The 57,671-nt window shown below is 48.6% G+C and carries 48 protein-coding genes, 1 pseudogene and 1 riboswitch (2 of these 50 running past the window's edge); of the genes and pseudogenes, 47 read left to right on the top strand and 2 right to left on the bottom strand.

Annotated elements, in window-relative coordinates; all coding sequences use genetic code 11:
- From AAFJ72_RS19830 to AAFJ72_RS19740, 19 genes are all read left to right on the top strand, one after another.
- Nucleotides 1-1,116, top strand: the 3' portion of a protein-coding gene (locus AAFJ72_RS19830; protein WP_432775413.1) for a complex I subunit 4 family protein. 426 nt of this gene lie to the left of the window's left edge; only the last 1,116 of its 1,542 coding nucleotides appear in the window; its start codon lies beyond the left edge, outside the window; it ends in the stop codon at nucleotides 1,114-1,116.
- Nucleotides 1,117-1,119: 3 nt separating this feature from the next.
- On the top strand, nucleotides 1,120-2,646 hold the full coding sequence (gene nuoN / locus AAFJ72_RS19825) for an NADH-quinone oxidoreductase subunit NuoN (protein WP_122902821.1): 1,527 nt from the start codon (nucleotides 1,120-1,122) through the stop codon (nucleotides 2,644-2,646).
- Nucleotides 2,647-2,753: 107 nt separating this feature from the next.
- Nucleotides 2,754-2,984 (top strand): DUF1146 family protein, encoded by a 231-nt coding sequence (locus AAFJ72_RS19820; RefSeq protein ID WP_122902820.1) that lies wholly within the window; start codon nucleotides 2,754-2,756, stop codon nucleotides 2,982-2,984.
- A gap of 98 nt (nucleotides 2,985-3,082) precedes the next feature.
- Nucleotides 3,083-3,829, top strand: a complete 747-nt coding sequence (locus AAFJ72_RS19815) for a YwmB family TATA-box binding protein (protein ID WP_432775411.1) — start codon at nucleotides 3,083-3,085, stop codon at nucleotides 3,827-3,829.
- Between the two features lie 18 nt (nucleotides 3,830-3,847).
- On the top strand, nucleotides 3,848-5,173 hold the full coding sequence (gene murA / locus AAFJ72_RS19810) for a UDP-N-acetylglucosamine 1-carboxyvinyltransferase (protein ID WP_122902818.1): 1,326 nt from the start codon (nucleotides 3,848-3,850) through the stop codon (nucleotides 5,171-5,173).
- A gap of 153 nt (nucleotides 5,174-5,326) precedes the next feature.
- Nucleotides 5,327-6,343, top strand: a complete 1,017-nt coding sequence (spoIID, locus tag AAFJ72_RS19805) for a stage II sporulation protein D (RefSeq protein WP_432775410.1) — start codon at nucleotides 5,327-5,329, stop codon at nucleotides 6,341-6,343.
- Between the two features lie 90 nt (nucleotides 6,344-6,433).
- Nucleotides 6,434-7,159: a peptidoglycan DD-metalloendopeptidase family protein gene (locus tag AAFJ72_RS19800; RefSeq protein WP_432775409.1), complete on the top strand. Its 726-nt coding sequence runs from the start codon at nucleotides 6,434-6,436 to the stop codon at nucleotides 7,157-7,159.
- Between the two features lie 185 nt (nucleotides 7,160-7,344).
- On the top strand, nucleotides 7,345-7,632 hold the full coding sequence (gene spoIIID, locus AAFJ72_RS19795) for a sporulation transcriptional regulator SpoIIID (RefSeq protein WP_122902814.1): 288 nt from the start codon (nucleotides 7,345-7,347) through the stop codon (nucleotides 7,630-7,632).
- A gap of 77 nt (nucleotides 7,633-7,709) precedes the next feature.
- Nucleotides 7,710-8,726, top strand: a complete 1,017-nt coding sequence (locus AAFJ72_RS19790; RefSeq protein WP_122902813.1) for a rod shape-determining protein — start codon at nucleotides 7,710-7,712, stop codon at nucleotides 8,724-8,726.
- Between the two features lie 6 nt (nucleotides 8,727-8,732).
- The gene (locus AAFJ72_RS19785) at nucleotides 8,733-9,701 is read left to right on the top strand and encodes a flagellar hook-basal body protein (protein WP_432775408.1); all 969 of its coding nucleotides are present in this window, start codon (nucleotides 8,733-8,735) and stop codon (nucleotides 9,699-9,701) included.
- A 15-nt stretch (nucleotides 9,702-9,716) separates the two neighbouring features.
- Complete coding sequence (locus tag AAFJ72_RS19780; protein WP_432775407.1) at nucleotides 9,717-10,547, top strand: flagellar hook-basal body protein; 831 nt, start codon at nucleotides 9,717-9,719, stop codon at nucleotides 10,545-10,547.
- Nucleotides 10,548-10,580: 33 nt separating this feature from the next.
- Entirely contained in the window at nucleotides 10,581-10,835 is a 255-nt protein-coding gene (locus AAFJ72_RS19775; RefSeq protein ID WP_122902810.1) for a DNA-directed RNA polymerase subunit beta, read from the top strand.
- Nucleotides 10,836-10,982: 147 nt separating this feature from the next.
- A complete protein-coding gene (locus AAFJ72_RS19770) occupies nucleotides 10,983-11,504 on the top strand; it encodes a CDP-alcohol phosphatidyltransferase family protein (protein WP_122902809.1) in 522 nt (173 codons plus the stop codon).
- A gap of 166 nt (nucleotides 11,505-11,670) precedes the next feature.
- Nucleotides 11,671-12,129 (top strand): 3-hydroxyacyl-ACP dehydratase FabZ, encoded by a 459-nt coding sequence (gene fabZ, locus AAFJ72_RS19765; protein ID WP_432775406.1) that lies wholly within the window; start codon nucleotides 11,671-11,673, stop codon nucleotides 12,127-12,129.
- Between the two features lie 70 nt (nucleotides 12,130-12,199).
- On the top strand, nucleotides 12,200-12,937 hold the full coding sequence (locus tag AAFJ72_RS19760; RefSeq protein WP_432775405.1) for a WecB/TagA/CpsF family glycosyltransferase: 738 nt from the start codon (nucleotides 12,200-12,202) through the stop codon (nucleotides 12,935-12,937).
- Nucleotides 12,938-12,964: 27 nt separating this feature from the next.
- Nucleotides 12,965-14,065 carry a glycosyltransferase family 4 protein gene (locus AAFJ72_RS19755; protein ID WP_432775404.1) on the top strand — a complete coding sequence of 367 codons (1,101 nt, stop codon included), beginning with the start codon at nucleotides 12,965-12,967 and terminating at the stop codon, nucleotides 14,063-14,065.
- Nucleotides 14,066-14,395: 330 nt separating this feature from the next.
- Nucleotides 14,396-18,454, top strand: a complete 4,059-nt coding sequence (locus tag AAFJ72_RS19750) for an S-layer homology domain-containing protein (RefSeq protein WP_432775403.1) — start codon at nucleotides 14,396-14,398, stop codon at nucleotides 18,452-18,454.
- A 67-nt stretch (nucleotides 18,455-18,521) separates the two neighbouring features.
- Nucleotides 18,522-19,385 carry a hypothetical protein gene (locus AAFJ72_RS19745; protein ID WP_432775402.1) on the top strand — a complete coding sequence of 288 codons (864 nt, stop codon included), beginning with the start codon at nucleotides 18,522-18,524 and terminating at the stop codon, nucleotides 19,383-19,385.
- Nucleotides 19,386-19,469: 84 nt separating this feature from the next.
- On the top strand, nucleotides 19,470-20,687 hold the full coding sequence (locus AAFJ72_RS19740) for an IS256 family transposase (protein WP_003842338.1): 1,218 nt from the start codon (nucleotides 19,470-19,472) through the stop codon (nucleotides 20,685-20,687).
- Nucleotides 20,688-20,860: 173 nt separating this feature from the next.
- Here AAFJ72_RS19740 and AAFJ72_RS19735 read toward each other — a convergent pair whose 3' ends face one another.
- Nucleotides 20,861-22,675, bottom strand: a complete 1,815-nt coding sequence (locus AAFJ72_RS19735) for an IS1182 family transposase (protein ID WP_432775401.1) — start codon at nucleotides 22,673-22,675, stop codon at nucleotides 20,861-20,863.
- Nucleotides 22,676-22,865: 190 nt separating this feature from the next.
- Nucleotides 22,866-23,516 (bottom strand): YigZ family protein, encoded by a 651-nt coding sequence (locus tag AAFJ72_RS19730; RefSeq protein WP_432775400.1) that lies wholly within the window; start codon nucleotides 23,514-23,516, stop codon nucleotides 22,866-22,868.
- 279 nt (nucleotides 23,517-23,795) lie between these two features.
- Here AAFJ72_RS19730 and AAFJ72_RS19725 point away from each other — a divergent pair, with 279 nt between their 5' ends.
- The 28 genes and pseudogenes from AAFJ72_RS19725 to neuC all read left to right on the top strand — a co-directional run.
- On the top strand, nucleotides 23,796-25,007 hold the full coding sequence (locus AAFJ72_RS19725) for a TolC family protein (protein ID WP_432775399.1): 1,212 nt from the start codon (nucleotides 23,796-23,798) through the stop codon (nucleotides 25,005-25,007).
- A gap of 458 nt (nucleotides 25,008-25,465) precedes the next feature.
- Complete coding sequence (locus AAFJ72_RS19720) at nucleotides 25,466-28,612, top strand: S-layer homology domain-containing protein (protein WP_432777225.1); 3,147 nt, start codon at nucleotides 25,466-25,468, stop codon at nucleotides 28,610-28,612.
- A 126-nt stretch (nucleotides 28,613-28,738) separates the two neighbouring features.
- Nucleotides 28,739-31,084 (top strand): hypothetical protein, encoded by a 2,346-nt coding sequence (locus AAFJ72_RS19715; protein WP_432775398.1) that lies wholly within the window; start codon nucleotides 28,739-28,741, stop codon nucleotides 31,082-31,084.
- Nucleotides 31,085-31,304: 220 nt separating this feature from the next.
- Nucleotides 31,305-31,761: pseudogene (tnpA, locus tag AAFJ72_RS19710) on the top strand (IS200/IS605 family transposase); the annotation flags it as partial.
- 1,181 nt (nucleotides 31,762-32,942) lie between these two features.
- Nucleotides 32,943-33,890, top strand: a complete 948-nt coding sequence (locus tag AAFJ72_RS19705) for an accessory Sec system S-layer assembly protein (RefSeq protein ID WP_432775397.1) — start codon at nucleotides 32,943-32,945, stop codon at nucleotides 33,888-33,890.
- Between the two features lie 86 nt (nucleotides 33,891-33,976).
- Complete coding sequence (locus AAFJ72_RS19700) at nucleotides 33,977-34,936, top strand: SLAP domain-containing protein (RefSeq protein ID WP_122902799.1); 960 nt, start codon at nucleotides 33,977-33,979, stop codon at nucleotides 34,934-34,936.
- A gap of 40 nt (nucleotides 34,937-34,976) precedes the next feature.
- Nucleotides 34,977-35,975 carry an SLAP domain-containing protein gene (locus AAFJ72_RS19695; RefSeq protein ID WP_432775396.1) on the top strand — a complete coding sequence of 333 codons (999 nt, stop codon included), beginning with the start codon at nucleotides 34,977-34,979 and terminating at the stop codon, nucleotides 35,973-35,975.
- 290 nt (nucleotides 35,976-36,265) lie between these two features.
- Nucleotides 36,266-38,830, top strand: a complete 2,565-nt coding sequence (locus tag AAFJ72_RS19690; protein WP_432775395.1) for a S8 family peptidase — start codon at nucleotides 36,266-36,268, stop codon at nucleotides 38,828-38,830.
- A gap of 187 nt (nucleotides 38,831-39,017) precedes the next feature.
- A riboswitch (SAM riboswitch) is annotated at nucleotides 39,018-39,118 on the top strand.
- 132 nt (nucleotides 39,119-39,250) lie between these two features.
- A complete protein-coding gene (gene metK, locus AAFJ72_RS19685) occupies nucleotides 39,251-40,462 on the top strand; it encodes a methionine adenosyltransferase (protein WP_122902796.1) in 1,212 nt (403 codons plus the stop codon).
- A gap of 143 nt (nucleotides 40,463-40,605) precedes the next feature.
- On the top strand, nucleotides 40,606-41,622 hold the full coding sequence (locus AAFJ72_RS19680; RefSeq protein ID WP_432775394.1) for a polysaccharide deacetylase family protein: 1,017 nt from the start codon (nucleotides 40,606-40,608) through the stop codon (nucleotides 41,620-41,622).
- Nucleotides 41,619-42,761, top strand: a complete 1,143-nt coding sequence (locus AAFJ72_RS19675; RefSeq protein WP_432775393.1) for a sensor histidine kinase — start codon at nucleotides 41,619-41,621, stop codon at nucleotides 42,759-42,761. Before AAFJ72_RS19680 ends, AAFJ72_RS19675 begins: the two co-directional genes overlap by 4 nt.
- Before the next feature lie 34 nt (nucleotides 42,762-42,795).
- Entirely contained in the window at nucleotides 42,796-43,503 is a 708-nt protein-coding gene (locus AAFJ72_RS19670; RefSeq protein ID WP_122902793.1) for a response regulator, read from the top strand.
- A gap of 76 nt (nucleotides 43,504-43,579) precedes the next feature.
- A complete protein-coding gene (locus tag AAFJ72_RS19665; RefSeq protein ID WP_432777224.1) occupies nucleotides 43,580-43,951 on the top strand; it encodes a glycosyltransferase family 2 protein in 372 nt (123 codons plus the stop codon).
- A 141-nt stretch (nucleotides 43,952-44,092) separates the two neighbouring features.
- Nucleotides 44,093-46,111, top strand: a complete 2,019-nt coding sequence (locus tag AAFJ72_RS19660) for a helicase-related protein (protein WP_432775392.1) — start codon at nucleotides 44,093-44,095, stop codon at nucleotides 46,109-46,111.
- Entirely contained in the window at nucleotides 46,108-47,061 is a 954-nt protein-coding gene (locus AAFJ72_RS19655) for a hypothetical protein (protein WP_432775391.1), read from the top strand. Before AAFJ72_RS19660 ends, AAFJ72_RS19655 begins: the two co-directional genes overlap by 4 nt.
- An 85-nt stretch (nucleotides 47,062-47,146) precedes the next feature.
- Nucleotides 47,147-47,578, top strand: a complete 432-nt coding sequence (locus tag AAFJ72_RS19650) for a TIGR03826 family flagellar region protein (protein ID WP_122906236.1) — start codon at nucleotides 47,147-47,149, stop codon at nucleotides 47,576-47,578.
- Nucleotides 47,579-47,709: 131 nt separating this feature from the next.
- Complete coding sequence (gene flgM, locus AAFJ72_RS19645; protein WP_122906235.1) at nucleotides 47,710-47,985, top strand: flagellar biosynthesis anti-sigma factor FlgM; 276 nt, start codon at nucleotides 47,710-47,712, stop codon at nucleotides 47,983-47,985.
- Nucleotides 47,986-48,021: 36 nt separating this feature from the next.
- Nucleotides 48,022-48,513: a flagellar protein FlgN gene (locus AAFJ72_RS19640; RefSeq protein ID WP_122906234.1), complete on the top strand. Its 492-nt coding sequence runs from the start codon at nucleotides 48,022-48,024 to the stop codon at nucleotides 48,511-48,513.
- 12 nt (nucleotides 48,514-48,525) lie between these two features.
- Nucleotides 48,526-50,013, top strand: coding sequence for a flagellar hook-associated protein FlgK (flgK, locus tag AAFJ72_RS19635; RefSeq protein ID WP_432775389.1), 1,488 nt, complete (start codon nucleotides 48,526-48,528; stop codon nucleotides 50,011-50,013).
- Nucleotides 50,014-50,029: 16 nt separating this feature from the next.
- Nucleotides 50,030-50,932: a flagellar hook-associated protein FlgL gene (gene flgL, locus AAFJ72_RS19630; protein WP_432775388.1), complete on the top strand. Its 903-nt coding sequence runs from the start codon at nucleotides 50,030-50,032 to the stop codon at nucleotides 50,930-50,932.
- Between the two features lie 27 nt (nucleotides 50,933-50,959).
- Nucleotides 50,960-51,532, top strand: coding sequence for a DUF6470 family protein (locus AAFJ72_RS19625; protein ID WP_432775387.1), 573 nt, complete (start codon nucleotides 50,960-50,962; stop codon nucleotides 51,530-51,532).
- 13 nt (nucleotides 51,533-51,545) lie between these two features.
- Entirely contained in the window at nucleotides 51,546-51,962 is a 417-nt protein-coding gene (locus tag AAFJ72_RS19620) for a flagellar assembly protein FliW (RefSeq protein ID WP_432775386.1), read from the top strand.
- A gap of 11 nt (nucleotides 51,963-51,973) precedes the next feature.
- Nucleotides 51,974-52,222 carry a carbon storage regulator CsrA gene (gene csrA / locus AAFJ72_RS19615; RefSeq protein ID WP_432775385.1) on the top strand — a complete coding sequence of 83 codons (249 nt, stop codon included), beginning with the start codon at nucleotides 51,974-51,976 and terminating at the stop codon, nucleotides 52,220-52,222.
- Nucleotides 52,223-52,398: 176 nt separating this feature from the next.
- Nucleotides 52,399-53,223: a flagellin gene (locus AAFJ72_RS19610; RefSeq protein WP_432775384.1), complete on the top strand. Its 825-nt coding sequence runs from the start codon at nucleotides 52,399-52,401 to the stop codon at nucleotides 53,221-53,223.
- A gap of 160 nt (nucleotides 53,224-53,383) precedes the next feature.
- Nucleotides 53,384-53,941, top strand: coding sequence for a hypothetical protein (locus AAFJ72_RS19605; protein ID WP_432775383.1), 558 nt, complete (start codon nucleotides 53,384-53,386; stop codon nucleotides 53,939-53,941).
- Between the two features lie 9 nt (nucleotides 53,942-53,950).
- Nucleotides 53,951-55,819, top strand: a complete 1,869-nt coding sequence (locus tag AAFJ72_RS19600) for a motility associated factor glycosyltransferase family protein (RefSeq protein WP_432775382.1) — start codon at nucleotides 53,951-53,953, stop codon at nucleotides 55,817-55,819.
- Between the two features lie 690 nt (nucleotides 55,820-56,509).
- On the top strand, nucleotides 56,510-57,544 hold the full coding sequence (locus tag AAFJ72_RS19595) for an N-acetylneuraminate synthase family protein (protein ID WP_432775381.1): 1,035 nt from the start codon (nucleotides 56,510-56,512) through the stop codon (nucleotides 57,542-57,544).
- Nucleotides 57,537-57,671 carry the start of a UDP-N-acetylglucosamine 2-epimerase gene (gene neuC, locus AAFJ72_RS19590; RefSeq protein ID WP_432775380.1) on the top strand. It continues 999 nt past the right edge of the window, so only the first 135 of its 1,134 coding nucleotides appear in the window; its start codon is at nucleotides 57,537-57,539; its stop codon lies off the right edge, out of view. The genes AAFJ72_RS19595 and neuC overlap by 8 nt, the downstream gene beginning before the upstream one ends.

The following is a 57,671-nucleotide window of genomic DNA, read 5'->3' as shown; positions in this document are numbered from 1 at the left end:
GCCGCCGATAACCTGTTTTTGTTCTTCATCTTCTTCGAGCTGACGCTGGTGCCAACGTACTTCCTGATTGGCATCTGGGGCTACGGCGAGCGGGAGCATGCGGCAAACAAATTCCTTTTGTACAACGGAATCGGCTCAGGCATCATGCTTCTGGCCTTCATCATGATTTTCGTCGTCATGCGCACGCTGAATATGGACCAAATTGCTGCGATCCTGACGACGCCGGATCATCCGGTTACAGCTACGCTCACACCAGAGGTCCGGTTCGGGCTGTTCCTGGCGCTGTTTGTGGCTTTTGCCATCAAGCTGCCGGTATTTCCGTTCCATACGTGGATGCTGAAGGTACACGTACAAGCTCCGCCTTCCATCGTCATGATCCACTCCGGCATTTTGCTGAAGATGGGGGCGTATGGGCTGTTGCGGATGGGCATCGGATTTTTCCCGGAGCAAGCCTATCAGTTCTCGACATGGCTTGCGGTCTTGGGAATCATCAACGTCTTGTACGGAGCGGTTCTCGCTTTTGTGCAAAAAGATTTGAAGATGGTGCTGGCGTACTCCAGTATCAGCCACATGGGGATCGTACTGCTCGGCTTTGCGGCGATGAACTCAATCGGCTTTCAAGGCGCGATGTTCCAGGTTGTTTCCCACGGCTTTATATCGGCACTGCTGTTCTTTTTGATCGGCGTCATTTGGGACCGGACACAGACGTCGACGATCAGCGAACTCGGCGGCTTGGCCAAATCCATGCCGTTTGCAAGCGGAATTTTCCTGGCTGGCGGGATGGCGTCGCTGGGTCTGCCAGGCATGTCCGGGTTTATCAGTGAGTTTTTCGCTTTCCTTGGGCTGTTCGGCCGGATGCCAGTGTTGGCCGCGATCGGGGCGCTCGGAATCGTGCTCACAGCCGTTTACCTGCTGCGGGCGATCCTGCGGACGACATTCGGCCCGATGCCAAGCCGTTTTACAGGTCTTGCGGACGCGCAGCCAATGGAAGTGATTCCGATGGTCGTGTTGCTCGGATTCATTATTCTCATCGGGGTGTACCCGGCTATTTTGGGCAATCCGATGCAGCAGGCCCTGAAAACGATCGTACCGATCGTAACGGGAATAGGAGGGTAATCCATGGACGTAAAAGATATTTTCTCATATGACTGGAGCTACCTTCTGCCCGAATTTATCATTCTCGGTTTTGCGACGATTTTGTCGCTCCTGGACCTGTTCGCGGGCAAGCGCCTTGGCAGGCAGGTGATCGGCTGGCTGTCCCTGGCGGGGGTAGTGCTGGCCATGGTGTTTGTCTTCGTCAACGTCAATGTACTCGACAAGCCGTACAGCTACATGGCGGACATGATTCGCGTGGATGACTACGGCAACGCGTTCAAGCTGCTTTTCCTGGGCGGGACGGCATTTGCGATCCTGATTTCTCTCTCGTATTTGAAAAAGGGAGAAGTTACCCATAAGGGAGAGTATTATTATTTGATGCTGACGGGTCTTTTGGGGGCGATGGTCATGGCGTCCTCGGCCGACCTGATTACGCTGTTCGTAGGTCTTGAGCTTTTGTCCCTGTCGTCCTACACGCTTGTCGGCCTGCGAAAAAGGTCGCTGCAATCAAACGAGTCGGCTTTCAAGTATGTCGTCTCGGGCGGAATCGCCACAGCCATTACGCTGTTCGGTATGTCCTATGTGTACGGACTGGCGGGAACAACCAACATTTACGAAATCTCGTTCCGCCTGGCGGAGGCTGGAATGGCCGGCTACCAGTTCCTCGTCTACATGGCCTTTGCCTTTTTGGCGGTCGGTCTTGCCTTTAAAATATCTGCGGCTCCCAACCATATGTGGGCACCGGACGTTTACCAGGGCGCTCCGACTCCAGTCACGGCGTTTTTGGCAGTTGTATCAAAAGCGGCAGGCTTCTCGCTGTTGTTCCGGGTTCTGCTGATCTCGTTCTTTAACGTCAACGACGGGGCAAACCGCTTCTTTTTCCAGGAAGGGAGCCTGTACCTTGGCGTGATGGCGGCAGCCTCTATGATTATCGGGAACACGATGGCGCTGCGGCAAACAAACGTCAAGCGCATGATGGCCTATTCGGGGATCGCGCAGGCGGGTTACTTGCTGGTGCCGTTCGTGCCGCCGACTACGCTGTTTTTCGGCGAAGTGATTTTCTATCTGTTCGGCTATTTGCTCGTCAGCTTCGGCGCTTTTGCCGTCATCATGGTAGTTACGCGCGAGCAAGGGACAGAGGAGATCAAGGGCTTCGCAGGCTTGTATCACCGCTCGCCGATTATGGCGATTGCGATGAGCATTTTCCTGTTGTCGCTGGCGGGCATTCCTGTCACCGCAGGATTCTTCGGGAAATTCTATCTGTTCATGGGCGCTCTGGCCCAGGAAAACTACTGGCTGGCAGCGATCATGATCGTGACAAGTGTCATTTCCTACTATTATTACTTCGGGATTATCAGGCAGATGTACATGCGTCCGGGAACGAGCGAAGCACCGCTCGCCGTGCCAAAGGGCATCTGGACTCTCGTTTTCGTCCTGGCTCTCCTGACGGTGTTCTTCGGAGCCTTCCCGGGTCTGGTTACTGACTACGTACAGCTTCATTTCAATCCGTCGTTTGACTTCGGGAACATGCTTCCTGTCGACTTTCAGTGATACTCGTAACGAAACGCCACATCATGTACAATAGAGGGGATAGCTCGCTTTCGGGCTGTCCCTTTTTCTTTTTCTCTGGTTACTGATTTGCAAGAGGAGGAACAACCATGCCGCAAGAAGTATACGGCGTATTGAGCATCGTCCTGTCGATTGTATTCATTGCACTCGCCTGGTGGGCGTTGCAATCATTTCGCTTTGAAAAGATCGTCAAGCATCCGCAGGGGGCGCAAGCCAAGCTGCTGCAAGTCCTTTTGTCGATCGTGATCGGCTATGAAGTTTCGCGCTTTTTCCTGGATTATTTGGGCTGGTCCATGAATTTCAGCAGCCTGTTTTCCTGATTCCCAAACTTCTGCCCATCCGCTGGTATATCCACCCAGTTTCATGTGCAAAATGAGAAGTACAAAGAGATACGCATGAACATGGGGAGAGGGTAAAAATGGGGAAATGGTCTGGCCTGCTTGCACTAGCTCTATTGCTGGCAGCATGTGCTGTATACTGGATGCCTGCGCAGGCGTCGGAAGCAAAACCTGTCGCGAGCAAGCTCATGCAAACGCTCGAAGAATCAGGAGCAACGGGCGTATCCATCCAGGTACGGGCACGCGTTCCGCTGGGAGAAGTGCAGCGCCCGGAAGAAGTCAAAGAGTTGGCACGGACATGGGCAAAAAAGCTGGAGATCCCTCTTTCCCTTGGCGGGGAATCGCGGAACAGCAACATTCTTATGTATCGGACTACATACATGCAAAACGGCGTTTCGGTTCGCTACGAAGTGGCAGGTGTTTCTAAAAATGGGGCATTTGACACATATCTAGTGCTGCACATATCTGGAAGCCGTGAATCCCTACTATATATTGAGCAGATACAGGAAACCTTCGCATCAGCCCTGAAAAATGCCGACTTTATTCCGCAAATTAGCACTTGTATTCGCGGATTGTACAATGTTAAGATGAGTGTTGACCAACAGAGGGGTAAAATTATGTCGATTTTTGCTACCCTTCAGGCAACAGAATTGGAACGTTTGCAAGATGAGACGGTTGTCAGTATTTCCGGACATACCCCTATGTGGGAACCATTCATCGCGTTAAACGGGCAAAAGATGAATCTGCAAGTGGCAACACACCGTGACAGTGACAATGTTGGCACATGGGTCACTGTAGGTACGCCAATCATCACAGTGGAATATTAGCACGCGGAGGGGTACACATTGGATAAAATTATTGTCCGTGGTGGTAAGGCATTGACCGGAAATGTGAAAGTATCTGGCGCCAAAAATGCCGTACTCCCTATTATTGCAGCATCTATCCTGGCAGAAGAAGGAACATGCGTGATCTCGGATGTACCTGCTCTCGACGATGTCAGGACAATATGCGACCTCTTGAAATCGATGGGAATCTCCCTTACATATCATCATGAAGTGCTGACAATCCATGCTTCCGAGCTCACCAGCGTGGAAGCATCCTATGAACTGGTCCGCAAAATGCGTGCATCCTTCCTGGTAATGGGGCCGCTTTTGGCTAGAAAAGGACAGGCTCGCGTCGCTCTTCCAGGTGGTTGTGCCATTGGTACTCGCCCGATCGACCAACACCTGAAAGGGTTTGAGGCTATGGGAGCCAAAATCGAGATCGGACAAGGGTTTATTGATGCAAAAGTGGACGGGCGATTGAAAGGGGCAAAAATCTACCTCGATATTGCAAGTGTCGGCGCAACGGAAAATATCATGATGGCAGCGACTTTGGCCGAAGGCACGACCGTGATTGAAAACGCGGCAGAAGAGCCAGAGATTGTCGACCTCGCCAACTTCCTGAACAGAATGGGAGCAAAAATTCGCGGGGCGGGAACAGGCTCCATCCGCATTGAAGGCGTGGATAAGCTGAAGGGCTGCACGCATTGCGTCATCCCTGACCGGATCGAGGCAGGAACCTTCATGGTAGCCGCAGCGATTACAGGTGGAGATGTCTTTGTGGAAGGCGCGATTTGCGACCACCTGAAATCCGTCACTGCCAAGCTGCGGGAGATGGGCGTGGAAGTAGACGAGCAGGAGAACGGCATTCGCGTTCGCCGGACTGGTCCGCTCAAGGCGGTCGATCTCAAGACGCTGCCGTATCCAGGCTTCCCGACGGACATGCAGTCGCAAATGATGGCGCTTTTGCTTGTTTCCGAAGGGACAAGCATCGTCACCGAGACCGTTTTTGAAAATCGCTTCATGCACGTGGAAGAGTTCCGCCGCATGAATGCCAATATCAAGATCGAAGGACGCAGTGCGATTGTGGAAGGCGGCGCCAAGCTGACCGGAAGCAAGGTAGCCGCTACCGATTTGCGCGCAGGCGCGGCATTGGTGCTGGCCGGACTTGTGTCCGAGGGAGAGACGGAGGTTACAGCTCTCCATCATATCGACCGCGGGTATGTGAACTTTACGGAAAAGCTGCTGGCGCTCGGAGCTGATGTAGAGCGTGTAGGCCCAGAGGAGAAAAAGCGGGAAGCCGTAGTCCCGGAAACCATCAAGGTAAGCTTCTCTCCTAATTTTGCGTAACCAATGTGTCAGTCATATGACAAAAACGAAGATTCTCTGCACAAGCAGGGAGTCTTTTTTTGTTTCCTCGCGACTCTCTGACTCTCTCGTTCTATGGGTCTATGGCAGGACATAGACTGAAAGTGTCTAGCACTTAACGGGGAGGATCACTGGATGAAACGCTACTTGCTCATAGGGTTTATCACTTTGCCGATCTTGCTCGTCCTGATGCCCGCGGCGCTGGTCTATCTGTTTGCCCCCTCGCACGAATCCGCCACGCAGCCAAACGCTGTCGTCCAGAGGCAGGACAAACCAGCGATGGCCGCTGCTGACCCGCAGCTTTCCATCAAGGTCTACCGAACAGAAAAAAAGGTGGTGGAGACGTTGCCGCTGGAAACGTACATTGCCGGGGTAGTAGCTGCCGAGATGCCTGCCGAATTTGAGCTGGAGGCGCTGAAGGCCCAGGCGATGGCAGCCAGAACGTATATCGTGCGCAGGCTAAAGCAAGGGAAATTCGACGACGTTCCGGCGGGGGCACAGGTGCTGGATACCGTCCAGCATCAGGTCTATATGGATGAAGCACAGCGCCGCGAACGTTGGAAAGATCAATTTGAATGGAAAAACAGACGCATCGAGCAAGCTGTCCAGTCAACAGCGGGGATTGTACTGACCTACCAGGGAGAGCCGATTGATGCGACATTTTTTTCCACCAGCAACGGATTCACTGAAAACTCGGATGAATACTGGGAAAAGCCGATCCCTTATTTGAAAAGCGTAGCCAGTCCCTGGGATATCGAGTCGCCCCGTTATGAAGAAACCGTGGTCAAGTCAACGGCGGAGCTGGAAATAGAGCTGGGTGTCAAGCTGTCGCAGGAGGCTTCCTCCAATGGGGCCTGGTACCGGATTGAGTCGCGAACGACAGGCAATCGGGTCGGCAAGATCAGCATTGGCGGCAAGGAGTTCACCGGACGGGAATTTCGCGAAAAGCTGAATTTGAATTCGTCATCCTTCACGCTGGAGCTAAGAGGAAATCAAGTCTTTATTACGACAAAAGGATACGGCCACGGAGTCGGCATGAGCCAGTGGGGGGCAAACGGCATGGCCAAGAGCGGAAAAACCGCCGAGCAAATCGTGAAGCATTTCTACCAGGGAATCAGTTTGCAGAATTACGCAAAAGTCATGCGAGCCTAGCAAAAAAGATGCAAATTTTTACTTTTCCCTTCTCTCTCAGGTTTATTCGTCAAAATTCTGGCGATACTGAGGGATGAGGTGATGAATAAAATGGAAGATCAAAAAAATCAAAATCAACCGATTCCATTCAAGAAGGCAAGTGCCTGGAAAAAAGTTTTGGGCAAGAAGTGGGCGTTCCCCGCAATCTACATCGGAACCGCAGCAATCATTCTCGCTTTTGTGATGTGGTATCAGGGCAGCGTCATGGACACAGTCTCCAACATGACGAATGTCGCGGATGACGTGGCAGTGACTACTCCGGCGGCTCCTGAGACTCCAGAGCAAAACGAAGAAGCGGTACCCGTGACAAGCGGCGCCCAACCGTTGGCATGGCCTGTAGGGAAAAACGTTCAGTACGAGCTGGGAATGGGCTACTACGATGAACAGGCGTCCAAAGACGAGCAGCAAAAAGCACTCGTCAAGTACGGCAACTCCTTCTACCCGCACACGGGAATTGATTTGAAAGCAACCGACGGCAAGAGCTTTGATGTAGTGGCAGCGCTCGCCGGAAAAGTCACCAAGGTGGAAAACGATCCGCTCGTCGGCAAAACCGTTGAAGTAGAGCACACTGACAAAATGGTTACGGTTTATCAAAGCCTGGAAACCATCACAGTCAAACCGGGCGATGAAGTGACACAAGGCCAGGTCATCGGATCAGCCGGCCGCAGCGAGTATGAAAAAGACTTTGGCGTCCATCTCCACTTCGAAGTACACGTGGACGGCAAACCAGTCAACCCTCAGCAATATTTGCTGCAAGCGGAAACGAAAAATCAATAATCACCGAAATAATGGAACAGCACCTGCAAAATCAAGCGTTTTGCGGGTGCTTTTTTTTGCTTTTGGTACAAACCGTGGAAAAAAGATGCGTCCGTGCTGGCTTGTCAGGCTTGGAAACGTAGAATATGTGTCCCCGCGCACCCATATATTGTATCAGACAATGTAGATACAAGGAGGCGAGTAATGTGCACGACTACATCAAAGAACGGACCATCAAGATTGGCAGATATATTGTAGAAACGCGAAATACGGTACGGATGATTGCCAAAGAGTTCGGTGTTTCCAAAAGCACAGTGCACAAGGACTTGACGGAAAGATTGCCTGAAATAAATCCGGAGCTGGCCAACCAGGTAAAGGAAATTTTGGAATATCACAAAGCGATCAGACATTTGCGGGGAGGCGAAGCAACCAAGATCAAGTATAAGCGGCGCAGTAAAAAAGTCCGCGTAGAACAGGAGGAAGGCGTCCAATAAATAATTTTCTTGTCCTCTCACGTAGAAGAGCCTATGATATTAGATAGAAATGTAACTGGTAACAGGGAGGACCTTTCATGTTTGGCAAAGATATCGGGATCGACTTGGGGACGGCCAATGTCTTGGTGTATGTAAAAGGCAAGGGGATTGTCCTGGACGAACCATCTGTCGTGGCAATAGATAGTAATACAAGGAAAGTATTGGCTGTGGGGCACGAAGCACATCGCATGGTGGGCCGCACCCCAGGAAACATCGTGGCGATCCGACCTTTGCGCGAAGGGGTCATTGCCGATTTTGAGATTACGGAAGCGATGCTGAAGCACTTTTTGAACAAAATTGGCGGGAAAAGCATGTTTGCACGCCCGCGCATTTTGATTTGCTGTCCGACGAACATTACGTCTGTCGAGCAAAAGGCGATTCGCGAGGCGGCAGAGCGCAGTGGCGGCGCAAGACAGGTGTTTATCGAAGAAGAACCGAAAGTGGCTGCAGTAGGGGCAGGAATGGATATTTTTCAGCCGTCCGGAAATATGGTAGTCGATATTGGTGGGGGTACGACCGATGTTGCGGTATTGTCTATGGGTGACATCGTCACGTCATCCTCCATCAAAGTAGCTGGAGACACATTCGATGTGGCTATTATGCGGTACATAAAAAATAAATACAAACTGCTGATCGGAGAGCGTACGGCTGAAGATATCAAGGTACAGATCGGAACTGTATCCGGCAGGCGCCAGGACGAAATGGACATTCGGGGCCGAGACATGGTAAGCGGCTTGCCGCAAACCATTACCATTAAATCGGTCGAAGTCCAAGAAGCCCTGGCCGAGTCGGTGAGCGCGATTGTACAAGCCTCCAAATCTGTTTTGGAACGAACACCTCCTGAGCTTTCTGCCGATATAATTGATAAGGGTGTTTTCCTGACCGGCGGCGGAGCACTTTTGCACGGTATTGACGAGATTTTGGCGGAGGAACTGAAGGTTCCTGTGCTGGTAGCGGAAGAACCGATGATGTGCGTAGCCAAAGGGACCGGAATGATGCTGGAATACCTTGACAAAGTACCAGCTCACTCGAATAAGCGATTATTCAGGAGGTAAGATGACGTGATTAGAGGCTTGTATACGTCTGCATCTGGCATGCTGGCCTTGCAAAACAAGCAAGAATCGCTGGCGAATAATCTGGCTAACATCAATACTCCTGGCTACAAGCAGGACATCGGTGTGATGCGAGCGTTTCCGGAACAGCTTCTCTCGCGCATGCGCGATTCGGAAGGACCTGAATTTCCAGGTGTTCCGAGTATGCCGGGACAGCCTGCGGTAATCGGACGGCTGCACACCGGCGTGTACATGTCGGAAGCACTCCCGAATTTTACACAAGGGGACATCGAGGAGTCGAACAATCCGTACGATGTCGCGCTCATGGACAACCTGCAGCCCGATCAGGACGGCAATGAACGCCGGCTGTTTTACAGCGTGGCACGCATTGAGGACTTGACGCAGCCAGCTGAGCCAGAGGATATCCGCTACACGAGGAACGGCAACTGGCGTGTGGACGCGGAGGGCTACCTGATGACGTCGGACGGATACTATATCCTCGACGACCAAAATCAGGCAATTCGGCTGAACGATCCGAACACCGGGATCAATGTCGGCCAGAACCTGAAAATCAATCAGGCTGGTGAGTTGCTCTACAGAAATTCGGAGGACGAAGAATACCAGCCGCTGCCCACTCATTCGCGTCTGGGCCTGAGTGTCGTGACAGATCCGAAGAAGCTCGCTCGCGAGGGAACAAGCGTTTTCCGCTATGAGGGAGACATAGAGGTACAGTCAATCGAGGATGCGGAAGCGGAGGATCAGGCTGCACTGGCAGCCGGGGAGTACAATACGCCTGCCATTACAGGGCGCTACGGCTTGCAGCAGGGCTGGAGCGAGCGTTCCAATGTAGACCCGGCACAAACGATCACAAACATGATGAGCGTGCTGCGTGCGTATGAGGCGAATCAGCGGGTAATTACGACGATTGATGGCACACTGGACAAGGCCGCTAATGAAATCGGACGGGTAAATGGATAATAGGAGGTAGTAACGATGCAGTCGCTTCACATATCTACATCGGCTATGCGCGGCATTCAGCAGGCGTTGGACAATACGGCCAACAACCTGGCGAATATTGATACAGTCGGCTACAAGCGCAGGACGGCGTCGTTTTCCGAGCTTCTCTCCGATTCGATGACGGATCAGCCTGCCATGGACAATCAGAATCGCAGTTCGGCCGCTGGCTTGCGCATAGGCAGTGGTGCTCGCCTTGGCATGACCAGGTTGGATCTCGCCCCGGGCAGCATCGAGGAGACCGGAAAACCGACAGACGTGGTGATTGAAGGGCCAGGCTATTTTCTGGTGACAAAGAAAATCAAGGATGCAGCAGGAGAGATAATTCGGGAAGAAAGTCGCTTTACGCGGGACGGTTCTTTCAAGATACAATACGATGATGACGAACGCGGCTATGTGCTGCACACGACATCCGGACATATTCTCACGGACGAGAACGGTGTGAGCATCGTTTTGCAGGAGCCGATCGAAGACATTAAAATTACGCCAGACGGCGAGATTTCTGCCAATGGAGATACTTTCAAGATCGGCGTCTGGAAAGTGGACAACCCGGATCAATTGCAGCAGGTAGGGCAAAATTTGTTTGATGCCGAGCTTGATACCGAGGAAAACCCGATGGACAAGTATGAGAACGCCATTGAACTGCGCGTTGCCAAACTGCGCCAGGGGGCACTGGAAGGCTCCAACGTGACGATGACACAGGAAATGTCCCAGCTGGTGAACATTCAGCGCGCCTACCAACTGAATTCGCGGGCGATTGGCATCAGCGATCAGATGATGGAGATTGCCAACTCGCTGCGCAGCAGATAATTCATACAAACAGGGATGACGGAGGAGAGGAGCATGGACCAAGGGAAGGGCAGAAGGTTCCCGCGTGATATCGAAGAGGTCAGGAAAAAGCCGAAAGAGCGGGAACGGAGCGGCAGAAACTGGCGAGTGACGGTTGCCAAACTTGTGCTGGTCCCAATCCTGTTGTTTTTCTCTCTCGTCATCGGTTTGGTGATCGGCTACGGAGTAGTGGGCAACAAGCCGGCGGCGGAAGTATTTGACCTTGGGACGTACAAGCATATGTGGGACTTGCTTTTTGCGGATACGTAAGCAACGGAAGAAAAGAGCAGGTTGGACAAGCCCGGACCGAATGGTTGGGGCTGCCTGTTTTTTTGCGGGACTTGTTGCACAGTTTGTCCACAGAGTATAATAGATCGAGTGGTTGAAAAAGGAAGCGACGATTTATGCTACGGAGGGATGTCCGTGAATCTTCCTAATTTGCTTACGATCTTTCGCATCGTGCTCATCCCTTTGTACCTGTATGTTTTTTTCTCCGGGGTTCCTTTTCACGTCGAAATCGCTCTGGGCATTCTGATTTTGGCGGGGATCACGGATATCGCAGATGGGTACATCGCGCGGAAACATAAGCTTGTGACCACAATCGGAATGATGTTGGACCCTCTGGCAGACAAGTTAATGATGTTGGCGGTGATCGCCTCGTTGTTTTTGACAGAGCGAATCAGCGCGTGGGCCGCCCTGTTTTTCTTTATGCGCGATCTGGCCATGATAATAACAGGCGCCATTTACCACTTCCGGGGCAAAAAAACGGTACCAGCAAATGCATACGGCAAGTTGACAACAGTTCTTTTGTATTTGGTCATACCGCTTGTCATGTATCGCTATCAATACAGCGAAGCAATATTGTGGACGGTAATCGCGTTCTCGTTTATCACGAGCGCGATCTATTTAGGGAAGTTTCGGCTGTTAAACCGCACGTAAGGGATGAATAAAAGAGCACTTCCCGTTTGGGGAGGAAGTGCCCCTTCTATTTCAACCCCGCTTTAGCCGACTTGGCGGAGGCGGGAGTTACGTTTATTCTCAGTTTGCTGACTGGACTTCATACACGGACAAGCCCAGATAAAGTATGGAAATGGAGCGATCAAACATGGAATTCAAAGCACCGCTTGATATTACACAGATTCAGGAAATCATTCCGCACCGCTATCCGTTTTTGCTGGTGGACAAAATTGAAGAGCTGGAGCAAGGAAAACGCGCAGTCGGGATCAAGAACGTAACAGTGAACGAACCGTTTTTCCAGGGGCATTTTCCTGGCTATCCGGTCATGCCTGGCGTCCTGATTGTCGAAGCGTTGGCACAAGTCGGAGCTGTCGCTATCCTCAGCATGGAGGAGCATCAAGGAAAAATCGGGCTGTTTGCCGGCATTGACGAGTTTCGTTTCAAGGATCAGGTGAAGCCTGGCGATACGCTGACGCTGGAAGTAGAGCTGACACGCGTACGCGGTTCGGTCGGCAAAGGGCACGGGAAGGCCAGCGTAAATGGGAAAGTGGTCGCAGAGGGCGGACTGATGTTTGCCTTGACGGCAGGAAATAAAGCACATTCATGATATTCTTGAATGTGCTTTTCTTTTCGGGTAGAATGGCTAGTGGGCAACTTATATATTGAAGGTGAAAACATTGACCAAACAGGTCGCAAACATCTTGGGTGTGCCATTCTCGACTCGCGGCTTTCGCGAGACAGTCGCATATATAACAGAGCGCATTGAAAACGGCCAAAAGACCCATGTCGTAACGGCCAATCCGGAAATCGTCATGCTGGCGAGAGCGGATCGCGCTTTTCAATCGATTGTGGAACAAGCCCACGTGGTTCCCGATGGAATCGGCATTGTCTACGCTGCCAAATGGACGAATCAGCCAATCCGCGAGCGCGTTACCGGCGTGGAACTGCTGGAAGCGTTGATGGCAGAAGCGAACGAGCGCCAGTGGGGAGTCTACCTGCTCGGTGCCAAGCCCGATGTCATCAGTCTGGCAGCGGAAAAGCTCGCAGCTCGCTACCCGAACGCGCGCATCGTCGGATACCGGGACGGATATTTCCGGGAAGAAGACGAGGAACGCATCGTGCAGGAGATTGCCGAGGCGAGGCCGGAGCTTTTGTTCGTTGCACTGGGTGCGCCCAGACAGGACCAATGGATGGTGAAGTACCGCGATCGCCTGAATGCCTCCCTGATGATGGGGGTAGGCGGCAGCTTCGATGTCATCTCCGGAAAAGTAAAACGAGCGCCGGAAATTTGGCAAAAATTGCACTTGGAATGGTTTTACCGACTAGCTTCTCAGCCATCTCGCTGGAAGCGTCAGCTGGCTATTCCCCGGTTTGTATGGACCGTATTGAAAGAAAAATGGAGTAGCCGTTCCTAGATGCATCCGTAGAGAGGAGAACAGTCGATGTCTACATTAATCCTTGGATTTTTGACTTCGCTGATCGTATCGTTTATTGCGACACCGTATGTAAAAAAACTGGCTGAAAAGATCGGGGCGGTAGACGCTCCCAACCAGCGCAAGGTACATACGCGAATTATGCCCCGCATGGGCGGACTGGCTATTTACCTGGGCTATCTGGCCGCTTTCTTCCTGTTCGTTCCTTACGCCAGCATGTCGGAAATGCTGGGAATTTTCATTGGAAGCACCATCGTGATGGCTGTAGGCATGCTGGATGACAAATACCAGCTCTCACCGAAATGGAAGCTGATCGGTCAACTGATCGCCACAGCGATTGTCGTCATCCCGTTCGGACTGAAAATCGGCGTCGTCAATCTGCCGTATTCGGGCAGTATTGACTTTAGCAGCGGCTGGCTTTTCTGGCTGGCTATTCCGCTCACGATGTTCTGGATCGTCGGCGTAACCAACGCGGTCAACCTGATCGACGGCCTGGACGGCTTGTCCGCAGGCGTCTCCGCTATCGCGGCAGGTACGATGGGCGTCATGGCTCTACTGATGGACGATTACAAGGTTGCCACCTACTGTTTTGTGCTTTTGGGGGCGATTCTTGGCTTTCTTTACTTTAACTTTCACCCGGCCCGCCTGTTCATGGGCGACACCGGTTCCCTTTTCCTGGGCTTCAACCTGGCTGCACTGTCGATCATGGGCTTCAAGGAAGCGCTCTTCGTTTCCTTCATCATCCCGATCGTTGTGCTCGGCGTTCCGCTTTGGGACACGTTCTTCGCAATCGTGCGCCGCATCGTGAACAAAAAGCCGATCTCCAGCCCGGACAAAGGCCACCTGCACCACTGCTTGCTGAACATGGGCCTGTCCCATCGTTCCACTGTACTTACCATCTACTCCATCAGCATCTTCTTCGGCACAATGGCGATCCTGCTCACAAAAACGACGAAGTGGACGACCATCATCGTCATGGTCGTACTCCTGATCGCGATCCATCTTGGCACGGAAATCGTCGGACTTGTCAGCCGCCGCCACCGCCCGCTGATTAATGCGTATAGACGGTTGAAGATCAAGCAGGCTGAGCAGGAGAGGCGGATGAATTGATTATCATAGGAAAGACCCCTGTATCTGTGATGCAGGGGTTTTGTTATGATGCCTGATACAGAAAATGTCTGGATTTCCTAAACCTTTGCCCTTTTTTTTCCGATATGTAAATGAGGGAATACGTAGACAAGGGGAGTATAGGAAATGGAGAGGTGAAAGAGGAATTTGAGGTTTCTGGCTTCGCCGAAAACGATCGTCCCCCGTTTATCGTTTCTGTTAAGCCGTTTCAGATCATTCGTTCTGAGTGCACAGTAGCGTTAGGCGAATAGATAGTGTAGAAGGCTTAACGATAACTGCCTTTTCAAAAATCAATTTACAGGAGGGAAAATAATGTTAAAGCGAGTCTTTTGCCTGCTGCTCGTTTTCTCCATGATGGTAACATTATTTCCAATGTTTCCGATGAAAGCGGAAGCGTTTGGAGAGAACAACAACAGCCAAACGAATTTTATCTTTCGAGATGTCGCCACGAAAGTGAATTATAAATTTTTGACTTTAAAAGGGCAGCTTAACCAAGTGTCACCACAAGGGATTACTTATTCGGTTAAGAGTGTGTCCTCCAACAGGGAAACGCCAGAAACCAATCGCGGTATTTCCGTTTCTGATGACGGTACACAAATCACTGTCACAAACATTGAATTGTTTGATGGTCAAAATATCATCACCTTTAGCGGTAAACGAGGGACGGCAGATGTAAAAAGCGTTTATGAAGTCGAGTACATCAGCACCCCGTTGCTTTATAATTTGCAGTTTATCGGCGGTGGAGGAACCTTGCCGCTGGATGCAACTGGCCGCACGATTGTAACTAAAGATTTCACGGCGAGCGGTTCATTTTTCACCATTGAGGGTAATGCTCCTAACGTAGAAAAAGTTTTGATTAGCAATGGAACAGATACGGTTTCAGGAAATGTCGACCAGGATGCGGAGGCACACTTCATTGTAAGCAAAATTAAACTGGAGCGGGGCCTGAACACGCTAATCTTCCATCTGCAAAATAACAACCAGACCATTGAAGTGAAGCGTGAAGTCATTTACTTCGATGGAAATGGTACGTTCTATGATGTCAAAATGGCTTATGACACCGGTGAATATCAGCCTTTGGGTGCCCCGCTGATTCAAAAGGTTAATTCAACGGATCCCAATCATAATACTGAGGCATTAAGAGCTGGAAAATCCAAGTTCACAGGCTCGGTTATTATTCCGAATGAACCATCATCATCATTTGTTCCTGATGATCCGACTACTCCAACAGTAGTCGATCCTTCCTTGTCAGTAGTAAAAGTGCTGCATGAGGTAGGGGCTTCGCAGTACACCATTCCTGACGCAGATATTACTTATAAGTCCTTCGAGAACAAAGGAAAATACCTCCTTTATACATTCGAGTACACAGGGGATAAGGTACAGACACCTAACACAGCTTTTGACATGGATCAGCAGGTGTATGTTCGTTTTCAGGCATACAATCCGGTTGCATCATACGAACTTGCCTCTACCAAATACGATGATCTAACCAGTAAGTCACTCAGCTATAAGTTTTTGAGTTCGACTACGCCTGAAATTGAGGCGGTAGAGTACAAGGTTTCCGGAAGCACTGCCTACCAACCCTTGATAGAAGGCACAATACTGAATGAAAAACCGATTGCGATTAAGCTTAAGGTACGATATGGGGAAACGTCTCCGAACACAGATGCAATCAGTGTAGAGGCAATAAATGATTTTGGAAGCAGAGGGAATGTTACCATTAGTACGGTAGCTGTACAGACAGGAACGTCTGATGAGTACACTTTCTCCATCACCGAGTTGCCTTATGATGGAAGTCAAACCTTGATTTTCTACTATAATAAAACAAATAATCCGACAGTATTCAAAACAGTGAAGATCAATTCAGCGACAGGCCCTGTTTTGAAATTTGAGGGGCTCTCCGACAACCTGATCTTCAAATATGATCCTACTTTGTCTAATGGGTCCAATGGGTACGGCTATCGGGGCAGTTCTTCAACGATTTATTTGATTGAGGATACATTAGCTTCCTTTAAAGGGCATATTGAGAACGTTGTGGTTGAAGCATCAGATTACAACGTTAATATGAAATTGCAGGTTAACAACAATCAAGTTAAGTTAAAACAAACGCCTACCAAGGATGCCAATTACTTCGAGATTGATACCGCAGAAAATAGCGTGAAAGTAGTATCAGATATGTTCCGCGACGGGCAAAATACGGTACTGTTTAGTTTTCACAAAGGAAATATCAAGTACGACAGAAAATACATTGTTACTTTGTACTCTAACAGCGTACCAGAAATTCCTGTAGCGAATACAAACGGGATCTTTCCGTTCAACACCTCCAAAGGTTCTATTAAACATAAAGATATTGAACCGGATAAACGCTTTACCGGAACAAATGGAGTATTTGTAACAAAAGAGCAAGAGTTCTATATCGGCGGAACCTTTGATTTCATTGATTTAGGAAAAGATGAATCAGAAGTCGAAGATACTATTGATGATTTACCTGATGACAAGTATGTCTTTGTAGTTGAGGGCTCTAATGGATTTAAAAAGACATGGAGCCTTGGAAAAAATGAGTTGGTAAATGCATCCGACGATCAAGTTTTCGATACAGCTAAAAAGGCTCATGTGCAAGATGTAACCGTGTGGTATGACATTGACAAAAAATACTTTACGTTCTTGATTGAAAAGCAGCAATTGCCGAGTGATGGATCAAAAGTATCCTTCACATTCACTGTTTACAATAACGGTCTGAATGGCGGCTCCAGAGCGAGTGCTTCAATCGAGGTGAGTGCTACCGGTTTGTCCTATAAAATTCTGCGCCCGGTTGACACTGGTTTGCAATCAACTATTAACCAGAACTACTTGGAAGTAGTGATTGACGCCAAAAACGCCGACAAAGTAGTGATTAATAAAATTGAGGCTACTAAAGTGGAGTTCGACACTGATCTGGATGGTGACATTGACACCGCTGATGCCTGGAAAGCAATTGTGACGGACTTGAAGCCTGGGAAAAAGAACACCATTACTTTTTCGATCACTCGCGGCTCGGATGTTGTGACAGACAAATTTGATGTCTATTATGCCCCAAGTACCATTCCAGGTGCGCAATTTATGACGCCAATGAAGAACTCGATTAAAGTATTCGAGAACCAGGTCTCGCTTACTTTCCCGAAAGACACCTATCTGGTTCGAGCTGATAACCGGGTACCTCAGGAGCTGAGAGGACAAGTTTTCAAGGAGCACAAAATTTTGTTTGCGATTGCAAACAGTCAGGATGGGGTAGTAGACCGTTATGACTATCTGGTGGATCGTCCACGCAATTTTGACAAAACGGTTGAATCCTTGAAGGGTTATTTCTTGAACACGTTTGACAGCCATTTTGTAAAGGTCAGCAATGTATACTGGATCGACGCAGGTATGGCTGATGATCCAGATACGGACGAGTATGATCCTTATCCAAATGGAATGTTGCCAATCATGGCGCTGCCAGATCAACAACAACCGGAGCTGTACAATTTTAATGATGTGCCATCTGATAGAGTGTTAGTACCTAGCAAGCGGGCAACACTTGAATTGAAATTCGATGCCAACATTGTTCCGGATACTGCTAACAGCTTGACGGTGTTCCGTTACAATCCCGATCCGAATAACCTTGGATGGGAGAACATTGGTGGAGTCGTGAATGTTAGCGCCAAAACGATCAAGGTGCCGTTTGATCGATTTGGTTATTATGTAGTCGGAAAAATGAACGATTCGTTCCGTGACGTTGTTCGACATGACTATGCGAAAAGTCACATGGAAGCAATGTTTGCAAAAGGTGTGATTTTGCCTCGCAGCTCACTGGATTTTGGTCCGGGATATGAGACTACACGCGGAGAATTTGCGGCGATGGTAGTTCGCGCATTGCAAATTCCGCTAATGGATAACTTTGAGACGCTCTCGTTTGACGACGTAATTCCTGACTTCACTTATCGCGGCGGATATAACTATCGTCATATCGAAACGGCTGCGCGATTGGGAATTGTCAAAGGGACGGACCCAAGAATCTTTAATCCGGAAGGAAAAGTTACCCGAGAAGAAGCTGCGGTAATCTTGGCGCGCGCCTTGAAACTAAAAATCAATCCAACAACACCTGCTGCTTTGAATACAAATCTGGCGAAGTTGTTCAAAGACTTCAATCTGATTGAACCCTATGCAAAACCTTATGTTCTTGCGATTGCAAAGCTCAAACTGATTAGCGGTTCTCCGGTTGATGTAAGCGATCCGAAAAAAGGATTCGTCTTCGAACCGAAGGCTAACATCCTCCGCTCGGATTCGGCTATTCTAATGAGCCGAGTCATGGCTTACCTAAAAACGATACCAGGAATTCAAGAAGTAAAATAACATCACAAGAAGCCTTCCTGTTATTGGGGAAGGCTTCTTGTGCCAAATAACAGGGAAGGGGATTTACATGAAAAAAACGATAGGTTTGCTCCTGGCTGCTGTATTGGTCAGTGGAGTTGGTACCGTGTATGCAATAAGTGGAAGTCCTTATGGAAAATTGGGTGAGTATGAGCGAGTGGCTTTAAGTGTTGACCGAACGCCAATCACGGAAAAAGGAATCCTGATTAATGGACAGGTATATGTACCAGTAGAGCCGCTTTATAGAATGAATAAACTTGGGTATTTTCAAGACCCATCAGCTTATGAAGCGCACCTCTTTTTTGGCGGAAAGGATAGCTACGTAGATTACTATGGCTGGGCGACCACAAGGACAAAGAGCATATCCGAGATCGAGGAAGAAATAATGAAGGGGATCCCCTATGAGAGCGACAGGTATCATTCCGGAATGATGAAACAGGACATTTTAAATATCACGATTCTGGCGAAAACCCTAATCATGACTTCTCAACAAATTGATTCAGCTGTTCATCTCAAACTGACGCAAAACGTAACGCCGAATTTTGAACTCATTAGGCAAGGTGTTCACTATCGTACACTTCCGATCGCGATCATGGAAGAGCGGATGGAGGCATTGGCTGACGAATTGGGAAGACAGATCGGATCGCGTGAAAGACGGAAAATGGAAGATGTTATTGATGAGCTGGATGAGGCAGTAAGAAATAAAGAAAAGGCGTTGGAGGCATTAGAGGATTGGGTTCGCACATCGGATGAAGATGATTTAGACGATTATCGCCGATATGAGGAAAGAGCGAAAGAGAACGTTTATGCAGCAGTCAAGCTTTTAACCGGTGAGGACCTCGAAAATCCGGGGAAGAACCGTACAGACAGCTTGAAGCATAAAGTTGACGCCTGGATCAATAAAAATAAGTAGCTGCAATGAAGTACGGAGTTCGCCCAGAGAGCGTAAAAAGTTTTGTGTAAATGGTTAAACTTCCCATTAAGGAGATGATCATTTATGCAAGACAAAAGAGACATGACGATCAAGGAGTTAGCGAAGGATTGCCGTACCATCGAAGACGTGCACACCATGCTGAAAGATTTGTTCCGTGACACCATCCAGCAGTTGTTTGAAGCTGAAATGGATGCCCATTTGGGCTATACCAAACATAGTACCGATGGGGATCATTCAGGAAATAGTCGGAATGGGTATAGTAAAAAGACGCTAAAGACAAAGTTCGGGAACACAGAAATTCGTGTGCCTCGTGACCGTAACGGCGAATTTGAACCTCACATTGTGAAGAAGCATGAAACTACCACAAATGGCTTGGAGGAGCAAATTATCGCACTCTATGCTAAAGGAATGTCTACACGAGACATTGAGGAACACATGAAGGATCTGTACGGAATCGATGTATCTCCTGCGATGGTTAGCAAGGTGACCGACAAGATTATGCCAATGGTGGCAGAATGGCAATGCAGACCGCTGGATCGGGTTTACCCCATCGTGTTTCTGGATGCCATCCATTTTAAAGTCCGTCAAGAAAATCGAATCGTCAACAAAGCAGCTTACAGCGTTCTCGGCATTTCGATGTCTGGTCATAAGGACATTTTGGGCATCTGGATCGGCGAGCACGAAAGTGCGAGCTTCTGGCTCAATGTGTGCACAGATCTGAAAAGTCGTGGTGTAGAAGATATCTTGATTGCCTGCAAGGATGGACTGGCGGGCTTCTCCGAAGCAATCAACGCAGCGTTCCCAAGAACCCAGATTCAATTGTGCGTCATTCACCAGATTCGCAACTCGATGAAATATGTACCGTTCAAGGAAGAAAAGGCCGTTTTGGCAGATTTAAAAAAAGTCTATCAAGCTCTTACGCTGGAAGAGGCCGAATCAGCATTTGCTATGTTCAAAGACAAGTGGGGGAAGAAGTATCCCATCATTATTCGCTCCTGGGAAAGCAACTGGCTTGAATTGACCGCCTATTTCAGCTATCCCCCAGAAATCCGTAAGATGATTTATACAACGAATATTATTGAGGGGTATCATCGGCAACTTCGTAAGGTCACCAAAACAAAAACGGCGTATCCAACCGACGATGCCTTACGGAAAATCATCTATCTGGCAACCATGGAGGCTTCAAAGAAATGGACCATGCCCCTTCGAAGCTGGAAAGAATGTATATCGCAACTGGCCATCCATTTCGGAGACCGCTTGCAAGGGGAACTATCTGCATAAAGGGGCTGTTGGGGCGGCTTGACATGGAGCCTCTGCGGGCATGATTCTTTGCGATTGGGCGATGCCTGTAAATCACTGCATCGCATGGCTAACGAGCCTATCATGCCCGCCCCTCCATGTAAAGCCGCCCACGTAGCCATTCACCTGTTAAAAACCCATTTACACAAAAAAATTTACATTCCCTTCGCCCACATATTATATGAAGAAAAAAGGGGCTGTCCAATAAGTCCCCAAAATAAAAAATGGGCGGAAAACCGAAAGGTTCCCGTCCATTTTTTTAGTTCCTTCGTTTCTTTATTGATGAAGGCAGTCAGGCGGATGCTCGCCACCTTCAGTAGATTGTGGGCTAAAGCCACAATCCCAAACTCTGTATGAACCTTATCCAACCCTCGCAAGGAAAATCGGCGGAACGACCGATTGCCCTTGATGTGACCGAACACGCTTTCGACTTCGACTTTACGCCGAAAATAGATAGCGGACTTCTCGTCATCCTCAAGGGCTCCTTTGGCTTTTGCTTTCAACTCTTCCCAGATCGTATTCCAGTGTACCTGGCGGTTTCCTTTTGCTTTCGTACAGGCTGACTTGAGTGGGCAATCCCTGCAATCCTCACATTCATAAATCTTGAAGCTCTGTTCCAGACCAGAATGTGTTTTTTTCGTTTGATATTTCTTAAATGGAACATTTCGGCCGTTAGGGCAAATGAATCGATCATCCAACTCTTCGTACGTCCAATTCGATGCATGTCGTATATCTTTTTGGTAACTTCTCGTTTTCTCTTTCATGTAGTTGCTATAGGGAATGAGAAAATCAAAACGCGGCTCTTTTTCTTCTCCAACTGCATACAAATAGTTTTCCTCACTGCCATAGCCCGCATCGGCAATGACCGTTTTTGGCATCGGTAAAGAAGACGCAGCCAGTCGTTCCATATGTGGAATGAAGCATCGCGTATCCGTTGGACGTTGATGAAGGCTGTAAGACAAAATAAACTGGTTTTCCGTGGCTATTTGCACGTTGTATCCCGGCTTTAACTGCCCATTTTTCATGTGGTCTTCCTTCATTCGCATAAACGTGGCATCCGGGTCTGTTTTGGAATAACTGTTGCGCTCACCGAAGATGACCTTTTGCTGTTCATACTTCGTCAGGCGGGGAAGAAAATCCTCACGGATTTGTTTTAGGGGTTGCTTCAGGGCACTACGCTCTTGGCGCAAGATTTTCCGTTCGGCACTCTCACTTGTGTTAGCGATTTGTTCCGTCAATTCTTCGACTTTTTCCTCCAATGCGGCGGCGGCTTCTTCGAGCTTGGCAGGGAGTTCCTCTGAATGGACAGCGACATACTCTCCAGCCTCTTGTCGGGTAAGGCTATGAATATGGGCAAGGGTCTCCTGGATCTTTTCCTTCAGCTTCTCTTCAAAGCGAAGTACGGACTTTTTCCATACAAAGGAATACTTGTTTGCATTGGCTTCGATCTTCGTGCCATCGAGAAAGTAGTTTTCCATCGTGATGTAATTGTCCGCAATCAGCTTTTGAATCATGGTTTCAAACAACTCGTCTATGAGAGCTTTCATGCGTACACCACGGAACTCGTTTATGGTCCGAAAGTCGGGCTGTTGCATCGCAGCCAGCCACATGGCAGGGATGTTCTCTTGCAACAGCTTTTCGATTCCACGGCAGGAATAGACTTTCTGCGAGTATCCGTAAAGAATGACTTTCAGCAGCATTTTCGGATGATAGGAGCTGCGACCGCCCCCTGTATAATGCGCGAACAACTGCTTGTCTGGAATGGCCTCGATCATCTCATCAATGACACGTGCCACATGATGGGGCGGGATATACAATTCCAAATCCAGAATCATTTGGATTTGCTTGTTGTCGTAAGATTTGAATGTAGGAGCAAGTTTTCGTTTGGCAATCCTATTCTTTTCTATATCCCCTAGAGGAAGTGAAAGTTCCGTGATATACTGTTCAGTAGTAGTCGTTCGATTACGCAAAAAAATCGCCCTTTCTGAGTTGGTAGTGTGGTAACTTCCATTCTACAGGATGTGGCGATTTTTTTGTGCCTAATTTTCACATTAATAAAAACGGGGCGTCCAGCAGTCAGGTTACACTGACTTTCTGGACAGCCCCTTTTTTCACATTCATGGCTGCAAACGCGCACCGTGACAAGTCCGCCGCCGCGCACTACTCACCCCCCACAGCCTCCACAGGCACCTCCACATACTCCTTCTCCCCCAAGGCAATCTGGGCCTGTCCATTCGTCAAATCAGTAAAACGCTCCACAAACGCATCCTGCCCACCTTCAGGGATCAGCACATGCGCCGTAACCTTGTCCGTAAAATCAGTGCCGCTCACCCGATATTCCCCGATGCGCAGCTCGTTCTCCACCTTGCCCCACCACGTATAGTCCACGCTAACGGAGATAGCCTGGTGCAAAGTATGCACAACAATTTTGGCGGCTTTCAAGGCTGTAACCGTTCCTGCCGTATAAGCCCGGACAAGTCCTCCAGCGCCCAGCTTGATTCCCCCGAAGTAACGGGTGACGACGACAACCGTATCCTTTAAGCCATTTTTCTTGATACACTCCAGGATCGGCTTGCCTGCCGTCCCGCTAGGCTCGCCATCATCGCTCGACCGTTGAATCTGGTCGTTTTCGCCGATGACAAAAGCGGAGCAATTGTGAGTGGCATCCCAATGCTTCTTTTTAATCATGGTAATAAAAGCAACGGCTTCTTCTTCCGTCGTAACCCGCTGTGCATAGCCGATAAAACGGGATCGCTCAATGACGATGGTGTCCTCTCCATAGCCAGCTACGGTTTTGTATTCGGTAAGCATCGATCAATCACCTCAAGAAAAGGATAGCATGCAAAAATAATGTTGGCGAATCCTGAAATGTTTTTGACACAGAATCGTAGTAATCTATGAGGCGAAGAAGGACTAAACCAGAAGGGGATGAACTATACATGGTAAAGTGCCCCTCATGAAAATGCTGGCAGGCCACTAATTTTTCGTGTGCGAAACATTACTCTGTGATATAGTGAACTTGGGACAAACTGTAATATTTCAGGTAGTGAAAAGTTTTACAATCAATACAAGCAAAAGGAGTGGAACCACGTGAACTTTCCATATTCGAGCAAAAAGTGGATGAGCATCGGTTTGGCGGCTGTACTTACAACCGCAATTGGAGCAGGAACCATGACAGCATCTGCCAATACGGGAGCAGAGGCGGAGAAAACAGCGCAGACAGGACAAACAGTTGCAGCGGAAACAGGCAATACCACGACATCTCAGGCTGCTGCCCTCGAAGAGCTGACACTGGAAAAAGCGATTGAACAAGCTTTGCAAACCAATAATACGCTCCAGAACGCACGTATTGACGCGAAAAACGCGGATTTGAACGAAGTGCTTTCCTACACGACCTCTGCTGAAATGTCCAAGGATATGATCGATTCCCTGGAAGGAATAAAAGAACAATTGAACGCTGCAAAGGCCAAGTACGTAGGGAATGCACAAGCAGAGATCAACAAAAAGCTCAACGCCCTGACGGTAAAAGCTACAGAATCCAAAATCAGACTGGGTGCGCAAAATGCCTACTACAACCTCATTTTTGCGCAAGATGACTACGAATTGAAACAACAAAGCCTGAAACGTGCAGAAACGCAGCTGAAAGTGGCCAAAGCAGCGTTTGACGTGGGAACGAAAGCGAAAACGGACGTTCTGCAAGCCGAAATGGGCGTGGCAGGGGCAAAAGCTGCTTTGACATCCGCAGCAAATGCAGTAGAAGTGGCACGCATGGAGCTGAACGATTTCCTTGGCGTTGATCTGAACAAAAAGTGGAAGATCGTCTCCAACAACAAACAGGTTGCGCCGATTTCCCTTACAATGGAGCAAGCGCAAGCTCAGGCCCTTTCCAAACGGATCGAGATGACAAAGGTGCAGGAAGAGCTGAATCTGGCCGAACTGAACGTCAAGCTGATCGAGGAGTATTCGGCATTGTCGACGCTGCAAGGCCGTCAAGCCCGCAACAACGTAGAGAAGTCGAAAATGGCGATCGAGGAGCAAAAACGAACCATCTCCAAGGAAGTTGCCCAGGCTTATCTGAATCTGAGTGCGGCAAGTGAGGCGATTGAGTTCCAGAAAAAAGCGAAAGACGCGGCAGCCGAAAGCTACCGCCTGACAAACCTGCGCTTTGAAAACGGCCTTGCGACTACACTGGAAGTGATTCAGGCGGAAGAAGAGCTTTCCGATCGCGAGAACCAGTACCAAAAAGCGATCCTTAACTACAATCTGGCTGTCGTAAACTTTGAAACAGCACTCGGCAACTAGGCTTGTTTGCCCCTAAGGAAAATTTGTAAGGTTTTGAATGGAACTGGAAAAAGGTTCAATGGTGACAGTCCGCCCTGCGTACCCTATAATACGAGTTGTGGCGGATGTCACTTCGTACATAATCGACAGGTGAATACGAACCCACGAAAAAATCTTTAAATTTTTTTCGAAGGCGCCGCAACTTTTGAATGGCTCAGGCGTTTAATAGGATGTCACACGAAATACGGGGAATTGTGTAAAAAAGATTCACGAATTCTAGCACTTGTGTTACACTAGTGATTGTTGCATTTTACACAATACTGAATATACTAGAGATTTTTAACGCAAAAAAGCGAAGCTGTCCTGCGAAAGGAGGTGACACGCGCTTGCAGGATTCGGGCTTTAAAAAGAAAGATAGATTAACAACAAATATTCCCCAAGAACAATTTGTTTATACTAGAGGAGGAGAACACAAGGTTATGAAAAAGGTCGTTAACAGTGTATTGGCTAGTGCACTCGCACTTTCTGTTGCTCCAATGGCTTTCGCAGCAGAAGAAGCAACTACAACAGCTCCTAAAATGGACGCTGATATGGAAAAAACCGTTAAGCGCCTGGAAGCTCTTGGCCTGGTAGCAGGTTATGGCAACGGCGAATACGGTGTAGACAAAACCATCACTCGTGCAGAGTTCGCTACTCTGATCGTTCGCGCTCGCGGACTGGAGCAAGGTGCGAAACTGGCACAATTCAACACTACTTACACTGACGTTAAATCTACCGATTGGTTTGCTGGTTTCGTAAACGTAGCATCCGGCGAAGAAATCGTAAAAGGTTTCCCGGACAAATCCTTCAAACCACAAAACCAAGTTACTTACGCTGAAGCAGTAACCATGATCGTTCGTGCTCTGGGTTATGAGCCAGCAGTTCGTGGCGTATGGCCAAACAGCATGATCTCCAAAGCTTCCGAGCTGAACATTGCGAAGAGCATCACTACTCCTAACAATGCAGCAACTCGTGGCGACATCTTCAAAATGCTGGACAACGCTCTCCGCGTAGACCTGATGGAGCAAGTTGAGTACGGTACTGACGTTCGTTTCGAAGTTACCAACAAAACCCTCCTGACCAAATACCTGAAAGTAACGGTAATTGACATGGAGTGGGCTCATGAGAAAGATCATGATTCCGATGATCTGCCACTCGTTACAAACGTACCAGCAATCGGTCTGGGCAAACTGAAAGCGAACGAAATCACTCTGAACGGTAAAGATGCTGGTCTGGGCAACACTACCTTCAAAGTTGCTGACGGTATCAACCCTAACGACTTCGATGGTCAACGCGTACAAGTGTGGATCAAAGATGACAGAGAAGACACTATCGTTTGGATGGAAGGCTCCGAGGACGAAGAAGTAATTCTGGATCGTCTGGACGAGTTTACTCTCAACGGTAAAACTACCGATGGTAAAAACCTGAGCTCTTCCGATTTGAACGATTTGAAAGTATCTTTGGATGCTAGCGGCAAAACTTACCGCTTCAACAAAAACTCCAAAGTTACTTACAACTTCAAACGTTACAGCGATCCAGTTGACGCTTTGAAAGAGATCATCGCTGACAACGACAGCTTTGGTGTAAAAGTTGTTCTGAACAGTGACAACGAGATTGCTTACATGCACGTAATTGACGACACTCAAATGAACAAGAACACCAAAGTGAAGTACGGTTCTGAAGTGATCGGCAAAATCGATGTTGACAAGAAAAAAATCACCAACCTCGACACTGGCAAGTTCAACGAGCTGGATGACAAGGAAGAAGGCAAAGACTTCCTCGTATTCCTCGATGGCAAACCAGCGAAACTGAGCGACCTGAAAGAAGGCGATGTATACTCCGTATACTACGCTGATGGCGATCAAGACAAACTGTTGGTATTCGCTAACCGCACAGTAGTAGAAGGTAAAGTTGACAAAGTTGTTAACCGCAACGCAAATGACTACCGTCTGACTGTTGGCGACAAAACTTACCGTATTTACAAAGGAGCTACTTACTCCGATAACGGTGACAAAGATGTCAAAGACCTCGATGGCAGCAACTGGGATCTGATTTCCAACCTGGATTCCGAGACAGTGAAATTGTACCTGGATGCTTCCGGTCGCGTTCGTCACGTTGAAACCAAAGATCCAATCGACGATCGCAAACAAAAAGCAATTGTTGTCAAAGGTGCTGTTTACAACACTGCGAAAGACACCTGGGACTTCACTGTATTTACTCAAAAAGGTAAAAGACTGGCCCTCTCTCTGGAAAAAGAGGACATCTACAACGCTGAAGGCAAACACTACGGCCGCGATGGCATGGATGAAGATCTTCTGAAAGAAATCCTGCAACCAAGCAAAGATGACTCCATTGCTCTGCTCGAAGTGACTTTGGATGCCGAAGGCGACGTTGACAAAGTTAAAATCCTGGATTCCAAACTGATTAAATCGTCCGGTTCCGCTTGGGATAAACTGGCAGACGAAACTGATGATGTTGTCGGCGACTATGAAGTAACCAGCAAAACTGCGATCTTCAAAATGACTGGCAAACTTGAGACAAATGCGACACGCGCTGAGCTGAAAAACCCAGGTGTAGCTAAGTTCAAAGACATCGCTGACGAAGACGATCTGACAGTTTACTACACTGTTGATGAAGACAAAGACGAAGTAGAAGCTATCTTCGTAGTAGACGGCGAAGGTCTGACTAGCGACATCTTCTACGGTGTAGTTGAAGAGCTTAATTCCGCAGGCAAACAGGATAGCATCAAAGTTATCACTAAAGATGGCGACACTGTAACATCCAAAACATACAAATTGGACGATGATCGTGAAGAGCTGGCAGATCGTGGTATCAAGCGCGGAGACTTCATCGCATTCCAATTGAACTCTGATGATGAAGTAATTGTTGATGACGTTGTTGAAGTTGTTAACAACAAAGCTATCAGCGATGATGACAACGTAGAACTGCTTCCTAAATCTGAGTGGAAAAATGCTGGAATTGAAAAACTGACAGTTGCTCGCGTCGATGATGTGAATGGTAACACCATCACTTACAAAGCTGGCAAAGATGATACTCGCAAACTGCTGACCAAGTCTTCCACTGCTTTCATCGACACATACGATGATTTCGAAGGCAAAGATGGCGTAGAAGAAGGCGACTACATCGTACTGCTCGACAGCAGCGAAATCGACGGTGATCGTTATGACTACGTTCTGATCGTAGGTAGCGAAGACTATGTGGAAAAAGAAGGCATTTCCAATGATGCTGTTGAAGAATTCCTGAAACAAGCTATGGGTGGTTATGAACCAGAGCCACAACCAGGAGATTGGGACGCTATTCCTTCTAATGCAACAGGACAAAAGTTCCAAATCGGTACTGTATTCACTTACCTGGTAACTGTTGAACTTAACAAAGATGTCAAAGAATCCGATATTAAATCTGCAGTAATCGAAGTAGCAGGTAAAACCTTTAATGGTACTGTAGCAAACGGAGAAATCACATTTGAATTCACAGGTTCCTTCGATGCAAGCAGTGCAAAAATCGTTGTAACTAACGAAGAAGGCGAAAAAGATACTGCAAACGTTAAAATTACAGCTAAGAAGTAATTTTTAAGCTTTGCAGAAAATCTAGCAGTGAGTCAAGCAACGGAGGGATTCACCTCCTTCCGTTGCTTGTTACATACTCACTCCTAAATAAACAGACTTCCTATCAAACTTACGGAGGGGTAGTACGTGAATAAAAAAGTAGCTCTTTCCCTGCTTTCTGCTACAGTGTTTGCTAGCATGACTGCATCCGCTTTTGCAGCACCAAATCCTGGTGTATACATGGGTGGAGATGTAGACAAATACTATGCACTGACTGATCTTTTCAAACTGAATGATGCTGGTTTTGCGAAATTCCAATCCGATCTTGCTCAAACTAAGTTTGAAAACCTGATCTTCGTTGACCACGATGGTAAAGGTGCAACTCTGAAAGAAATTTTGTCCAGCACTAAAGATTTTGAAGAAACCAAAAGAGATCTGAAACAGTCTGATTTCGAAGGCGAATATGCGAAAGCCAACCTGGATGGTACTAACGGTCCGTCCTATGATCCACGCAAAGACATCACTCCAGAGCCAACTGGTGAGTTGAAAGTTGAGTCGGTAAGTGCGGTTAACGCTAAAGAACTTGTTGTTGAGTTTAATCAAGCTGTTAAAGAAGATTCTATTATTGCTCAAACCAGTACTGGTAGTGAAGTAGCTGGAACACTGGTTGATGGCGTTGTTAAGGTTGACAGTGCATCTGCAGATAGCCTTAAAGCCTCTCTGAGCAAAGATGGTAAAAAACTTACAATTGTTGCAGCGGCGAATTGGGAAGGTGCTCATTCCATTGAGTTTGTTGCTGGCAAAGTGCAAACTGCTGACGGAAAAGCTTATCTCGATGCTTTTGTAGATGCATTTAACTACACTGATGATGTTCGAGCATCTATTTCTGGTGTAGACTTTGAAAGCAAATTTGTCTATACAGTTAACTTCTCAGAACCAGTTCAATCTGTTGGAACAGTCTCTGCAAAACTTGCAGACGGAACAGCTGTTACACTTGATACTGGTGCTACTGGCTACGGCTTGGCAACTGATGGTAAGTCCTTTAAAGTTTTCTTTGCTAACACTACTCCTGTAAATCAAGAGATCTCTGTAAGTTTCCCTGCACTTACAGATTATGCGAATAACGTTTCTATTCCTCTTACAGCAAAAATAACAATTGATGGCACTGACAATGTTAAACCTGTTGTAACCTCTGCAACTGCAGTTTCGCAAACAAAAGTGCAAGTGAAGTTCTCAGAACCGATTACAGTTGTGGATCCTACCAAAGTCAAGTTTAATGGTAATGCATTGTCTGCTGCTACTGTTGAAGTAAATGCAAAAGACAAAACGGTTCTTGATATTACTGTTCCAACCACAACAACTAGCGGTGCACTTCTGATTGAAGCTGGGGCTGTCGAAGACCTTTCTGGTAACGCAAATAATGCTTACAGCCAAGCTATTAATTTTGCTTTTGATAAAGAAGCACCAGTTGTGTCTTCTACAGAAGTATTTAAAGATTCCGGTTTGAATAAACTTCGAGTAACATTTAGTGAAGATGTTACAAAAGTAGGAACAACTGGGTTTACACTTAAGTACACTGACGAATATGGTGTTACTAAAACAGTAACGGTACCTGATGGTAAAATCGCTGTAGATACAACTAAGAAAAATATTGTTGTAGTTGATCTGCATGACGGTACTAATGCAGTCAAGGAAAATGTTACTTACACCGTAGATATTCCTAAAGGTTACTTCCAAGATACATTTGGTAACGATTCGGAACTTAAAACCGTTACCTTTGTAAACAGTGCTACAGCAGCAACTACGAAGTTGGCTCTGATTGCTGCGAACCCGATCGTTGCTGCAGACACAATTGGTAGTGGAGCAACTAGATTGACTGACGGTGCATTTGTTGATGTACAATTTGCTGATGCAGTTGATGTTACTACTGCTACTAATGCGTCCAACTACACTGTGGAAGGTGCGGAAGTTGCTAAAGCAGAGCTTGTTTACAATGATCCAACAACAGCAACTGCTAACGGAGCTAAAGCTGTAGTACGTGTATACATCAAAGATGATACTGTTGAAGAGAGCGGCAATTACAATGTAACAGTTAAAGGAGTAAAAGGTTACTACGGAAACGTAACCGAGATTAAATCTACTACTAAGAACGTACAAATTGCAGAAAACGTACGTCCAACAGTAATTAGTGCAAGCTTTAAAGCATTTGATGATGTTACTCCATCTACAACTGTAACATTGACTTTCTCTGAGTCAATCGCTAGTGATGCAGTTGCTGATGGTGACTTTGAACTGTACGTTGATGGTAAAAAGGTATCTACTGCTACTGTGACTAACGGTCCACTTGGAACGTCTGTTGACTTTACAATCGATGTAGATCTGTCCGCTGAAGTTGCAGCTGGAAAAGTCGTAAAACTTGTTGCTACATCTGATTTTGATTTGGCTGATGATAGTGACAATAAAGCCAATGTTAAAGAGGTTACTGTTAAGTAATAACAAACGAATTGTTACTTCATAAGCTCATATGAGTGAAAGAAGTGGAAAAGGCACCCCAGGCACTCTCTGTGCTTGGGGTCTTTTTGTATAACGAACCCCCCCCAGTCGAACTGGGGGTTCAGGAAAGCTTATAGCTATGAGTAGCCATCCTTTGAACCCAGTGATAAGATGAGAGCCGGTCTGCCAACCGCTCACATGAATCACAGGAGGACAAAGGATGGACAAAAGCAGTCTAGCACATACCAAATGGAACTGCAAATACCATATTGTATATGCGCCGAAATACCGTAGACAAGTGATATACGGAAATATGGAGAAGAGAGATCGGAAAGATATTGCGGGAGTTATGTGAACGAAAAGGGGTGGAGATTATCGAAGGAGAAGCCTGCGTGGGTCATATTCACATGTTGGTGAGCATTCCACCAAAACTAAGTATATCTGAGTTCATGGGCTACTTAAAAGGGAAAAGCTTTCTGATGATTTTTGATAAGTTTGCAAACATGAAATACCGATATGGGAACCGCCAATTTTGGTGTAGAGGGTACTATGTGGATACGGTGGGGAGAAACAAAAAGCTAATAGAAGAGTACATTTGCAACCAATAAGTGGAGGATAAAAATTTTGAGCAATTGACGATGAAAGAGCTGGTTGACCCGTTTACGGGTGAGTCGGTGAAAGGTTGGCAGACTTTCAGTACACCTTTCAGACGTTTGCTTGTAACATGCCCTTACATTGTTCGCCTATGTACAACCATCCCGGAACCTGTTCCTGATTACTCCGACTAACAAATTGTTATCCTCAAAAATTTGATCCACCAATAATCTACTTTTTTCCGCCCCTTTCAGTCGACACACTGTCAACTATGTTAAATTTGTTATAATACCAGTACAAGTAGTTTGAGAAAAATATAACAATCTTGCTATCAGGGAATCACGCCGACACATGAAATCAGCGCCCCGACAAAGTTACCGGAAGTGGGCTCGCTGCAGCCAAGGAAATGATTTACATATACATCTGCTTTTTTTGTTTCTATACGATTTACTTTCGATTGGTATAATAATTCTACTAATTCTGACCTAACCGTATCTGGAGAAACTACCATGAATCATACAACGAATCTGCCGCAACGTATCAAGATCATGCGTAAGGAACGGTCTGAACTGCTCCTGGAAAAAGGGAACTTCCTGCATGACTGTGATCGACAAGTCACAAAAATTGGACGAGTATTTCGCAAGGTTCCAAAAATGTTTCCAATTTCATTGATAATCTATTCATAAAAATCATAAAAGGAAGTTGTCCACAAACTGTAGATAAAACTGTTTCTAATTTCCTGAATAGTTTAATGTTGTTGCGTATGTTGCTGTTCTGATACAGCTTTTTTCTCCATCAAGGAAAAGCAAGAGTAGAAGCATCTGTTGCGGGTAACATGGGCATTTTCTTTCCATCTCAGAATGGTCGCTCTTATCAACACCCTTTCCACAAAAAAATCACCAGCTGAAACCCTCAGCTGGCTACAAAAACATTCCCCAAGATATTTGTTTAGACACTTCCATTTTATCAACTTGGATGAATAATGTAAACTTTATCATCAAATGGAAATTTAACGTTTGCAAGTGACATCCTTCCATTCCTTGACATCCCTGATTCGTACAGTTATCCTAACAAATATTACCCGCCACATGCTTGGGACATGGCAGTCAGTTTGCTGCCTTGCCGTGCGTATCCGATCAAGACGTGGGAATCAGCAGAAGAATGCCAAGTTTTCTATGTTGCAAAAGAATGTCACTATGCTATAGTGAATGACGAACGCAAACTCTATACTATATAGATGTAGAGATAAGTTGGGAGCGGTGCTATGTTATCCTTCTTGAAGAATTTAATGGGGAAGACACCTACCACGAAAGAGGTGCGAGAGCAGGTTCAGGAGGAATCCATTTTGTCCGCTTCTGATACCGAACAGTCTCATCAGGAAGCACAGGAGCAAAAAGAGGCATCTGCCGGCGTCGTAACAGCGCTGTCCTTGCATCCATCGTGGGAAGCGCAGTTGAGTACGCAGGAGAAATACGCGCTGTCCTTTATGGCGCAGGAGCTGGAACCGCTGCTGGAAGGGAATATCTCTCTCGCAGGAATAGCGCTTGTTCCGCATGATGAAGGAATCGAAGTGACGGCGTTCATTCGCAACAGCTCGGACCGTCCGATCCGCCTGAAAGAAATGACGCTGGTGGTATTGTTCGGGGATCAGCAGTTGTTTACCCGCCAGGTGTTTGATCTGAGCGAGATAGGGGAAATTCCGTCGCGATCAGCCAGACCGTGGTCGTTTGTATTTACACGCGAGCACTTCCTGCAAGCGAACGTGCTTTTGGCTAACTGGAAGATCGCGTTCGAGATGGCGCAGAAAAAAATGGTGCTGCCGCAGCAGCTGGAGCTGGAAGAGTCCTGGATCAAGGCGCTGTCGGATAAGCAGAAAAACAGCCTGATTGAGCTGGCGAAAAATCTCCCGGCTCTGAAAGAGGGAGAAGTCAATATCCAGAGTGTGCAAATTCGCCGCTCCCCGGAAGGAGCGCTTCATGTCATGCTGTTGATTCGCAACGGTTCTAAACAGTCGCTCTCCTTTGAAAAGCTGCCGCTCGCGCTTTATGATGCGACAGGGGCAAAGGTGGCAGAAGGATTGTTCGAGCTTGGCAACCTGACCGTGAATGCCAATACGAGCAAGCCGTGGCTGTTTATTTATCCTCCGGAAAGCATTTTGGTGGAGCAGCCGGACCTGTCGCGCTGGAAGGTGAGTATTCCACAGCAGGCGTAGAGAGTCTGGTTTGCATGGGCAGTGTGGGAATGTTTATCATGGAGAGAGATACTTCGTTCGGGCCCGGACGTGTGAGGAGGTAACCTATGTTTTCTTTTGTGAAAAATTTCTTTGGCAAGCAGCAGGGTGAAAAATCCCTGGAGGATTTGAAAAAAGAGATTCAGGAAGAGTCTGCGATTGATATTGCAGAGCTGAAAGATACTGAGGTGGAAGTGGAAAACAAGGCGGAGGCGGGTGCATCCGGCAAGCCTGACAGAGTGCGCACAGAACTGTCCCTGCATCCGATGTGGGAGCAGGAGCTGGATGCAGAGAAAAAATACACGCTGCGCTTTTTGCAGGCAGAGCTGCCTGAGATGGCGCGAGGCTTGATTAGCGTAACGGGCTTCAGCTTGATTCCCCAGCCGAACGGTATGACCGTGGCGTTGTTTTTCCGCAATGCGACAGATAAGCCTGTGCGCTTCAAGAACATCGGGCTGGCGATTTATTTGGACGACAAACCGTTTGCGCGGATGAGAGTCGACCTGTCGGATATGGGCAGCATTCCGCCGCATACAAGCCGTCCGTGGGAAGTGCATTTCCCGGAAGAGAGCTACCTGCACGACAATTTCATGTTCAGCCGTTGGAAAGTCGTGATGAAAGCAGGGAAAAGATCGCATATCTGGCCGAGCACACTGGAGCTGGACCCGGATATGGAAAGCCGCATGACACAGCGTCAAAAAGACCGTCTGGAATCGCTCGCGTACTCTTTGCCGCCGATCCCGGTCAATACGGTGCACATTACCGGGTTTGACATCGGGAAGACAAAAGACGGAAAGCTGGTGGCCGCCTTGCTGTTCCGCAACGGGCTGTCCAAGGATTATCAACCTGACCAGCTGAAAATCACCATTTCTGATATGGATGGGGATGTCGTGGCGCGAGGGGTTGTAAATGCCAGCAAGATTCGCGTGAAACCGGGGAACAGCCGCCCGTGGCTGGTTGTATTCCCGCCGGAATTTGTGAAAAAGCCGGATGCCAATCTGCGTAGATGGACTCTTGAAGTAGAATAGGCGCAAGAGTTCCATACTGCAGCAATAAGGAGGTTGTTATATGAGTTGGTTATTGGAAAACTGGTTTGGCTCCAAGGAAAGTCTGGAGCAGGTACGTGAAGATATTCATGAGCATTTGCATAAAGAGTTTTACCTGGGGGTGTCGGGAATTGACAACCCGCAGCAATCGGCGAACAGGATTGAGGCCAAAGAGCTGTTTTTGACGATGAACGGTCCTTGGGACGATCAACTGGATGAGGCGGAGCAGGAGCTGCTGCAGTACATCCACGACGAGCTGCCTCCGGTCGTTCGCGACGAGGTTGGCATTATTCCGTTCTATACGCAGGTGACGGCGGAAGGCTACCTGGTGCTGACTTACATTCGCAATGCGACAAACCGCAATGTTCTGTTGCAGAAGCTGCCGCTGACTCTCGTGACGGCAGACGGCGAAGAAGTAGCGAGAAAGACGTTTGATTTGATGGAAAAAGGTCCTGTTGGCCAAATGGCCAGCCGTCCGATGGAATTTATGTTCCGTTGGGAGGAGTTCGACCGCATCCCTGACAAGGAAGTGCCGCTGACTCTGACCTTTAAAAAGCCGGAAAAACGCCGCGTCGAGGAGAGTGAAGACTTGAATATCGGTCTGAGTGCGGACGAACAAGCACACTATGTACAAAAGGCGAAAGAGAAAGCTCCTGTGGAGCAAGGACAGGTAGATTTGCAAGTCCTCGACATCAAGCCAGGCAAGGATAAAGGGCTGAAAGTCGTGGTTGTATTCCGCAACGGACTGGAGAAGCGCCTGGAGTTTACCGAGGTGCCGATCATCGTTCACGACAAGGCAGGCGATGCGGTAGCCCGTGTCAACTACACCCTGGAAAACATGAAGGTGGAAGCAAACAGCCAGCGCATCTGGGCGTTTGACATCCCGGCTACTTCGATCAAAAAGTCGGAAGTGAACGTGGAGGAGTTGACTGCCTTTATTCCAAAGGCGCGTCAACGCAAAAATGACAAAGCAGCATACGCGGAGCCTGGGTTCGAAGACAACAAAGGCCTGCTGCAATAATCGAAAAACCCTTTTTGCCCATGGTGAAAAGGGTTTTTCGCCTGCTAAAACGTTCCAAATCTTGGGGAAACAGGGTTGCTTTTCGCCCTTTTCATCCGCTATGCTAGGACGAGAAGCACAATACTTGAGTATCTTTTTGAACGTACGGGAAATGGTAAGCGCACGTGTTTATTGGTTTCGCTACGTTAACAAAACCTTCCACTACAGCGCGGGCGCTCCAGGTAGAGAGCTGCGACAGAGGTTTTCTTGCTGCGCTCGTTGCAGGGGAAAGTAAGGAAGGACTGTTTTTTATGAAAAAATCGATTCACATAGCCGTGTCATTAGCGATGCTGCTCACGCTTGCTCCGCTTGGCGAACGGGCTGCACTCGCTGCCGCGCCTGCTTCCAACGACAGCTATCTGAGCAACCAGCTGCACATCAGCCAGATCAAGGCAGACAAGGCATGGTCGGTCGCGAACAGCAACCAGGCGATTACGATTGCCGTACTCGATTCAGGAGCGGACTACAACCATCCTGATTTGAAAGGGAATTTGCTGCCGGGCGTCAATCTGGTCAACCCCGGAAAATCCGCGCAGGATGACAACGGGCACGGTACAGAAGTGATCGGGGTTCTCGCGGCAAAAGGCAACAACGGCATCGGGGTTGCAGGGGTAGTCTGGAATGCCCGGATTTTGCCGATCAAGATTTTGAACAAAGACGCTGTGACAAATGTGGACATGATCGCCAAAGGGATCAATACTGCACTCGACAGGGGAGCAAAAGTCATCCTGATGTCGTTTAGCAGCCTTTCCTATTCCCGCTCCTTGACAGAGGCAATCGACCGGGCGGAGAGAAGCGGAGCGGTCCTCGTCGCAGCGAGCGGCAACGAAGCAAGCCGCGTGGCCTATCCGGCAGCCTACCCGACAGTGGTTGCGGTAGGGGCTGTGAACGGGAAAAACCAGGTGATCTCTCAGTCCAATACGGGGCCCGAGCTGAATCTTGTGGCGCCGGGGCTTAACGTATATACGACGAAGCTGGGCGGAAAGTACGGATCGTTTTCCGGTACATCGGCCGCAGCGCCTCAAGTGGCAGGAGCGGCGGCCCTGATCCTGGCGCGTTATCCCAAGCTGACGCCGCTCGATGTCAGGCAATTGCTTTACCAGACGGCTACCGATCTTGGCGAGAGCGGCTGGGATCGGCAGACAGGCTACGGACTGCTGGACGTGAACAAGGCAGTGCGCAGCGCACTCTCCAGTGACTTTTTGGAGCCGAACAACACATTGCAGCGGGCCAAGGCATTCCCGATTGAACAGCAAATCCGCGGCAACCTGGGGCCGAACGACACGGTCGACTGGTTTAAGATGGACGTACCGTATGACGGCAAAGTCAGCTTTACGGCGAAGATTAACTCCGGGGTATCCTCCGCCATGGCGGCTACCTTTTACTCCGAAAACCGGACGCCGATTACGCATTATTTTGGAAACGGGGATACCGTTACCGTCCCGGCAAAAGCGGGCAGGATGAACATCAAGCTGATGCGAAACGGCGGCGTCAATGCGTTTACATACGTGCTGACGAGCAAGTTCACGATCAACCCGGACCGCAATGAGCCAAACGATACGATGGCGACGGCAAGACCGCTTGTCGGCAACCAGATCAGCGTCACGGGCAACTTCCACCAGGAGGGCGACCAGGACTGGTTCTCCTACTACGTCCGCGAGTACGGGCATCTGGATGTGACAGTGACGCCCGACAACAAGCGGGTGGACCTGGTGCTTGCCATAGGGAAGCAGAACGGAAATAATACGGTTTGGGACCCGATCTACGACAACGACGACCGCGATCACCCGGCTGAGCGTGCGAGCAAGGAAGTCTCTCCGGGAAAATACTACATTCGGGTCAGCGAGTATCAGCAAAATGCGGTAAACGGTGAATACCGCCTGGATCTCGGTTTCACTCCGCTGAAAAAAGACCTGAACGAACCGAATGACACGTACAGCAGGGCCTCGCCGCTCGCCGCCGGAGGGGTCATGACCGGAACCATCCCGACGGCATCGGATTCAGACTGGTTTCAATTTACGCTCCATACAGATTCGTACGTCACAATTCGCGCTCCGTTCATTCCCGTATCCAGCGGGTTTCGCATCGCCCTTTACAGCGAGAAAAACATGAACTACGCGCTCGCATCGACAAATGAAGTGGCAGAGCTGTCCGACCGGGGCAAGGAGATTTTCAGCCTGCGGTTGCCAAAAGGCAAGTATTACGTGCGCCTGAACAGCGGCATTCCGTTCAAGTACGATGCTTACAAACTGACGGTCACGCAGCAGCCGCTCGTCTCGGGGTATCGGGATATTTCCGACCACTGGGCGCGTACAGAGATTGCCAGGCTGAGCTCCAAAGGCATTGTCAAAGGCTTTGACGATGCGACGTTCAAGCCCAACCAGGCAGTCACCCGCGCCCAGTTTGCCACCATGCTGCTGCAGACGATGCGCGCTACTGGCTCCAAAGTAGCTACCACCTATTCGGGAAAGGAAGCATTTTCTGATCTGCCAAAAAAGCATTGGGCGTACAACACCCTTGGAGTGGCTTATCAGCTCGGGATCTTGAAGGGGTATCCTGACAGTCAAATCAAGCCTGACCTGGCTGTTTCGCGGGCGGAAATGGCTGTGATGATCGCCAGGGCGAAGGGCTTGGCGCTGAACAGCCGCAGCACATCGAGCTATCGCGATGTTCCGGCCGACCACTGGGCAGCTCCGGCAATCGGGGCCATGACGGCGAGAAACTGGCTGAATGGGTACGGCTCGAACTTCAAGCCCCAGGGAAGCGCTACGCGGGCCGAGGTTGTTGTATTGCTCGCCAAGTCGTATCAAGTGTAAGCGTACAAGCGAAAACGTACAGCCTCGCCGGATCGCACACGGAAAAGCGCACAGCAGATCACCTCAGATGCTTCCCGCAGGCAATTCAGCAGCGTTTTTCCCAGGGCGGTTTCGGCCAAAAAAGTCCTCTGTAAAAGTCTATTGACACCACCTCAAAAAACAATTATTCTATAATCCGTAATGGATACTCTTATCCAGAGCAGGCGGAGGGACTGGCCCTATGAAGCCCGGCAACCGTCTGGAGCGGTGCTAACCAGCAGGACGGAAATCTGTTCTGGCCGATAAGAGGATGAAGGAAGCTAAAAGCGCTCAAACCTTTTCCTCCAAAAGATGGAAAAGGTTTTTTATTTGCGTTTACGTCGATAAAATCCTGACTCGGCTACCAAACTATTTGTATGAGGTCAAAGGAGGTATTTTCTCATGGCTTTGCAAAAGGGTCGTCGTCTGTTCACATCGGAGTCTGTTACCGAAGGACATCCGGATAAAATTTGTGACCAAATTTCCGACTCCATTCTGGATGCGATTTTGGCCAAGGATCCAAACGCTCGTGTAGCTTGCGAAACTTCCGTAACTACCGGTCTGGTTCTCGTAGCAGGTGAAATCACCACCAACACGTACGTAGACATCCAAAAGCTGGTTCGCGACACTATTCGTGAAATCGGTTATGATCGTGCAAAGTTCGGCTTTGACGCTGACACTTGCGGCGTTATCACTGCGATCGGCGAGCAATCCGCTGACATCGCTCTTGGCGTAGACCAGGCACTGGAAGCGCGCGAAGGCAAAATGACTGACGCTGAGATCGAAGCAATCGGTGCAGGCGACCAAGGACTGATGTTCGGCTTTGCTTGCAACGAAACTCCTGAGCTGATGCCACTGCCGATCAGCATGTCCCACAAGCTGGCGCGCCGTCTGACTGAAGTTCGCAAAAACGGCACCCTCGCTTACCTGCGTCCTGACGGCAAAACGCAAGTAACGGTTGAGTACGATGGAGACAAACCAGTTCGCATCGACACAATCGTTATTTCTACTCAACACGCTCCAGAAGCGACATTGGAGCAAATCAAGCAAGACCTGATGGAACATGTCATCAAACCAGTTGTTCCAGCTGAACTGCTGGACGCTGATACCAAATACTTCATCAACCCGACTGGCCGTTTCGTCATCGGCGGACCTCAAGGGGATGCTGGCTTGACTGGCCGCAAAATCATCGTAGATACTTACGGTGGCTACGCTCGTCACGGCGGCGGCGCGTTCTCCGGTAAGGATCCGACGAAAGTAGACCGTTCCGGTGCTTACGCTGCTCGTTACGTAGCGAAAAACATCGTGGCTGCCGGCCTGGCTGACAAATGCGAAGTGCAAGTGGCTTACGCCATTGGTGTAGCACAGCCTGTATCCATCTCTGTCGATACGTTCGGTACAGGAACCGTTTCCGAAGAAGACCTGGTGAAACTGATCCGCAAACACTTCGACCTGCGTCCGGCTGGCATCATCAAGCAGCTCGACCTGCGTCGTCCTATCTACAAACAAACAGCGGCTTATGGCCACTTTGGACGCAATGACCTGAATGTTCCTTGGGAGCAAACAGACAAAGCAGAAATTTTGAAGCAAGAAGCTGCTCAACTGGCAAAATAAGAACGACAACAAGCAAGAGCCTGGTAATGCTACTGGGCTCTTTTTGTTATGGGAAAATTTCCCATTTTTTAGTGGGTCTTGATCGAAGGGAAAATGTAGGACTGTGTCGAATCTCCTAGAGAGGAAAATAAGGAGGGGTTTCTTTGCCGAACAGAAGGCTCTTCCTGACCGTGTTTGTTATTTGTTTGCTGCTCATTGTGTCTACAGCAGGGATTGGTCATTTTTACCAATTTAAAAATAATGCGCAAAAAGCGCAACCTTTTCCCCAAGTAGATACGTCTATAAGCATAAGCGCGGCGGAAATTGCTGAGCCAAACGTCACGCAGAATGAAAAAGCAACGGTAGAGCCGAAAAAGTGGTATAACAATCAGGTAGTCGTTCTGACGTATCACCATGTCACGGATGAATCGGGTCAGCGGTACGTGATTTCGTCGGAGCAATTTGCAAAACATATGTCGTTTTTGCACGAAAACGACTTGCATCCGATCTCGTTGGATGAGTTTTTGCGGTTTGTGGATACAGGGAGCTTGCCGACAGAGAATGCTGTCCTGATTACGTTTGACGACGGCTATGAGAGTTATTACACGGAGGCTTTTCCCATCTTGCGTACATACGGCTACCCGTCAGTGAACTTTGTGATTGCAGGGCGCTTGCGAGATGTAGCCGATCGAAAACGGGAGAACATGACGACGCCGCTGACGCGTCAGCAAGTCATGGAAATGCTTCACTCCGGGCTGGCTGATATTGGTTCGCATACGTACAGCCTGCACGAAGAGGAAGCACGGAATGAATGGGGAGAGATGGGACCGGAGACGGCGCCCGTCTACTTGCAAGATTTGAAACGATTGGAAAATGAGGAGGAATACAGGGATCGACTTTACGTTGATTTCAGTATGTCTCGTGTAGGCTTGAACAAATGGATGGGCCGGGAGATAAAAGCGATTTCATTGCCTTTTGGCTATACGAATCCCATCGTACTGGAGACAGCGCGGCAGGCGGGCTACGGATATGTCTTTACCTCTACACCCGGTTTTGTGAAAAAAGGGGTAGATCCGTTCGCCATCCCGCGAAACGATGTGGGACTGCGAGATGTAGATGAGGTCATACTCCATCAGTTGTTCACGAAGGCGAAAAAAGAGTTCGAAGGAGAACAATCATGAACAAAGTGATCGACATCAGCGTGCTGGATGGGGTGATTAAGAGAACCATTGAAACCGTGGAAACGAGTAAAACGCAAATTTTTGATATAGCCGAAAACGCCAGGCAGCAAGGCAACTCGTTAAAATTCGAGTTGCACGAGCTTCGGCAGGAAATCTCGAAGGTCATCCAAAAAGTCGATGCGCTGGAGCTGGCCTATCGCAAGTCGCGCAACAAGCTCGTTCAGGTAAGCCGCAACTTCCACATGTATACGGAAGACGACATTCGCATCGCCTACGAGGAAGCGAGCCGGATTCAGGTGGAGCTATCCATCTACCGCGAGCGGGAAAACAACCTGAAGCGCCGGCGAAACGATCTGGAGCGGCAACTGCGGACGCTGGAGGAAACCATCGTTCGCGCTGAGAAGCTGGTTTCCCAGATGGGTGTCGTGCTCGGTTATTTGACTGGTGATCTGAGCAAGATCGGAGTAGCGCTGGAATCGGCCAAGCAGACTCAATTGATGGGGCTGAAGATCATCCAGGCCCAGGAAGAAGAACGCAAGCGTGTCGCGCGCGAGATTCACGACGGGCCGGCCCAATCGATGGCAAACGTCGTGCTGCGCTCCGAAATCGTGGAGCGCATGCTGAAAAACGAGCGTATTTTGGAAGCGCAAATGGAACTGCACGAACTGAAAGAAATGGTCCGGCTGAGCCTGGCTGATGTAAGACGGATTATTTTTGACCTTCGCCCAATGGCTCTGGATGACCTTGGACTGGTGCCCACTCTGCAAAAATATATCCAGACGTGCGAAGAACGTATCCATGCTGCCATTGATCTGGTAGTATTTGGTGTGGAGCCGCCGCTGCGCAGTTCTGTCAAGGCTGCGATTTTCCGTCTCGTGCAGGAATGCCTGAACAACGTGGAAAAGCATGCGAAAGCTTCTTCGGTACAAGTGAAGCTGGAGTTTCTGCAGGAGTCGCTGAGTCTCGTCGTCAAAGACGATGGAGTCGGATTCGATCTGGAAAAGCGCATGGCAAACGGCAACTCCTTTGGGCTTTTGGGAATGCGAGAGCGCGTGCAACTGCTGGAAGGCAGTGTGGATTTGCAATCGACTCCGGGCGAAGGAACAAAGGTAATTTTTCAAATACCGTTAAAAGTATGAACCGATACAGATCATGTACACAGGGGGATGAAACATGGATAAGAGACAGCAAGAGCTCCGCATTGTGATTGTGGACGACCATCAATTGTTCCGCGAGGGAGTTAAACGTATTTTGGAAATGGAAGAGGATTTCAAGGTCGTCGGTGAAGGGGCGGACGGTGGAGATGCTGCGCTGCTTGCGGAAGAGCACAAGCCGGACGTTTTGCTGATGGACATCAACATGCCGAACATCAACGGCGTCTCTGCTGCAGAAAATGTCATTTCAGTGAGTCCCTCCACGCGAGTCATCATGCTCTCTATTCACGATGACGAGGGCTACGTCTATCGCACGCTGCGTTCCGGCGCGTCCGGCTACCTGCTCAAAGAGATGGGCACCTCCGACCTGGTGGAAGCTGTACGCGTGGTAGCCAGCGGCGGCGCTTACATACACCCAAAGGTGACAGGCAAGCTGATTGAGGAGTTCCGTCGCCTGAGTGAGAATGAGGGGACGGCAGAGCGCAGCTTCTCTGTGGATGAATCGCAAGCCATCGATCCAAAAGTGATCGAATCGCTGACCCGCCGCGAGCGGGAAGTGCTGCAGCTGATGGCGGAAGGAAAAAGCAACCGGGCTATCGGGGAATTTTTGTTCATCAGCGAAAAGACAGTGAAAAATCACGTCAGCAGCATTTTGCAAAAGCTGAATGTCCAGGACCGGACACAGGCTGTTGTCATCTCGATTAAAAACGGCTGGGTGAAGCTGTAGAGCCAGGCAACGCGTCCCGTTGGCACCCTGTTCAAGCCATCCGGCATACCTTTTTATAGGAGGGGGTATGACCGTGATGGAAGAACTGGTTGTATGGCTATTGGCGGCTTTTGGCTGCTGCTCGCTGCTTGTGATGATAGCGGAGCAATGGACCAGTCGGATGAACAGCATGACCGAACTCCCGCAAGAGCACTATCGTTTGTTGGTACACAATTCGGAGCAGGTTCTGGAGCGTGCCGTAAGAAAGCTTCTGTTGCGCTCCTACTGGAGTGGCAAGCCTGTCCGGATTACCTTGATAGAGGAAGGGTCTACGGACGATTCGTCGCGGATGGTGACGATTTTGGCGCGAGAGCCGTACTGCTGCGGCTTGGGCGTGGCAGACGATCCTGTAGAGCTTGCAACGGGAGCAATCGTGATTGATCTGCGACAGAAGCGGGAAGGAGCCTGACTTTTTCCGGGCAAATGAATAGACGTGCAAGGCTGTCGAGCGAGTCGGCAGCCTTTTTGTGCTTCCTGAAAAATTTTTGCCGACCCGGCTTGTCTTTTTGCACAATGGAGGCAGAAAGCAGCCAAGGAATGGGGGAGGCAAATGCGCGAGTACCTGCTGTATATCAAGTGCGGCACAGGAGCAGTGCCGTCTGTCCAGACGTATGTGACGCCGAGCTTTTCTGTTGATCGAGCTTTTTGGCAGGAGCGGGAGGGCGGTGTGCTGCATGTGATTGGCAAGACTTCGTCGCTTGCCTTGGCTTTTTTCTTGCGCGAGAAAATAAACGAACGGTTGCGCAAGCGCGCGAGGGTGACGGATACGCTGGTCGCGGAGCTGCGTGGGCTGGCCGCGGCCAAGGTCCGGGAGGCGAGCGCGCTATACGGGCGGGAAGTGGCAAGGAGACGGGCAGAGCTGTACCATGCAGGGCACAGCGGCCAGGGACTGGATCGCGTCGATAGCGGGGTGTATCCGCCTGTGCCGCATAAGGAGTGGTTTGCCTGGGAGGAAATAGCGTGCAAGGAGACAGCAGCGTCGTATCTTTCCGGGATGGATGCACGGCAAGCCATACCCGCTCCCTCCACGCCAGAGGGAGGGCACGACAGCACGGTGAGAGAGCTGCTGGATGGTCGCGCCCTGCTCTGGGAGGAAATCGGGACGCTGCTGCAAAAGCGGGGAGTGGAAGTAGATGATCTCGCTGCTGTATTGCACAGGCAAGTGCTGACTGGAAAAGCGCAGTGGATGCCTGGGGTGCGGATTGACGTGTGCAGCAGCTGGTGGCAAAGCCGCCTTGTCCTGACCTGTGAGCGATGCGGCAGTACGGGACGAACGATTGAGCTGACCTTTTGCCATACTTGCGGGCAAGGCTGCGCATACTGCACGGTTTGTCTTGGGATGGGCAGGAGCAAATGCTGCACGCCGTATATTTTGCTGGCTACAAGCGGCTCTTCGGCTGTGCGGCGATACAAGGGCACAGCCCCGGACACAGCGCCTTCGCGGCTGGAGTGGACAGGCAGCTACTCGGACGACCAGGCGAGAGCTGCCGAGCGCGCTCGGCGGTTTGTCGCGAATCTGCGCCCCGGTCTTTCCGAGTTTTTGATCTGGGCCGTGTGCGGAGCTGGCAAGACCGAGCTGCTCTTTCCTTCCGTAGCAGAGGGGCTTGCGGCGGGAGGTCGCGTACTGATTGCGACTCCGCGCAAAGACGTAGTGCTGGAGCTGGCCCCGCGCATTCAACGGGTGTTCCCCTACGCGCGGGTGATTGCCGTCCACGGCGCAAGCGCTGAAAAGTGGGAAGAGAGCGACATCACAATCGCGACGACCCATCAGGTTTTGCGCTATTACCGCCGCTTTCTGCTGGTTGTGCTCGACGAGGCCGATGCGTTTCCATACCACAATAATCCCGTCCTCTACCGGGCGCTGGCCAGAGCTGTACACCAGGCGGGAAAGCTGCTTTATTTGAGCGCGACCCCACCGCGCTATTTGCAAAAGCGACTGGTTTCAAACGCTCGTTTAACTGGGCGTGGCGCAAAGACCAATCCGCTTTTTTCCGCCACACACGTCCTTTTGCCGGGTCGCTATCACGGCTTTCCGCTGCCTGTCCCTCAAATTCACACAGTACGCGGCCTGCACAAGCGCATTCGGGCGAATCGGGCGGTGCCCTCGCTGACAGAGGCGGTGAATCGGTCGCTCGCTTCCGAACGGCAAGTTTTCGTGTTTGTCCCGCGGATTGATGACGTGGATGTGGTGCTAACCTATTTGCAAAAGTGGCTGCCGACTCATGCCGAACAGATGGCGGGTGTCCATGCTGCGGACACGATGCGCGAGGAAAAGGTGCTCGGCTTTCGGCAAAAGAGCTATACCCTCATGGTAACGACGACGATTTTGGAGCGGGGGGTAACTATCCCGAAGAGCGATGTGATTGTCGTCGGCGCGGAAGCACCTGTCTTTGACGAAGCTTCTCTGGTGCAGATCGCCGGACGTGTGGGCAGGGCGTTCGATGATCCGACAGGCACCGTGCTGTTTTTGCAGGCAGAACGCGCTCAGGCGCCCAGGCTTGCGGTTCGGCAAATTACCCGGATGAACCAGCTTGCAAACAGGCTGGCAAAAGGAAGAGAGCATTCATGAAGCAGAGGACATGTGTCACCTGCGGCGGACGTGTGCATACGCCCAAAAGGGAAGGGGCTGTCCGTGAGCTTGCGGTCCGGCTTTCCCGTCCCGCCACTTATCCGGTGATCTATCGCTTGCTGCACAGTCTGTCTGTTTGCGCAAGCTGTCTGGAATCGCTGCCGTTTATCGGAGAGGAAATCTGCCGACAGTGCGGGCGGGACATGCGAGCAGAGCGGTACATCAGCGAGGGGCGCTGCCGCGACTGTGTCAGGGAAGCAGACGAGCCGCTGCAGGGAAATCGCAGTTTGCTGCGGTACGACCAGGACGGCAAAAGCATGCTCAGCCTGTTCAAATACCGCGGCGATGAGCGTCTGGCTGGCTATTACGGGACGCTTTTGGCCATCGCGGCCTTTCGTTTCTACACTCCGTCAGGTTTTGCCTGCATCGCCGCTGTTCCCCTTCATGCAAGACGGCTGCAGGAGCGCGGATTCAACCAGGCAGACCTGCTGGCCGCCTACTTGGGGCGTGCAACCGGAATCCCGGTGCAGACCCTGCTCAAGCGCACAAAAGAGACAGAGAAGCTAAGCAAGCAGTGGGGACGCGCATCCCGGCAGGAAAGCATGCGGGAGGCTTTTTCCTGGGACGAGAGGGCGGTGCTGCCTGGGGTTGCCTGTGTCGGTTCGGATCGCCGGGGTGACGATCAGCGGAATCTGACCAATCCACTTGGCGCTGGGATCGGTTTTTTGCTTGGCAATTGGTTCAGGCTGCGTTCTGCCATCTCACATGATTCGCAAGCCACTACCGTTCCGCCCTCAAACCACCGCAAACCTTTGCCCGCTGATCCCCCAAAAATCCTTCTGATCGATGACATTTACACGACCGGATCGACGCTTCGCTCATGCGCCAGAACATTGCAGGCACATTTTGGGACAATTTTCAAAATTTACTCCCTGACAATATACAGATAGCCAGTCGGGAGAAATTACGCTATCATGAAAGTATACAGCTATCGGAACCGAATGAACTCTCTGGACGATGAAGGGGTTGTTGTATATGGCTCTGGGCAAACTGGCAAACTGCTCGCGGTGTGATGCTTTATTTGTACAAACAGTTCGTGATATTTGCCCCAAATGCTATCAACAGGTGGAGCAGGAGTATGACAAATGCGCCCGTTTTTTGCGCAAGCGTGAAAATCGCGGAGCAACGATTCATCAGGTAAGCGAAGCCACAGGGGTGAGCGTGAAGCAAATTACGAAGTTTATCAAGGAAGGGCGTATTTCAATAGAGGGCAACCCGAACCTTGGTTATCCGTGCGAAGTTTGCGGGATATTGATCCGCGTTGGTAACGTATGTGACAACTGCTTGAAGGGCTTGAAGCATGAAATATCGCAGCAGCTCGAATTGGACCAGCGTCTGGAGGAGGACGCACGTGCGCGTCAGGCGGGAGCGATCGCCTATCAAAGAAAGAAGAATCATGACGAATAGTTTTGCGCAAAAAAACTAATCGTCCATCAGGAAATTGCCGATGATACTACTAAGAGGTATCATCGGTTTTTCTGTTGGCGGGGATGTGTTCCTGCAAGAAATGTCCGGTGGTTTGAGAGGATGGGAATCAGATGCGGATTAATGAACCGAACCGTGTCGGGATGATTAATGCTTACAACAAGACGGCCAACAACCAGGTAGGCAAAAGCCAAAAAATCCCGATGGGCAAGGATGAGGTCAACATTTCCACGGAAGCGCTGGAAATGCAGCGGCAAATCGAGGATGCAAACGCGCCACAGCGCCGCGAAAAGGTAGAGCAGTTGAAAAAGCAAGTCGAGGAAGGCACATATCACGTCCCGAGCGAGCGGATTGCCGATAAACTGCTGTCTTTTTGGAAAAAGCGATAAACCAGTTCTCTAGGGAAGACGAGGAGAAACGTGAACATGGATAGACTCTACGATCTGCTCGACAACTTGATCCAGTTGCACAAAGCCTTGTACACCCTGGCCAGCCAGAAAAAAGATGTGCTGGTGAAGGGAAAAGTAGATGAGCTGGTGGCGATTACCCGCCAGGAACAAAAGCTAATCAAGGGCGTCACAGCAGCAGAAGCAGCCCGCCAAAGTCTGGTGCAGGAACTGACCGAAAAGAAAGGCTTTGCGCTTCAGGAAGGTACACTGGCTGAATTAATCAAGTTGACGACCAGTGCGGAAGAGAAGACGCGGCTTGCGTCCTATCGAAACGAGCTTGTGCGGATTGTCACCGAACTGCGTGAGGCAAATGAGTTGAATCAGCAGTTGCTGGAGCAATCCCTTTCTTTTGTAAACATGACACTCGACCTGATTACGGACGCGCCGGAGGACGACTTTATTTACGGGCACCCGAACACGGACACGTACCGCCAGGCGAGCCGAACTTTTTTTAACAAAAAAGCGTAAAGAGGTGCTGACATGCGCTCGACTTTTCATGGAATCGAAGTAAGCAAACGCGGCCTGTTCGCACAGCAGTCCGCATTGAATACGACCGGACACAACATTGCCAATGCGAATACGGAAGGGTATACGCGGCAGCGGGTCAATATGCAGGCGACGACGGGGCTGCCGTATGTCGGGCTGCAAGCGGCTGTCGAGCCAGGGTTGCTCGGAACAGGTGTACAGGCTACCAGCATTCAGCGCCTGCGTGAAGAGTTTCTGGATATTCAATATCGCAATGAGCACAAACGCCAGGGATATTGGGATGCACGCCTGGAAACACTGGAAAAGCTGGAAGGAATCATGAATGAGCCTTCCGAAACAGGACTGCAAAAAGTCATGGACCAGATGTGGCAAGCTTGGCAGGACTTGGCCAAAGACCCTACGGATACATCTGCACGCGCTGTTGTTCGTGAGCGCAGCAAAGCGGTTGCGGACACGTTTAACACATTGACGAACCACATCAAAGAAGTGCAAAGCGATTTGGACAACGTAGTGAATGTGAAGGCAATGGAGATCAACTCCCTGGGCCAGCAGATCGCCAGCCTGAACAATCAGATTGCCAACATCGTACCGCATGGCTACCAGCCGAATGATTTGTACGACCAGCGCGATGTTCTCCTGGACAAGCTCTCCAAGCTGGTCGACATTCAAGTGACGCCAACCACGGCAGGTATGGTGAATGTAACGATTGAAGGACGCCAATTTGTCAACGGTGTCGCTTCCCAGCCAGTAGTCGCCCAGCAAAATCCAGTCACAGGCTTGAGCGATCTCACTCTGGGCGGAGCCGCTTTTGTCCCGACAAGCGGATATTTGGCAGGAACTTTGGAATCCCGCGACCAAATTGTGCCGAATTTGCTAAAACGGCTGGATGTTCTGGCAGTAAACTTGACGAAGGAAATCAATGACCTGCACAGGGCAGGCCGAAGCTTGAGTGATATTAATAACGGGACGGTACAGGATCTGCCGTTCTTTGTGGATGCAAACTCCTTGGCCACGAATGCCGCCACCAAGGATTACCCGAAAAGCGCATCGGCTATTGTCGTTAATCCCGCGATTATAATGAGTCTGGATGCAATCGCTGCGGCTAAACCGGAAGCGACCTCTACGCCGGTCGGCAACAACGAAAACGCGCAGGCCATAGCGTCGATCAAATTCAAGGTTCTGCCTGCCGGAACAGGTCCAACCGATCTGGCTGAAAGCTCAACTTTGGATAACTACTATCGCTATACGATCAGCCAATTGGGTGTAGATGCCCAGGAGGCTACCCGTAACCAGTTGAACTCGGAAATGCTTGTCGGCACTGTAGACAACCAGCGACAATCCGTATCTGGTGTATCTATCGACGATGAAATGGCTGAGATGGTGAAGTACCAGCATGCGTACAGCGCATCTGCGCGCGTCATGACCAGCATGGACGAAATTTTGGACAAAGTCATCAACGGTATGGGCCGAGTTGGCCTCTAGTAGGAGGGAGTAGAACATGGCGGTACGTGTAACGCAGAACATGTTGAATAGCAATATGCTGCGAAATTTGCATAATTCCATGCGCAATATGGACAAACTGCAGCAACAGCTTTCTTCCGGAAGCAAAATTGCAAAGCCATCCGATGATCCGGTCGTCGCTGCGCGCGGGATGTTTTATCGGTCTTCGTTGATGGAGAATGAGCAGTATAAGCGAAATGTGGACGAAGTGAAGTCGTGGATGGACATGACGGATAGTACGATGGACGAGATGGGCAACGTCCTGAAACGTGTCAGGGAGCTTCTTGTATACTCCGGGGATGGCGGAGTCTCCCCTGATGATTTGAAAGCGATGGCTGCTGAGGTCGAAGAGCTGAAAAAGCACATGGGGACACTGGCCAACCAACAAATTAACGGGAAGTATATATTTGCCGGTACCGATACAAACAAGCCGCCCTATGACGCGAATGCCAATGCGGGTGCCGGGGGCTTCGTCAGCACCAACAGTTCGCTGATCCAATTGGAAGTAAGCCAGAATGTATTTGTGGCGTCTAACGTGAACGCCCAAAATATTTTTAACTACCCTACCCCGGCAAACAATATGTTCACCGTTCTGAATAATATTGTTGCACAGATGAAAGCGGGTAATCCGGCTACCCAATTCCAGGATGCCATTGATGAACAGTTCGATCAGCTGTTGGCGGAGCGGGCAGCGCTTGGCGCCAATGTGAACAGGGTGGAGCTGATCGCTGAACGCCTGAATTCCCAGGAAGTAAGCATTACGGAACTCATGTCCAGAAATGAAGATGCGGATATCGCAAAAGTCATCACCGATCTGAAAACGCAAGAGAGCGTCCACTCGGCTGCGTTGGGAGCAGGAGCGCGCATCATTCAGCCGACTCTGTTGGACTTCCTTCGTTAATAGACAGAAAGAGATGAGGGTGTGCAAATGTTGCGCTTACAGATGCAAAGCACATTTGCCCAAATCGGGCTAAACATCAGCAAGCCGATTCAGGAAATCAAGCAGCCGAAAGCGGATTTGAATCTGCAGCAAGTGCCGGCGACGCTGGAAATCGAACAAGCTCGTGCCATTTTGCAGATCGATTCCAGCCAGGCAAGAGCCAATATCGGCATCATGACCTCAATGCAGTTCAGTGATAAAAATGCTTCCTACGGTCAGCAAAAAGCTTTGCAGGCGATCGCCGAAAAAAGCCAGGAAGGCGACCGTATGATGCGGATCTATACAAAAGAAAACGTCATCGCTTCATTGGGCAGGGAAAAAGGCATGCGTGCATTGGAAGGCGGGTACACCCCTCCCCCAGCGTCACATGATGAAGGCGTTGAAATCAGTATTGAGGTAAAGCCTGTAGTTATCAACGTGCAGCGTAATGGCCTGAGAAATAATACGGAAATACGGCCGCCGGAGCTGATGTACACGCCAGGCAAGGTAGAGCCGTATATGCTACAATATAATAGCCTGAAAATCGAAACAACAGGCAGTCGACTGGATCAAACGATATAAGCGAGGGGAAAACATGAACGCAAGTCAACAAGTGGAAGTGGGCAAGCTATTTTTTGAGGATGGCATCCCTGGTTTTTCCCATCTGCAGTTTTTTCAGTTGATACAGGAGAAGGAAAGTCCATTTTATCTGATCCAATCGATGGAGGAAAAAGATGTCGGGTTTTGGGTAATCAATCCGTTTACCTTTTTTCCGGACTATCACTTTGAACTTCCTTCCGTAGTAAAAGAGACACTGCGAGTAGAGGAACTGTCGCAAATTGCTGTATTCGCAATTGTTACGCTGCGTGGCAACAACCAGGCGACAGTGAATCTGAAAGCTCCTATTGTGGTGAATTTGTCGAATAGGATGGGCAGGCAGATCATCCTGCAAGAAGATACATACTCTATTCGTCAGCCGTTGTTTAAGCAACTAGCTGAGGAACAAAAGTAGGTGGTGCTGATATGCTGGTCCTTTCCCGGAAAAAAAATGAATCCATCATGATTGGAGACACGATTGAGATCAAGATCATCTCAGTAGAAGGGGATCAGGTGCGGATCGGGATAGAAGCACCGCGGAATTTGGATGTGTATCGCAAGGAGATTTATGATGTCATTCAGGAAGAGAACAGGCTTGCTGCAACGAATCAGGCAGATTGGTCTGCTTTAAGGCAGCTCATTCAGTCCAATAAGGAAGGGAAAGATGGTCAATAGACTATCTTTTTTTGTTTTTTTGCAGAAAAAAGTAGAAAAAGCACTAAACACTAAAATCATGACAGCCGATAACAATATTGTAGGGACAAAGCCACAAGCGCGCGATTGTTGGTTGTCTCCATTTTAAGGAGCAGTCACAGGGACGTGACTGTCGACAACTCAAGGAGGAATTTTACATGATTATCCAACACAATATGTCGGCTCAAAACACTCACCGTCAACTGGGTGTAAACGTTGGCAACCTGTCTAAAAACGTAGAAAAACTGTCTTCCGGCTACCGCATCAACCGTGCGGCTGACGATGCGGCAGGTCTGTCCATCTCCGAGCGTATGCGCGCACAAATCCGCGGTATGGAACAAGCTTCCCGCAACGCACAAGATGGTATCTCTCTGGTACAAACTGCTGAGGGTGCTCTGCAAACTGTAAACAACATGCTCGTTCGTCTCAAAGAACTGGCTACACAAGCTGCAAACGGTACGTATACGGATGCAGAAGACCGCAAACGTATCCAAGAAGAAGTAACTGAACTGAGCAAAGAGGTTAACAACATCAAGGACAACACCAAATTCAACGGTATCTCCCTGTTGGATGGTAGCGCAAGCGGCGATATCACGCTGCAAATCGGTCAAGAGACTTCTCAAACTCTCACTTTGGCTGTAAGTAAATTTGACTTGTCTTCTGTTGCTTCTGCTATAGCTAGCTATGACCTGAGCACTCAGAGCGGTGCAAAATCTGCATTGGGCGATATCGAAAATCAAATTAACAAAGTATCCGCAGCGCGTTCTTACCTCGGTGCGAACCAAAACCGTTTGGAAAACACCATCAACAACCTGAACATTACTTCCGAAAACCTGACTGCTGCTGAATCCCGTATCCGCGACGTAGATATGGCGAAAGAGCAAATGCAGTTTACGAAGAACAACATCTTGACCCAAGCTTCCCAAGCTATGCTGGCGCAAGCTAACCAATTGCCACAAGGCGTTCTGCAATTGCTCCGTTAATTGTAAAGCATCAAAGCACGGCCTTCCAGAAGGAGGTCGTGCTTTTTTCGTCATTTTAAACGCATAATTTGACACGCTTCGACTGACTTCCAGGAATATCATATAATGGATTGCCGCATAGTTACCGATATATAGAAAGAAAAGGAGTGGGGGTAGTCGGATGAAAATTATTTCAGATGGAAAAGAATATACTATCGATATGACGGTTGCGGATGCCGTTCCTTCTATTCTTTCTGTAGTAAGCGATATTATAGGGCAGTCGGACAAGATTTTTTATGGGCTGAAGATAAATGGACAAGAAGTATACGAGCATTTTGAAATGATTCTGGAAGAGAATAAAGCAATTTTAGAAACGATTGAACCTATTCTGGTTACAAAAAAACAGTGGACAGATGACATTCTTTATTCCATTTATGAATATACACACAATGCATTGCCAAAGGCAGTGGAATTGGTTGAGATTTTTTATGATAATCCGCGTGAAGACGCATGGGTCCAACTGAGCTACCTTATAGAAGGGATGCAGTGGATTCACAAAACGAGTGAGTATCTACCGGAGTACGCTTCTCTTTTGGACTCTTCATCTCTCTTAGAAAACCTCAATACAGCAGTCACTCAATTGGATCTTGTTTTAATTGGTGACCTTATTCAATACGAGATTGTCCCTTATTATGAAAAAATACAGACACAGTTGGCGGCGACGATTGAAATGAGGTGATAACTTGTGATGCTAATTGAAAATGTTCAAGTACTCAAGAAGTTCTATCCTGACATCCTAGATGTAATGAAACATGGTGACGAAAGTGAAAGCCAGGATACTCGGATTGAGGAAGCCAAGAATCAGCTATGGACGATGGCTGTTTTAAAAGATACGGGGTGGAACTATCTTCATAGTAAATATAATCCTATTCAGGAAGCAGAGCGGTTTGTGCAGTCAATGGAGGATGTAGGGGAACGGCATGTCCTGTTTTATGGAGTAGGTCTTGGATACCACATCGATTTGTTCCGAGAGAAGTACCCGGATGCTACCTTTTCTGTCTATGAACCAAACCTGGCTACCTTTTATCATTTCTTAGAGAAAAAAGATTTGAATGAATGGTCCCCGAAAAGAATTTTGAAAAAGATTATGGTGGAGAGAGAACCAGCAGATTGCAAGAAAAATCTGAGCGATTTTACGAATCTCTTGCGGGAAGAAATTTATTTAGCGATTTTCCCGAGCTACCAACGTATCTTTGAAGAGGAAACCAAGCGCTTTTTTGCTACGTTTAAAGAGGTTGTCTACGAAGCGAGACAATTGATGCAAACCAATAGGTTATTCGCCAAGCGAACGGCAATCAATGGGTTCAAAAATATACCTCATATTATAGATACTCCAAGTATTTTAGAGGGGAATCAGGGAGCGTTTCATGGAAAGCCGGCTATACTCGTAGCCGCTGGCCCATCTTTAAATGATGAAATAGCCCGGCTCCGTCAGATTAAGAAAAATGGATCGGCTTATATTTTTTCAGTAGGTTCTGCACTTAACTCATTGCTTAGCAATGGTATTATGCCAGACGCGACTTTTTCATATGATGGCAGTGTGATGAACAAAAAAGTATTTGCAAAGGTATTGCGAGAGGGAATCAGTCAAATTCCGCTTGTGTTCGGTAGTACAATCGGCTTTGAAACCTTGCAAGAGTACCCAGGGAAAATGGTTAACTTTTTTGTGAAGAGCGATTATGTTATGAGGCTATTCCTGAAAAGATCAGATCAAGAAGGATCAGATTATATCGATAGCTTCATGAGTATCGCTACATTAACGCTTCAGTTACTTGCTAAACTGGGTTTTTCACCCATTATTCTGGTGGGGCAAAACTTTGCTTTTCGAGCAGAAGAGTTTTATGCAGCAGGGATTGAGTATATCAATCCAATCGCAGGAGAGAAGAGAAAGGCAAATGCCGTAGAGGTTAAGGATGTTTATGGTGGGACAGTCCAAAGTAGTCGGTTGCATACGAATATGCGTAAGGAAATGGAGGGGGTAATTGAATCTTTCAAGAATATGGACATCATCAACTCAACAAAAGGTGGTGCTCATATTGAAGGAACCGTTTTTTTGCCACTGGAAAGAGTAATGGAAGAGCGATTGCATCAATCAAATATAGTTGAAAGTGACTGGTTGGATAAACACGCAAAGTTGATTCGGTACGATTACGATCATCTCAAGCGCTTTTCAAGGGAAATGCTCCAATCTAGCACTGAGCTCGCAAAGTTGCTGAATAGATTTCAGGATCTTATCGAAGAAATGAAGCAATTGGTTCGTACAAAAAATCGCAAGCAGTTGGAAATTCAGTTTCAAAAGTTTGATAAACTGTTTGACAAGTTGCAGAAAAATAAATTTAATCTGTACTTGATTCAAACAATCAATAATGTCTCCTTCAAGCTGATTATGAAAATGCTGGATGAAGTACGTTTGCTCCCTGATCCAGTGAGAAAGGCTGACCGCGTAAGCAAGGAATTTGGAAATTATCTTGAAATTTGTAGCGAAGATACAGCCCTACTGACAGCGTTGTTAGAAGAAATGTGTATGAAGGTACTGGGGCAAGAAATTTTGTCATAATGGAGATTTAATACACTGAATCTCAGTGGAAAGAAAATACTGGTACCAAGCGCGGATGGCTCAGTAAGGTCACGATTTAAAATTTTTTGTGTAAATGGATAAACTCTCCGTTAAGGTTTTGATGATTTATGTAGTACTGAAGGTACCGAAACGAATGCAGCCCACATTGTAAAATGGTCTGCTCTTCTTGAATTATTTACAAACAGCACCCGAATACAAATAGCTTGATCGAACGCTCTTGTGAACCCTCATAGCCAAGTGAATTGCAAGAGTTAGAAACTGATTGGGGAGAAGGATTACGAAATTGTGGTCCTCGGTGATCTCGTAAAAAATTAAACTGAACTTATCGGACAGAATGGTAATATCTTATAAATAAATACAGCTAAATTATTCGATCAAGACTATCTTGAGAATTTTCGGCCTCTTAGAGGCGACCTGCTATGTCCTCTTCTTTCAATAACCCAAAACTCAATTCAAATGAATAAATAAGTTGTTAATTGCTATGATTGATATCATTCAGTTTTACATGGTGATTAAAGATACTTTGATTTGAGCAGGACCCATTCCTCCGAAAAGCACAAAGAGTCGGTGATATTATTGTATGCTTGATCTCCTTTTCATTCGAGAAGAGGTAAATGATGTGATAAAAAGTAGATTTTGAAGATAAGTGTTAAGAAATGGGTGGAACATATGAGTGAAATCGTAATTGGTAATAGAAAGATTGGTGTTAATCATCCTCCTTTGGTTATTGCAGAGATCGGGATCAACCACGAGGGGAGTATTGAAAAGGCATTTCAAATGATTGATGATGCCGCAAAGGCTGGATGTGAATGTGTTAAGTTCCAAACACACGTTATAGAGGATGAAATGATCCCTAATAATGTAGTACCTGGTAACGCTTCTGAGTCTATTTGGGATATAATGAAACGTTGCGCACTGACCAAAGAAGAAGAGAAAATTTTAAAAGAGTATGTAGAATCAAAAGGAATGATATTTTTAAGCACTCCATTTTCTCGCGCTGCTGCGATACAGTTGGAGGAGTTGGGGGTTTTAGCGTTTAAAATAGGTTCAGGTGAATGCAATAACCATCCTTTAGTGGAACACATTGCTCGATATGGGAAACCAATTATTTTGAGTACTGGGATGAATAGTATTGAGAGCATTAGAAAATCGGTTGATATTATCCGTAAATACAATACGCCGTTCGCATTAATGCATTGTACCAGTATTTATCCTACACCTTATGATAAGGTTCGGTTAGGTGCAATTGAGGACTTGGCTGAGGCATTTCCAGGTACTGTCTTGGGACTGTCCGATCATTCAATTTCAAACTATCCGTGTTTCGGAGCTGTAGCTTTAGGGGCAAGAATACTAGAGCGACATTTTACCTCAGATAAAACATGGCCGGGACCCGATATTCCAATTTCTATGGATCCTACTGAACTTAAAGAATTGATAGAGGGAAGTCAGGCAGTCTTTCAAGCGCTAGGGGGACGCAAGACAGTCCTTGCTGAGGAACAACCAACTATTGACTTCGCATTTGCTTGCGTTGTTGCCATTCAAGATATAAAAGCTGGAGAAAAATTAACCATGGAAAATATCTGGGTAAAGAGGCCCGGTAATGGTGAGATTAAAGCAGAAAGTTTTCATGAAATTTTAGGCAAACGAGCGATTTCGGATATTAAAAAGGATGAGCAGATTAGGTGGAGATACTTGGATGCATAAAAAAGTGTTATTCCTTACTGGTACTCGAGCGGATTTTGGTAAGTTAAAGCCGCTAATGCGAGTCATAGATGATTCTCATCTCTTCGAATGTTCTATTTTTGTTACAGGAATGCACACTCTTTCGCGA

The organism is Brevibacillus gelatini (genome assembly GCF_050920745.1).
GTDB classification, from domain to species: Bacteria; Bacillota; Bacilli; order Brevibacillales; family Brevibacillaceae; genus Brevibacillus; species Brevibacillus gelatini.
The sequence above is the reverse complement of the archived record's forward strand: the minus strand, read 5'-3'. Positions and strand labels throughout refer to the sequence as shown.

Bases quoted from the DNA above. Each gene is read 5' to 3' on its own strand.
- AAFJ72_RS19705 (WP_432775397.1), top strand. From the start codon at position 32,943: ATGTTATCCTTCTTGAAGAATTTAATGGGGAAGACACCTACCACGAAA.
- AAFJ72_RS19740 (WP_003842338.1), top strand. From the start codon at position 19,470: ATGCAAGACAAAAGAGACATGACGATCAAGGAGTTAGCGAAGGATTGC.
- AAFJ72_RS19800 (WP_432775409.1), top strand. From the start codon at position 6,434: ATGGAAGATCAAAAAAATCAAAATCAACCGATTCCATTCAAGAAGGCA.
- AAFJ72_RS19775 (WP_122902810.1), top strand. From the start codon at position 10,581: ATGGACCAAGGGAAGGGCAGAAGGTTCCCGCGTGATATCGAAGAGGTC.
- AAFJ72_RS19600 (WP_432775382.1), top strand. From the start codon at position 53,951: ATGCTAATTGAAAATGTTCAAGTACTCAAGAAGTTCTATCCTGACATC.
- flgK (WP_432775389.1), top strand. From the start codon at position 48,526: ATGCGCTCGACTTTTCATGGAATCGAAGTAAGCAAACGCGGCCTGTTC.
- fabZ (WP_432775406.1), top strand. From the start codon at position 11,671: ATGGAATTCAAAGCACCGCTTGATATTACACAGATTCAGGAAATCATT.
- AAFJ72_RS19700 (WP_122902799.1), top strand. From the start codon at position 33,977: ATGTTTTCTTTTGTGAAAAATTTCTTTGGCAAGCAGCAGGGTGAAAAA.
- AAFJ72_RS19815 (WP_432775411.1), top strand. From the start codon at position 3,083: ATGGGGAAATGGTCTGGCCTGCTTGCACTAGCTCTATTGCTGGCAGCA.
- AAFJ72_RS19625 (WP_432775387.1), top strand. From the start codon at position 50,960: ATGTTGCGCTTACAGATGCAAAGCACATTTGCCCAAATCGGGCTAAAC.
- AAFJ72_RS19730 (WP_432775400.1), bottom strand. From the start codon at position 23,516: ATGCTTACCGAATACAAAACCGTAGCTGGCTATGGAGAGGACACCATC.
- AAFJ72_RS19605 (WP_432775383.1), top strand. From the start codon at position 53,384: ATGAAAATTATTTCAGATGGAAAAGAATATACTATCGATATGACGGTT.
- AAFJ72_RS19755 (WP_432775404.1), top strand. From the start codon at position 12,965: ATGTCTACATTAATCCTTGGATTTTTGACTTCGCTGATCGTATCGTTT.
- nuoN (WP_122902821.1), top strand. From the start codon at position 1,120: ATGGACGTAAAAGATATTTTCTCATATGACTGGAGCTACCTTCTGCCC.
- metK (WP_122902796.1), top strand. From the start codon at position 39,251: ATGGCTTTGCAAAAGGGTCGTCGTCTGTTCACATCGGAGTCTGTTACC.
- flgM (WP_122906235.1), top strand. From the start codon at position 47,710: ATGCGGATTAATGAACCGAACCGTGTCGGGATGATTAATGCTTACAAC.
- AAFJ72_RS19770 (WP_122902809.1), top strand. From the start codon at position 10,983: ATGTCCGTGAATCTTCCTAATTTGCTTACGATCTTTCGCATCGTGCTC.
- AAFJ72_RS19655 (WP_432775391.1), top strand. From the start codon at position 46,108: ATGAAGCAGAGGACATGTGTCACCTGCGGCGGACGTGTGCATACGCCC.
- AAFJ72_RS19675 (WP_432775393.1), top strand. From the start codon at position 41,619: ATGAACAAAGTGATCGACATCAGCGTGCTGGATGGGGTGATTAAGAGA.
- AAFJ72_RS19665 (WP_432777224.1), top strand. From the start codon at position 43,580: ATGGAAGAACTGGTTGTATGGCTATTGGCGGCTTTTGGCTGCTGCTCG.
- AAFJ72_RS19660 (WP_432775392.1), top strand. From the start codon at position 44,093: ATGCGCGAGTACCTGCTGTATATCAAGTGCGGCACAGGAGCAGTGCCG.
- AAFJ72_RS19690 (WP_432775395.1), top strand. From the start codon at position 36,266: ATGAAAAAATCGATTCACATAGCCGTGTCATTAGCGATGCTGCTCACG.
- AAFJ72_RS19670 (WP_122902793.1), top strand. From the start codon at position 42,796: ATGGATAAGAGACAGCAAGAGCTCCGCATTGTGATTGTGGACGACCAT.
- AAFJ72_RS19610 (WP_432775384.1), top strand. From the start codon at position 52,399: ATGATTATCCAACACAATATGTCGGCTCAAAACACTCACCGTCAACTG.
- AAFJ72_RS19780 (WP_432775407.1), top strand. From the start codon at position 9,717: ATGCAGTCGCTTCACATATCTACATCGGCTATGCGCGGCATTCAGCAG.
- spoIID (WP_432775410.1), top strand. From the start codon at position 5,327: ATGAAACGCTACTTGCTCATAGGGTTTATCACTTTGCCGATCTTGCTC.
- flgL (WP_432775388.1), top strand. From the start codon at position 50,030: ATGGCGGTACGTGTAACGCAGAACATGTTGAATAGCAATATGCTGCGA.
- AAFJ72_RS19745 (WP_432775402.1), top strand. From the start codon at position 18,522: ATGAAAAAAACGATAGGTTTGCTCCTGGCTGCTGTATTGGTCAGTGGA.
- AAFJ72_RS19620 (WP_432775386.1), top strand. From the start codon at position 51,546: ATGAACGCAAGTCAACAAGTGGAAGTGGGCAAGCTATTTTTTGAGGAT.
- csrA (WP_432775385.1), top strand. From the start codon at position 51,974: ATGCTGGTCCTTTCCCGGAAAAAAAATGAATCCATCATGATTGGAGAC.
- AAFJ72_RS19695 (WP_432775396.1), top strand. From the start codon at position 34,977: ATGAGTTGGTTATTGGAAAACTGGTTTGGCTCCAAGGAAAGTCTGGAG.
- AAFJ72_RS19720 (WP_432777225.1), top strand. From the start codon at position 25,466: ATGAAAAAGGTCGTTAACAGTGTATTGGCTAGTGCACTCGCACTTTCT.
- AAFJ72_RS19640 (WP_122906234.1), top strand. From the start codon at position 48,022: ATGGATAGACTCTACGATCTGCTCGACAACTTGATCCAGTTGCACAAA.
- AAFJ72_RS19790 (WP_122902813.1), top strand. From the start codon at position 7,710: ATGTTTGGCAAAGATATCGGGATCGACTTGGGGACGGCCAATGTCTTG.
- AAFJ72_RS19595 (WP_432775381.1), top strand. From the start codon at position 56,510: ATGAGTGAAATCGTAATTGGTAATAGAAAGATTGGTGTTAATCATCCT.
- AAFJ72_RS19750 (WP_432775403.1), top strand. From the start codon at position 14,396: ATGTTAAAGCGAGTCTTTTGCCTGCTGCTCGTTTTCTCCATGATGGTA.
- AAFJ72_RS19650 (WP_122906236.1), top strand. From the start codon at position 47,147: ATGGCTCTGGGCAAACTGGCAAACTGCTCGCGGTGTGATGCTTTATTT.
- AAFJ72_RS19820 (WP_122902820.1), top strand. From the start codon at position 2,754: ATGCCGCAAGAAGTATACGGCGTATTGAGCATCGTCCTGTCGATTGTA.